This window comes from Enterobacter sp. 2VL (assembly GCF_005503595.1).
Classification (GTDB): Bacteria; Pseudomonadota; Gammaproteobacteria; order Enterobacterales; family Enterobacteriaceae; genus Enterobacter; species Enterobacter cancerogenus.
Window position 1 is genome coordinate 57,672 of sequence record NZ_SCNE01000004.1, and the last position, 57,671, is coordinate 115,342.

Sequence of the window (57,671 nt, forward strand, 5' to 3'; positions counted from 1 at the left end):
GGTGCTCTGGCACTCCATCTCAACCCGACCGCTCTCAATACTGTCTTCATAGATAATGGAACCCACCGGGAGATCGGGATCTACACGGATAATGGCCGGAAGTTGAAAATTGAGTACCCCATTCTCCAGTTGGTTGCCGACACAGGTTGTGTTGGCATACGCAGGCGACAACGCCCCCGCAGCAGCCAGCAACCCTATGCTCATCAGCGTACGCCTGAGTGATAAATCATTGCCCATCGTTCCCCACCTAACGGCAATGCACCGTTGATTTTAAAATGTTCGCCGCGCGCTCAGCAGGCACGGTCAACGTCCCTTTGCACTGCTGTCCGGCGTCCTCTCCCCACTGCACGCTTAACGCGACAGTCCCCTGCAGGCCGGTTAGCCAGACTTCCCCGTCATCACCGACAATCGCGGAGGTGTTATCCAGCGTGACGATGGCCCCAAACGGCACGGGTTTACCGAGATAAATCAGCGTGACCAGCGCGCGCTGGCCTGCACGCGCATCAAAATTCGCCATCATGGCCGCCCCTTTGGTTGGCACCACATCCTGTGTCGCGAGCTCGATATCCAGATCGTCGCGATCCTCTGTGTTTACGGTGATGCCATTATGGCGATAGGCCGTCAGCGTCGGGACAATCGCATTGCCAAAAGCGTCGGTATAAATCCCGCGCCCGTTCTGGACTTTCACGTTGCTGCCGTCTTTGATATGGACGATGGCAAAGGCGTCGCGCACAGACTGCCCGAGCGTCACCCCGTGCTCATGGGCTACCAGCGAGCCTTTCGCGTTGTAATTCCACTGCCTGTTGCTGCCGCCGTAGCTGTAACCCAGCCCGACCTCGCCAGCCGATCCTCTGTAGCGCCCAGAAAGACTGGCACCGTATCCGACATTATTGCTGGTATAGCTCTGCTGAAGGTTGTAGCTGAGCTTATTATCCTCCAGCGCTGTTCCGCCAATACCCGCCTGATGAGAGGTATACCCGCCGCTGGCGGTCGTCATGCTGTAGCTTGCCCATGAATTTGGCAGCCAGCGTGAGAAAGGGATGTTGACCATCAGCGCCAGCTGCCTGTCGTTGTCGGCATCCGGGGTGCGGGTCAGGTTGTAGCTGACAGACCAGGTTATATCGCGCCAGCTTGAGCTAAACCCGGCGCTCACGCTGCGTTCGCTGCCGCTCATATCCCAGTAGTTTTGCTGATAAGCGTTAACATAGGTGGAACCCCAGTCCCCCAGACGCTGAGAGAGGTTAACCTGCATGCGGCTGCGACGGTTATTTACCCGTCGATAGGTGTAGATCCCGTCGTCAATGTTGCTGTCGCGTTGGTCGATAGCCTCCTGAAAGGTATAAAACCCGGCGGTGGAATAGCGATAGCTCGCCAGCGTGACCGTGGTGTCTGTATCAGGAATGTCTTTCGAATACTGCGCGCGCCATGACAAGCCGCTGGTGGGATCGCGGCCATCGTCAAACAGGGTGTGGGCGGCGGTCACGTCAACCGATGCCGAGCCGAAGCGCCCCAAATCCGCGCCGACGCCGGCCAGAAACGCATGATAAAGGGATGCTCCCAGCGCACCGGAGTAGACCGTCACGCCGTAAGGCAGGCCATAAATCGCCGTTCCTTGCGCAAAAGAAGGTTCTTCCTCCCCTTCATTACCGCGAAACGTTCCTGCTGCGAGGGAATATTTAAACGCCCCTTCTCGCTGAAGAATGGGTACCGAGGCGCTGGCCTGAATAAAGCTGTGTTCACTGCCATCCGCTTCTTCTACGGTCACTTCGAGATCGGCACCGGACGTCACCTGACTTAAGTCATGAATTTCAAACGGACCGGGGGCGACGTTGGTCTGGTAGAGGGTATAGCCATTTTGTTTGATGGTGACCTTCGCATCGCTATTGGCAATACCGCGAACCACAGGCGCAAACCCCTGCTGACTGGTTGGCAACATGGAGATATCGGTTTCAAGCTTTACGCCCGTCATCTGAACGCTATCAAATAACTCGCCGTTGGTGGCAGTCTGGCCAATCTCCAGCTGGCTTCGTAAGGCTTTAATGTCGCGTTGCAGGCTGGTACTGATGGCATCCCAGCCAGCGGTGTCACTCCAGGTGCTGTTATTACGCAGTCGCCACGCGCCGAGGTTAATGCCAGAATCCAGACCCAGCCAGGTGGAGGTATTTTTACCGGACTCTGATTCCTGCTGCGAACCACTGACCTGGTAGCTGGCCCAGGCAGCTGATGCTCCGTCGTCCCAGTATTTTGGGTTGATCGTCCCTGACGCCGTTTGGTCGCGATAAATCTGTGGGATCACCAGACTCAGGGTTTGATCGTCCTGATTAAAGTCGTACTGCGCCCCTTCAATGAAATGCGAGATATCCTCTACCCGGGCGCTATCAGCCAGATCTTTCATGTCCGGCAGAGTATCTACCTTGAGGCCAAAATCACGCAGGTCGGCCTTGGTCAGTTCGGGCAGCAGCCTTTGCTTGTCGTCTGACAGTACAAAGGTCACGGTCCGTTTATCGATGATGTCCCGCCCCCACATAATGGTCACCGGGTAGCTTCCGGCCAGCAAGCTGTTATTCCCGATGAAATTTTTAAGGGTAGCGGTATTTTCCAGCGGAGTGTCCAGCTCAAGGATGCGCAGGTTGAATTCGTCGTCCGCATTTGCAGGCTGGAATAACGCCAGCATGGCTAACGCGACCCCCTTCAGAATCGGCCTGTAATTTGAGAACGAAGACATACGCTACCAACATGATGTGTTATAGGGCCTGCTGCTTCTGCGGCGTTTGTGCACCATGGTCGTTAATGGCTGTCCATGTAACGGCACCCTTTGCGCCTGCGGGCAAGGTGAAGGTCTGTTCGCTGTAAGGCGCAACCATCATCGCCACCGCGCCGGGGGTGGATTTGGTTTCAATAACGGGCACGGCTTTGCCCCCGACGGCCAGTTCGCCAAAGGAGACATAGAAAGGCGTAGGGTTTTTCGCAATAAGCTGCGTCCCCTGGCGGCGGAAAGCGATCTTTTCCCATGCCTGGAGCGCATCAGCTTCTTTTAACTGCGACGGTCGCCAGAACAGCTTAAGCCGCGTCTTCATGGCAAACTGCAATGTATTTTTATCTTTCAATTCTGGCGCAAGCGCCGAAACGGACTTAACGTTCGCCACAAAGAATGTTTCCCGGTCGTTGGGAAGCGCATTTTTATCGCCCGTATAAATAATATGTAAAAGCGTCTGGCGGTTTTCCTGCAATTTGTAAACCGGAGGGGTAACAACAAATGGCGCTTTGGTATCGTCTGGATTACTGACCCAACTCTGCACTAAATAACGCGTATGGGGATCTTTATTTTTTAACGCAATCTGTACTTCAGATTTATTCGATGGATAAATAACGCGGGTGCCACCTAATACAATACTGGCCTGTGCTGAACAGCAACCAATGACTATGCATCCGCATAATACTTTTAATAACGCTTTCATAATATTTAAATCCGAAAGGGGCAGCGATTTAACACTGCCCCGAAAAGAGTTAGCGATACATCACTTCAAATGTTGCGGAAGCCGAGTAGTGGCCTGCGGTTGGCACAGTATCACCGACCTGGATGACATTCGCGGTATAGTTAAAAACAGAGGCAGCCGTGCCCTCAGGGTCGTTCGTGACATCCGTTGTGCCGTCAGGAACAGAACCGTTAAACAGCACATCGCTTTTACCACCGTTATTATTGGTGACGGTAATCCCTACATGGGTCGCATTACCGGCACCCGTCAGATCGTTTTGCAGACGTTTATACGCCGCATCCGTCGTGGTACCGCTAAATTTCAGGTTCAGTTTAGAGACCAGGGGATCACAGCCTGACACTGAGATTTTGAAATTTTTCGAGGTGCCCACTTTGCCATCTGTGCCGTAGTCAGACGGATACGTGTCTGCAAAGGTAACGGTTGATACCGTTGAGTTGGAATCATCAACGTTAACGACACAGGTATCAGCAACAATTTTACCGGCGAAATTCACGGTACCGGAATCACTCGCCAACGCAGGCAGTGATGATACAGCCAAAATACTGGCCGCGAAAAAAGAGTACACAATTTTATTTTTCATCGAATATTCCTTATATGAGATAAAAAGATGATTCCATTCCTGACAAAACAAATGAGCAGAGGCGAATGAAAGGTAAATATCCTGACCCACTCAATGAATAACATTTCACACTGAACAAGATTAAATCAGAATCGCCTCAAGTACGTCTACCGGGTGAAAATCCCTCCGCCACCTTATTTTTATTAACTCTCTGATTTATTTGAAAGAATGTAATCGTTATTATTTCTTAAAGAAAAATTCATTATTTTTAAATTAAGTGAGATCTTATCGAATTCAGTAAGCGGCCCTGTTACCAAAAAAAAAGCCGCTTCATCAGGAAGCGGCTTTTTATCATGGCGAAAATCAGTTTCCGCCAAACATGTCCTTGATCCAGCCTGCGACGCCGTCGCTGTCTTTCTTCTCATTCTGCTGCTGCGGCTGTTGCTGCGGCTGCTGTTGAGGTTGAGAAGACTGATCGAACGGGTTGCCCGTCGGCTGTTCCGGCTGGCTCTGCTGGCACAGGGAATCCGGGTTCGTCGTCCAGACCGGCAGCATGCGCACGCCGCCGCCACAGATGAAGTTACCCGCGTCATCCACGCCCATATCGACGATATCTTCCGGTGCCACCAGGTTCAGCGGGACCGGGGACTGATTGGCAAGATAACGCTGGTAAATCGACATCGCGCCGCTCGCACCATACAGTTTGGTCGGCTGGTTGTTATCGCGGCCTACCCAGGTGATCACCACTTCACGGCCATCGATACCGGCGAACCAGGTATCAACGTTGTTGTTGGTGGTCCCGGTTTTACCCGCCAGATGCAGGCCTGGATACTTCGCCCCCAGCTGACGCCCGGTGCCACGTTGTACAACCTGCTGCATGGTCCACAGGGTCATATAGGCCGCCTGAGCCGGAACCGCGCGTTCTGCCTGCGGGAAGCTCTGATACAGCACCGAACCGTCTTCGGCAATGACCGAACGCAGGGCTGACAATGGCGCACGGTTACCGCCGCTGGCGATCGTCTGGAACGCCTGCGCGACTTCAATTGGCGTCAGGTTCAGCGCCCCGAGGATCATCGCCGGTACCGGATGCAGCTGATCTTTCGGCACACCCAGCTTCTGCCAGGTATCGGTGATCGCCGGCAGACCCAGTGCCATACCGAGGTTAACCGTTGGCACGTTCATGGAGCGCGTCAGCGCATCCACCAGCATAACCTGGCCGCTGAACTGTCTGTCATCGTTCTGCGGGGACCATACCTGGCCGTTAGGCTGGCGCAGGGAAATTGGCGCATCGGCAATCCAGGTGTTCAGCCGATACTGGTTCGGCTGGCTCAGCGCGGTGAGATAGGTCGCCGGTTTTGCCAGAGAACCAATCGAACGACGCGCCTGCATTGCACGGTTGTAGCCCGCGAACTGCGGCTCAGCACCGCCCACCATGGCGCGCACTTCACCTGTGTTACGGTCAACCACCACCATCGCCGTTTCAAGATCGCTCAGCTTGCGCTGTTTCTTCAGCACCGGAATGCCTTCAACCGCCGCCTTTTCTGCCGCATCCTGCGCGACGGAATCGAAGGTGGTGAAGATTTTCACGCCGGAGAGATCTTTCACCTTGTCACCGAGCTTGCTCTGAAGCTCCTGACGCACCATCTGCATAAACGCAGGCTGCGGAGAGATCACCCCACCACGCGGCTGCACGCCCAGCGGACGCGCGCTCAGCATGTCGTAAAGCTCCTGGTCAATGACCTGCTGTTGTTGCAGCAGACGCAGCACCAGGTTACGACGCTCCAGCGCCAGCTTCGGGTTGCGCCACGGGTTATAGATGGACGCCCCTTTCACCATGCCCACCAGCAGCGCCTGCTGGTCAAGGCTCAGCTCTTCCACCGGGCGGCCAAAGTAGTACAGGCTCGCCAGCGGGAAGCCGCGAATTTCGTTATCGCCGCTCTGGCCGAGATAGACCTCGTTCATATACAGCTCAAGGATGCGATCCTTGCTGTAGCGCGCGTCCATCAGCACTGCCATGTACGCTTCGTTGGCCTTACGCCAGTAGGAGCGTTCGCTGGAGAGGAACAGGTTCTTCACCAGCTGCTGGGTCAGAGTACTCGCCCCCTGCACCGTGCGCCCTGCCGTCAGGTTCGCCAGCACCGCACGACCGATGGAGTAAAGGCTGATACCGTCGTGCTCGTAGAAGTGACGGTCTTCGGTTGCCAGCAGGGTATCCACCAGCAGATCCGGGAAGCCGTTACGCGCTACGAACAGGCGCTGCTCGCCGTTCGCCGACGACAGCATGGTGATCAAACGCGGATCGAGACGGAAGAAACCGAACTGACGGTTGTTATCCATGTTCTCGATGGTTTCAAGACGATCGCCGTCAAAGGTCAGACGCGCGCGCACCTGCCCCTCTTTGCTGTCCGGGAAGTCGAACGGACGGCGGATCATCTCAATGCTTTTCGCCTGCACCGTAAACTCGCCAGGGCGCGTCATCTTCGTCACCTGACGATACTGCGTCGCCTGCAGCAGCTTGACCATCTCGTTCTTGCTGATGGACATATCCGGCTCAAGGTTGACCATACGGCCATACACGGCCGCGGGCAGCTGCCAGACTTTGCCATCGATTCGGCTGCGGATCTTCTGATCCAGATACACGCCGTAAATCGCAATCAGCACGACAAAAACAATGAACAGCTTCAGCAGCAGCCAGAACCAGCCGCGTTTGCCACGAGGCCTGCGTCCTTTGCCCTTTCCTTTGCGTGGCATGGATCCTTTATCCTCATAATCGTCTTCATAGTCATCGTCATACTCCTCATCTCTGAGTCGACGACGGCTCACTTTTTCTTTCGCCGGACGCGTGGGTTTTCCCTTACGTCCTATTGGCTCGCGGTCATTCCCCGCCATGCTTTTTCTCCGCAACATTCAGGCGCAAAGGCCAGATTCTCGTGTCTTCTACATCAGCGTGAAAGAAGAAATCTCTCAAATTTATGTCTTTTCTCCCTCTCCCCGTGGGAGAGGGCCGGGGTGAGGGCATCAGCCCGCACTTACCTTACGAATACTTCTTCGTCCGCCGCGTCGGTGCGGTGTTCGCCGGATCGTCCGGCCAGACGTGTTTCGGGTAGCGCCCCTTCATCTCTTTCTGCACGTCACGGTAGCTCCCCGCCCAAAACGCGCCCAGATCACGGGTGATCTGCAACGGACGATGCGCGGGTGAGAGCAGCTCCAGCACCAGCGGCACGCGCCCTTCGGCAATGGACGGCGTGCTTGCCTCACCGAACATTTCCTGCATACGCACCGCAAGCGCAGGCGGATTATCGTCATGATAACGAATGGCAATCCGGCTCCCGGTCGGCACAGTGTAATGCCCAGGCAGTTCACTATCCAGACGTTGACGTAATGACCAGTCCAGTAAATTCTGTAACGCGGCCTTAACATCAAGCGCTTTCAGCGCCCGCAGCGAGTGTACGCCCGCCATTTGCGGCAAGAGCCACACTTCCAGCGACGCCAGCAGCGTGTCGTCATCTACCGCAGGCCAGTTGTATTCCGGCAACCAGCGCGCGGCGCACAGCAGACGAAGACGATACTGCTCGGCCTCCGGCGTCCAGTTCAGGACGCCCAGCCCCTTCTCACGGATGCCGTTCAGCATCGCCTGATGCAGCTCCTCTTCCGAGGGCTTCGCCAGCGGTTTCGTCCCCAGCGTCAGCTTGCCAATCTGGCTGCGGCGAAACGCCTTCAGCGTGCCCTGGGCTTCATCCCATTCCACACTGTCAGACTGCTGAAGCAGCTGCGGGCAGGCGCAGGTGAGCGCGTCGATATCAACGGCAATCGCCTGCAGAATGCGCGCATCCGGCGAGTGACTGCCCTGCAACAGCAGCGGCGCAATCAGCCATTCATGGCGCGTCAGGGCGTCGTCGACGTCAAGCATGGCCCCCATGCCGTTCGCCAGCTGGTAGCGTCCGTCGAGGCCACGACGACGTGCGATCCGGTCCGGAAAAGCCCGCGCCAGCAGGGGAACGATACGGTCACTGTCGGGCGCGCCACCGCGGCTGTTGAGCCGTCGGCACAGCTGCTGCGCGCGCTGCTGCCAGTGCCCCTGACGACGGGAAAAGGCCTGCGCCAGATCGCTGCTGCCACCTCGCGGCGGCTCCTCAAGGATAGCCGCCAGTTTCGCGGCCGTGGCAATTTCGTCATCCCCTTCTGCCGCCACCAGCATGGCCGCCAGACGCGGATCGTTGCCGATGGCCGCCATTTTCTGGCCGCGCGACGACAGCCGTTCGCCGTCCAGCGCACCGAGCTGGGCCAGCAGTGTACGGGCAGCGGCAAGATTGACCACCGGCGGCGGGTTAAGCCAGACCAGTTGCTCCGGATCCGGGCAACCCCACTGAAGCAGATCCATCGTCAGCCCCGAAAGGTCGCTTTGCAGAATTTCCGGCGTACCGTGCAGCGCCGCCCGTTCGGCCTGCTCGGCGCCGATCAGGTGTAAACAGATCCCCGGCTCAAGACGCCCCGCACGCCCTGCGCGCTGAACCATCGACGCCTGGCTGATGCGTTGCGTAATCAGTCGGGTAAGCCCGGTCCGCGGATCAAAGCTCGCCACCCTCTCCTGCGCGCAGTCGACCACCAGGCGAATGCCTTCGATGGTTAAGCTGGTTTCGGCGATATTGGTTGCCAGCACCACCTTACGCTGACCGGCAGGTGCAGGCAGAATCGCTTTGCGCTGCTCACTGAGCGGCAGCGCGCCGTAGAGCGGGCAAAGCACGACATCGCTGCCCACGCGGGTGGCGAGCTGCTCCTGTACGCGCTGGATTTCCCCCACGCCGGGTAAAAACAGCAGCAGCGAACCGGGTTCCTGACGCAGCAGCTCTGCCGTCGCTATCGCCACGGCGTCATCAAAACGCTGATGCGCAGGCAGCGATTGGTATCGGCGCTCAACCGGGAACGCGCGGCCTTCGGATGAGATCACCGGCGCGTCGGGCAGCGCCTGGCGCAGCAAAGCATTGTCGAGCGTCGCCGACATAATCAGCAGCCGGAGATCTTCGCGCAGCCCCTGCTGCACGTCCAGCAGCAGCGCCAGCGCCAGATCCGCCTGCAGGCTACGCTCGTGGAATTCATCCAGAATCACCAGCCCGACGCCGTTAAGCTCAGGATCGTTTTGCAGCATGCGGGTGAGGATACCCTCGGTCACCACCTCAAGGCGCGTCGTTGGCCCCACGCAGGTGTCAGCCCGCATCCGGTAGCCTACCGTTTCACCCGGTTTCTCGTTCAGCAGCTCCGCCAGACGCTGCGCCACATTGCGCGCGGCCAGCCTGCGCGGCTCCAGCAGGATAATTTTCCCGGGGATCACGCCCGATGTCAGGATCTGTAGCGGCAGCCAGGTGGACTTCCCCGCGCCCGTGGGGGCATTGAGCAAGACCTGAGGGGCATATTTTAAGGCAGCAAGTAGCTCAGGAAGGACGACGGCGACCGGCAAAGAGGACACGAACAGCTCCAGAGGGTTAACTTTAGTCGGCGTACATTGTAGCATCGGCGCATATCATTACCGAGTCCCCTGTATGTCTGAGTCGAAACGACTGTTTTTCGCCCTGGAGTTGCCCGCTAACGTGCAGCGGCAAATTGTGCGCTGGCGCGCCAGCCACTTTCCGCCGGAAGCGGGCCGCCCGATTGCGGCGGCAAACCTGCACCTGACGCTGGCCTTTCTGGGCGACGTGAGTGCCGAAAAGCAGCGCGCGCTGGCCGCCATGGCCGGGCGAATTTCCCAGCCGGGGTTTACGCTGCACCTTGACGATGCCGGGCAGTGGTTACGCTCCCGCGTCGTCTGGCTGGGTACGCGTCAGCCGCCGCGCGGGCTGTTACAGCTTGCCAGTATGCTGCGCGCACAGGCGGCACGCAGCGGGTGCTACCAAAGCCCGCAGCCGTTTCATCCGCATATCACGCTGCTGCGCGATGCGGGGCACGCCGTCGCCATCCCGCCGCCGGGTTTTCACTGGTCTTTTCCGGTGAACGGCTTCGCGCTGTACGAATCGTTTTTTGCACGAGGACGCACCCGCTATACCCCGCTCCAGCGCTGGACGCTGGGCGACACGATAAGGAATTCTGATGAAGTTTAGCCCTGCCCTGCAGCACGCCACGCTTATCCAGCGCTACAAACGCTTTCTTGCTGACGTCGTGACTCCCGAGGGGGAACACTTTACCCTGCACTGCCCCAATACCGGGGCCATGACGGGCTGTGCCACGCCGGGGGACACCGTCTGGTATTCCACTTCAGAAAATACTAAACGCAAATATCCGCATACCTGGGAAATGACGCAGACGCAAAATGGCGCATTTATTTGCGTCAACACCCTGCGGGCAAACCAATTAGTGAAGGAAGCGCTAACAAATGATTTGCTCCCGGAACTTACCGGTTACAGTATGCTGAAAGGCGAAGTGAAATATGGCGATGAGGGCAGCAGAATTGACTTCATGTTACAGGCGGAAGATCGTCCTGAGTGCTATATTGAAGTCAAATCAGTGACGTTAGCAGAGCAGGAAAATGGCTACTTTCCGGATGCGGTAACGTTACGTGGCCAGAAGCATCTGCGAGAGCTAATGAGTGTTGCGGCGGCGGGCAAACGCGCCGTATTGCTGTTTGCCGTTTTGCACTCAGCCATTGAACGCTTCTCTCCCGCCCGCCATATTGATCTTAAATACGCGCAATTGTTGCATGAGGCACAAAAGCAGGGGGTAGAGATTTTCGCTTATAAAGCGGAACTTTCGGCCGAAAATATGACTCTGAAATCCTCTCTTCCCATTGTCTTATAAGGGATTAGACGATTGGCTATTATGTGTTCTGGCCGCGTGCGCAAATACGCTTTTCCTCACAGGCTTGTCAAGTGTTACGTTTAGATAATTGCCTTACGGAAAAGCATCTGCTATTTATAGCGACCTGATTTTTCCCCCGACACGGGGATCGATAGTGCGTGTTAAGGAGAAGCAACATGCAAGAAGGGCAAAACCGTAAAACATCGTCCCTGAGTATTCTCGCCATCGCTGGGGTGGAGCCATACCAGGAGAAGCCGGGCGAAGAGTATATGAACGAAGCCCAGCTGTCGCACTTCAAGCGTATTCTTGAAGCATGGCGTAATCAACTCAGGGATGAAGTCGATCGCACCGTTACTCATATGCAGGATGAAGCTGCTAACTTCCCGGATCCGGTAGACCGTGCCGCTCAGGAAGAAGAGTTCAGCCTCGAACTGCGTAACCGTGACCGCGAACGCAAACTGATCAAAAAGATCGAAAAAACGCTGAAAAAGGTTGAGGACGAAGATTTTGGCTACTGCGAATCCTGCGGTGTTGAAATCGGAATTCGCCGCCTGGAAGCGCGTCCAACCGCCGATCTGTGTATCGACTGTAAAACGCTGGCAGAAATTCGCGAAAAACAGATGGCCGGTTAATCCGCCCTCTAAACACACCGTAAAGGCGGGAGTCTCTCCCGCCTTATTAGTTGATATGTCTGAATCACATTATATTGGGCGCTTCGCGCCATCCCCTTCCGGTGAATTACATTTCGGCTCATTGATAGCCGCCCTTGGCAGCTACCTGCAGGCTCGCGCCCATCAGGGTACCTGGCTCGTTCGTATTGAAGATATCGATCCTCCGCGTGAAGTTCCCGGTGCGGCAGACACCATTCTGCGTCAGCTGGAACATTACGGTCTTCACTGGGACGGCGACGTTCTCTGGCAATCAACACGCCACGAGGCCTATCGTGAACGGCTGGTCTGGCTTCACGAACAAGGGCTTTCCTACAACTGTACCTGCACCCGCGCCCGCATTCAGAGCGTGGGGGGCGTCTATGACGGCCATTGCCGCACGCTCAACAACGGCCCGGAAAACGCGGCTGTTCGTCTGCGTCAGCGCGACCCCGTGACACGTTTTAACGATCTGCTGTCCGGTGAGATACAGGCGGATGCGCGTCTGGCGCAGGAGGATTTCATCATCCACCGCCGCGATGGCCTGTTCGCCTACAACCTGGCGGTGGTCGTGGATGACCATTTCCAGGGCGTCACGGAAATTGTGCGCGGCGCCGATCTGGTGGAACCCACCGTGCGCCAGATTTCGCTGTATCGTCAGTTTGGCTGGACGGCTCCGGATTACATTCATCTCCCGCTGGCGGTGACCGCGTCGGGCCTGAAGTTGTCCAAGCAAAACCATGCGCCAGCCCTGCCGGGCGGCGATCCGCGCCCGGTTTTAATCGACGCGCTGCGGTTTCTCAACCAGACTGTCATCGACGGCTGGCAGGATCTTCACACCGATGAACTGCTGAAAATGGCGATTGCTAACTGGTCACTTGAGGCCGTGCCAAAAATCCAGCATTCTCAAATGCGCTGCGCTGAGCTATGATTAGCCGCTTTTTTCATAACAAAACACACTACGAGGTGTACCATTTTTACCCGAGTCGCTAATTTTTGCCGTAAAGTGCTGAGCCGCGAAGAGAGCATGGCGAATGATGCTATTGCACAAAACCGCATGTCGGTTGTTCCCCGTGAGCAGCACAATATTTCCCGCAAAGATATCAGTGAAAATGCCCTCAAGGTGCTCTATCGTCTGAACAAAGCGGGCTACGAGGCCTATCTCGTTGGCGGTGGAGTACGTGATTTACTGCTGGGCAAAAAGCCAAAAGATTTCGATGTGACCACCAGCGCCACACCTGAGCAGGTGCGTAAATTATTCCGCAACTGCCGCCTGGTTGGCCGCCGCTTCCGTCTTGCCCACGTTATGTTTGGCCCGGAAATTATCGAGGTGGCCACCTTCCGCGGTCATCACGAAGCGAGCGCGGCCGATCGTACCACCTCCCAGCGCGGCCAGAACGGCATGCTGCTGCGTGACAACATCTTTGGCTCTATCGAAGAAGACGCCCAGCGTCGCGATTTCACGATTAACAGCCTTTACTACAGCGTGGCCGATTTCACCGTGCGTGATTATGTCGGCGGCATGCAGGACCTGAAAGACGGCCTGATTCGCCTGATCGGTACGCCTGAGACGCGCTATCGCGAAGACCCGGTGCGTATGCTGCGTGCCGTTCGCTTTGCCGCCAAGCTCAATATGCGCATCAGCCCGGAGACGGCGGAGCCTATTCCCCGTCTGGCCACGCTCATTAACGACGTACCGCCGGCCCGTCTGTTCGAAGAAGCGCTGAAGCTGCTGCAGGCCGGTTATGGGTTCGAAACCTACAACCTGCTGCGTGAGTACAGCCTGTTCCAGCCGCTGTTCCCGACCATTACGCGCTACTTCACCGAAAACGGCGACAGCCCGATGGAGCGCATGATTGCGCAGGTGCTGAAGAACACCGACACCCGCATTCACAACGATATGCGCGTGAATCCGGCGTTTCTGTTCTCGGCGATGTTCTGGTATCCCTTGCTGGAAACGGCTCAGCGGATCACCCAGGAAAGCGGTCTGGCCTATTACGATGCCTTTGCCCTGGCGGCTAACGACGTGCTTGATGAAGCCTGCCGGACGCTGGCCATTCCAAAACGCATTACCACGCTGGTGCGCGATATCTGGCAGCTTCAGCTGCGCATGTCCCGTCGTCAGGGTAAACGCGCCTGGAAGCTGATGGAGCATCCAAAATTCCGCGCCGCGTTCGACCTGCTCTCTCTGCGGGCCGAAATCGAGAAGAACCAGGAGCTGCAGCGTCTGGCGCAGTGGTGGGGAGAGTTTCAGGTTTCCGCCCCGCCGGAGCAGAAAGATATGCTGACCGATCTCGATGATGATGATCCTGCCCCGCGTCGTCGTCACCGTCGCCCGCGCAAACGCGCGCCGCGTCGGGAAGGATCAGCATGACCCTCGCGTACATCGCCCTTGGCAGCAATCTGGCCTCTCCGCTGGAGCAGGTGAATGCTGCCGTACGGGCGCTGGGGGAGATCCCGCACAGCCAAGTTGTTGCGGTCTCCTCTTTCTACCGCACGCCGCCGCTGGGTCCACAGGATCAGCCTGATTACCTGAATGCCTCCGTGGTGCTGGACACCGCGCTTGATGCCGACACGCTGCTCGATAACACCCAGCGCATCGAATTGCAGCAGGGGCGCGTGCGTAAAGCCGAACGCTGGGGGCCGCGTACGCTGGACCTCGACATCATGCTGTTTGGCGACTGCGTTATCCATACCGAGCGCCTTACCGTGCCGCATTACGACATGAAAAACCGCGGGTTTATGCTCTGGCCGCTGTTTGAAGTCGCCCCCGATTTGACCTTCCCCGACGGTACCTCGCTAAAGTCCGTGCTTGACGCTCTCAACGCGGAAAAACCGGCCCGCTGGTAATACGCTTTTTTATCGGCTGACCATGGAATATTTGTGGTTAATCGATTGCCTAAAATCATTGTTCCCTTAAATGTTACTGTTAGAATGCGCAAAGATTCGTTTTTGGGTTATCAGGAAACAGTATGAAACCAACCACCATCTCCTTACTGCAGAAATGCAAACAGGAAAAAAAACGCTTCGCCACCATCACTGCGTATGACTACAGCTTCGCCAAATTGTTTGCAGAAGAAGGGATCAACGTGATGCTGGTGGGGGATTCGTTAGGGATGACGGTACAAGGACATGATTCCACTCTGCCAGTGACGGTTGAGGATATTGCTTACCATACGCGCGCCGTGCGACGTGGTGCACCAGCCTGCCTGCTTCTTTCCGATCTGCCGTTTATGGCATATGCCACCCCCGAACAGGCGTTCGACAATGCGGCTGCGGTTATGCGCGCCGGGGCAAACATGGTCAAAATCGAAGGCGGCGCCTGGCTTGTCGACACCGTGAAAATGCTCACCGAGCGCGCAGTGCCGGTATGCGGACACCTGGGGCTTACGCCGCAGTCCGTAAACATCTTTGGCGGCTATAAGGTGCAGGGCCGTGGCGATGCCGGGCAGACGCTGCTTGATGATGCCCTCGCCCTCGAAGCGGCAGGCGCACAGCTGCTGGTGCTGGAGTGCGTGCCGGTCGAACTGGCAAAACGGGTAACCGACGCGCTTTCTATTCCGGTGATCGGCATCGGGGCAGGTAACGTCACCGACGGTCAGATTCTGGTGATGCACGACGCCTTTGGCATTACCGGCGGGCACATTCCAAAATTTGCCAAAAATTTCCTGACCGGGGCGGGCGACTTGCGCGCCGCAGTACGGCAGTATATCGCTGAGGTAGAGTCCGGCGTTTATCCGGGCGAAGAACACAGTTTCCATTAAGGAGTCAAGGTGTGCTAATCATTGAAACCCTGCCACTGCTGCGCCAGCACATCCGCCGGGCGCGTCAGGAAGGTAAACGTATCGCCCTGGTGCCGACCATGGGCAACCTGCACGACGGCCATATGAAGCTGGTCGACGAAGCGAGAGCGCGTGCCGATATTGTGGTGGTCAGTATCTTCGTTAACCCAATGCAGTTCGACCGCGCCGATGACCTCGCCCGCTATCCGCGCACGCTGCAGGAAGATTGCGAAAAGCTGAAAAAACGCCATGTGGATATCGTCTTCTCCCCTGCGCCAGCGGATATCTATCCTCAGGGTACCGACGAAGCGACCTTCGTGGACGTACCGGGCATATCGACCATGCTGGAAGGGGCCAGCCGACCGGGCCATTTCCGCGGCGTCTCCACCATCGTCAGCAAGCTGTTTAACCTGGTTCAACCGGACATTGCCTGCTTCGGCGAGAAGGACTTCCAGCAGCTGGCATTGATCCGCAAAATGGTTGCCGACATGGGGTACGATATCGAGATCGTGGGCGTGCCGATTGTGCGTGCCAAAGACGGCCTGGCGCTCAGCTCCCGCAACGGCTATCTGACCGCCGATCAGCGTAAAATCGCGCCGGGATTAAGCAAAGTCATGAATACCATGGCAGAGCAACTGCTGGCGAAAGAGTTAACCGCAGAAGAGATCGTTGCGCTGGCTGAACAGGCGCTGAACGACAAAGGTCTTCGTGCTGACGACGTGCAAATTCGGGATGCCGATACGCTCCTGCCGCTAAGGGATTCCAGCAAGCGTGCGGTTATTCTGGTGGCGGCGTGGCTCGGTCAGGCGCGCCTTATCGATAACACCGTGGTAGAACTGGCGTAATGTTTTAGCCTCCCCTCCTGCGGGAGGGGTTATTGCTTGATGAATAAAGGTAAACGTAATGATTCGCAAAATGCTGCAAGGTAAGCTTCACCGTGTCAAAGTTACCCAGGCCGACCTGCACTATGAAGGTTCCTGCGCCATCGACCAGGATTTTCTCGACGCGGCGGGCATCCTCGAAAACGAAGCCATTGATATCTGGAATGTGAATAACGGAAAACGTTTCTCGACGTACGCAATCGCCGCCGAGCGCGGATCGAAGATCATCTCCGTCAACGGCGCGGCTGCGCACTGCGCGGACGTTGGCGATATCGTGATTATCGCCAGCTTCGTAATGATGTCTGATGAAGAAGCCCGTCGCTGGCAGCCTAAAGTGGCTTATTTTGAAGGCGAAAATGAGATGAAACGTACCGCGAAGGCGATTCCGGTACAGGTTGCCTGATTCCGACAAGGCGCGGAGCTCTCTGGCTCCGCGCCTTGAAGGGTAAAAAAATATTACATTCATAATTGTGCAAATAGCGCCTTCCCATTCGTTTTTTCCTATTTTAGCCTCTCTTCCCGTGACGCCTTTCAGAAACAAACATTCCCCTGAATGATATAAAAAGGGGAACGATCTTTACCATTTATAATTTAAGTCCGCAAATAGTATATAAACACATTAAAAAAATGCCTTATATGTTTATTTAAAACCATTTTAAAGATCATTTTCAATAACTTATCAATGCTTAATTTTTTCTAACGATTCCTTTTAGCAATTTTAAATATCCAATACATACAGAGACCCCTATCATCATTTTGCTTGAATTAACTCGGTAGAATATTTAAATGGAATTTTAATTATGTTAAAGAAAACGTTTTTAGCGTCAGCGGTAGCTTTGTTTGCAATAGGTTCTTTTTCAGCAATCGCAGATACGGATCTCGGTCTAATCACTTTTGATGGTGCGGTAACAGACACAACATGTAATATTTCCACCTCTAACGGTGCGCAACAAAATAATATTACTATTACCTTACCCGTTGTTAAAAAATCTGAAGTTGAATCCACAACCATTGATGCCGGCGTCGGTTCCAAAAATTTTGAACTGCTGCTCACCGACTGCCCTCAGACATTAACTAAAGCCTCTGCAAGCTTTATGTCAAAAAATATGGGCGCTATTGCGAACGGTACCATTGACCCCGATGCTAGCGTAGCAGGCTCTGCAAGCAACGTTGCACTTGCCCTGTATAACAATGCCCCAACCGTTTCATCTCGTATTATGGTGGGTCAGCCTGACAATAATACGCAGAAAACAGCCCTGACTGCCGGCTCGGGTAAACTGTTCTACCGCGTTGCTTATGTTCCTGGCTCCAACTGGGTGAAAGACACTAACCCTGTGCAGTCTGGTAAAGTTAGCGCCAACGCTTACTTCACCATGAGCTACGAATAATTTTATCCGTCCTGTTAATGTGCCCTGCCGGGCACATTTTTTCGTATTATTTGAGAGTTTACATGTACGTACTGAATATTAAGAGCGGATTAAAAGCCCTGCTGCTGGCCTCGGTGAGCGTTTTTGCTCTTAACGCCAGTGCAGATATTGTCATTTCCGGCACCCGTGTCATTTATCCTGAATCGGAAAAAGACGTAACGGTGTCTATGGATAACCGTGGCACCCGGCCTTTACTGGTGCAAACCTGGCTTGATGACGGCAGAGATACCACTAATCCTCAGGAGCTGAAACTTCCTTTTATTGTCACGCCCCCTGTTTCGCGTGTTGAACCGCAAAAAGGGCAAACAGTCAGAATCACCTGGCTTGGTCAGTCATTGCCAAAAGATAAAGAATCCCTGTTCTGGTTTAACGTTCTGGAAGTTCCGCCTAAGGCAAAGGATAGCGATACACAAAGCATGCTTCAGCTTGCATTCCGAACCCGCATAAAACTCTTTTTCCGGCCTACAGGTTTGAAAGGAGAACCGACAGACGCGGCTAAAAATCTTAAATGGACGCAAATCCGGCAAGGACAAAAAATCGTTTTAAGTGCGAAGAATGATTCACCTTATTATGTATCACTGGCGGGTGCAACGCTTATTGCAGGTGCTAAAAGCTACGATATTGAAACGCATTATATTGAGCCATTCTCAAGCCAGACTATGAACGTAAAAAATTACACCTCTTTCGGAAATAACAAAATAATCTGGCAAGCCATCAATGATTACGGTGGAATTGATAAGTATGAGTCTATACAAAATTAATGCCATATCCGCTTTGTATCATTCGTAAGAATTATAATTAGCTTAGTTCTGGGAAAGAGTTCATCATGCGGTTTAGACGTTCGCTACTCTATTTATCAATAAGTGCGGTATTGCCGTTTTGTGCATTTGCTGCTGAAAATAGTCAAGAAGAAGACGTTCAGTTTAACGATCAGTTTCTTTATAACACCGGCACATCAATTGATGTCAGCCGTTTTTCAAAAGGCAACCCTGTTCTTGCCGGAACGTATAAGGTGAAGGTGATTATTAATGGGAAACCTTCCATAACCACGGAGCTTGTGTTTAAGGACAATGGCACATCGCGCGCCACGCCCTGCATCACTCGTAAACTGCTCACCCAGACAAATGTAACAACCGGGCAACTTAAACTGGCCGGGGATGACGCCGAAGAAACCTGTATCCCGGTGTCGGATGCCTATCCCGGCTCTCGTGTGGCTTACGACCCGTCCACACAGGAACTGGATCTTTCTATTCCCCAGGCTTTCGTCATTCAGCGCCCGGCGGGATTTGTCGATCCTTCACTTTGGGAAGACGGGATCCCGGCGGCGATGCTCTCCTGGGATCTTAACGGCTGGCACGCGGACACGCCTGATTACAGCACCGATACGGCCTATGCGGGGTTACGCTATGGCGCAAACCTGGGGCCGTGGCGACTGCGTGCGCGGGGCAATCTGAACTGGGATCAGGACGCCGGTACCCACTACGCCAGCCAGGACATTTATCTTCAGCGTGACATCACACCGCTGAAAGCACAGTTTATCGCGGGAGATTCTTATACCCGTGGAGATGCTTTCGATTCCATTAGTCTACGCGGGGCACGTTTATATAACGATGATCGTATGCTTCCTAATGGCATATCGACTTATGCGCCAGTGATTCGGGGTGTGGCAAACGGCAACGCCAAAGTCACGATCGCCCAAAGCGGAAACACAATTTACGAAACCTCCGTGCCGCCGGGTCCCTTTGAAATCTCAGATCTCAGTACAACGGGTTACGGTAGCGATCTTATCGTCACTGTAGAAGAAACGGATGGCAGCAAACGTTCGTTCTCGGTCGCGTATTCCTCGGTCGCGCAAATGCTTCGCCCTGGCTACTCCCGATGGGATGTCGGCGTAGGGGAGCTGCGTGACGATAGCCTACGCGACAAGCCAAGGGTAGGTTACGCCACGGGCTATTATGGATTATCCAATACCTTTACAGGTTATGCGGGTGTGGAATACACCGATAGCGATTTTTACGCCGGATTATTGGGTTTGGCTATGAACACCCGAATTGGCGCATTCGCCTTTGATGTCACGCATTCTGATGCCCGTATTGAGGGCTTAAGACATCTCACCGGCGAGAGTTATCGCATTTCCTACAGCAAACTCATGGAAGCCACGAATACTTCTTTCAACGTCGCAGCATACCGGTTTTCAACGTCTGACTATCTCAGCCTGAGCGATGCGGCCTCCTTGACCAACGAGATCAAATACCGTGACAGAGAGCGTACCCCTGACCGTAATAACAGCGATGTGTATCAGACTTTCCAGCGCATGAAGAACCAGATCCAGGTGAATATCAGCCAGCCGCTGACCTTCGACGACCTTGATTTTGGGTCGCTGTATGTCAACTCAACCTGGCAGGACTACTGGAATGAAAGCAGCTCATCAGCGCAATACTCCGTTGGCCACAGTCAGTCTTTACGCTGGGGAAGTTACAGCCTCTCAGTGCAGCGCACCTACAACGAGTTCGGGGAAAAAGACGACAGTGTCTATCTGAACCTCACTATTCCTTTCGACACGATGATGGGTAACGGCAAGCGTGCAGGCGGTTTCTCATCACTCACTACGGGCATCGGCAGTGATCTAAAAGGCGGTGGCAGTTTTAACGCCAGCGCCAACGGCAACTCAGAAGATAATCGTTTCAGTTACAGCATCACCGAAAGCACCACGCGTAACGACGATACGTTAAACCAGCTAAGCGGTTACGGCAGTTATAACGGCCCGCATGGACCGGTGAGTCTTTCCGCCTCCGCATCCGATGACGATACGCGACAATATTCCGCCAGCTATAGCGGCGGGATGATTCTGCACTCGGGTGGCGTAACACTCGCACCTGGCAGCATTAGCGAAAGCGATACGCTTGCGTTGATTAAAGCAGAGGGAGCAGAAGGGGCCCGTGTCTCCATCGGTAACGGTGAAATCGGATCGTCAGGCTATGCCCTGATGCCCTATCTGTCTGCCTATCGTGAAAACAGCGTCGGTCTTGATATCAGCGATATGCGCTCTGACGTTGAAGTCAAAAATACCCGCTCCACCACCGTCCCCCGTAGCGGTGCCGTTGTGCTGGTTAACTTTGAGACCGACCAGGGGCGTTCAGTACTCATGGAACTGACGCGTGACGACGGAGGCTTTATTCCGCTGGGTGCCGATGTTCAAACTGAGCAAGGCGTATCGGTAGGTAGCGTAGGCCAGGCAGGGCAAGCCTGGATCCGCGGAATTGAAGATAAAGGGGTGTTAAACATCGTCTGGGGAAGTGATCCCGGCACATCCTGTACCGTCTCCTATCTGATTCCGCCCAATGCGAAAAAGATTGGACCAACAACGTTGCTGGCAGGCCAGACCTGCCACATCACTGTCTTATAAAGGGAGTTAGAGCATGCTTTTTAAACCTGGGAAAACAACAGGATTATGGGTGTTAAGTGTGGGGCTGATGGCACTGTCGTTCGGAACATACGCTGATAATCTCGATATCACCTTTACCGCTAATATCCGTGACACCACCTGCGATATGAAAATTGAAGGTGGCAGCGGTGATGGCTCCAGCAATGTTATTCCCATCGGTACAGACGGCAAGGTGCGCCTGGATTACATCATCCTTAAAAATGCCAAAGCAACGACAAATTTCAAACTCAAAATGGTCTCTTGCCCGTCAAGTCTGACAACGCTGAACACAACTATTAGCGGTAGTGCCAGCCCCCTTACTACGGCAATTAAAAATTCACTCTCCGGCGAGGGCAGCGCAGAGAATATTGGCGTGGCGATTTCTCGCACCGCCACTCCGGACGCCCCCTTTGTCATTAATTCATCCACTGATACTCAGCGCCTTGTCTGGTCGAGCGGAGAGATAAGTGCGGGTGAAGTTTCACTCCTGGCGACGCTGGTGGAAACCGCAAGCGGGCAAGGCACGACCGGCAACTTTAGCGGTATCGCTACGTTTAATTTCATCTATGAATAACTGGCGCAATACGGAGCGTTAATATGAAAAAGACAATGACATCACTGGTGCTTGCGATGACTGCCATCCTGCCTTCCGTTTCTTTAAGCGCCATTACCGGTACGACAAGCGTTCAGGCCACGTTTACGTCCACCATTGAGGCGGGTACCTGTAATGCCGAGATTCAGGATGCGAGCGGGGCCCCCATAAGTATTTTGCCGTTTGGCGATGTGTTTAAGTCCGATCTGGTGAACCAGAACCGAAGAGAGTCATTCAAAATCGCGTTCACCAACTGTGCCGGGGTAAAAAATGCCACCATTCAGGCCACGCCGGGTGCAGGTGGGTCCTGTACTGGCAGTGCCAGAAATGGAACCTCGTATGACGCCGGACATAACGTTGGTTTTGAAATCTGGAAAGGTTCTGTCGACTCAGGTTCCCTGCTGAACTGTGCCACGGCCCCGGCGACTATCGTCAACCTGTCTAACGGGGCGGGGAAATTTGAAATGGATGCACGCATCGTCATTGCTAAAGATAAAACCATTTCTGACGTGACCACCGGTTCGGTCAGCGCCCCTGTGACATTTGTCGTGACCTATCAATAATGTTTATTAAGACAGGTAGCTTAAACAGGATGCTCCACTCCCGCGTAATCTTTAGAGGTGCGATGCCATGGCTCGTTTTCTGTCTGGGGTTTCCCGCAGCAGGGTTTGCCTCGAGCCTGGAGATGGAGATGACAGCAAACATCATCAACAATACCTGCCAGGTGAGTATTCCGGATAATGGCAAAGTCATTTTACCGATCGTTGGCAGAGATTGGTTTTATAACTCAGACGGCAGCCCGCGACTCCAGCCCGGTGACGCAGCCGGGGGGACTCGCTTCGAAATACAGCTGAAAAACTGTGCGGAAAGTGAATCTGGGCTGGCTAAAACCCTGCATTTTGAGTTTAAACCTCAAAGTGGAAAATTTACCGAAAGCTCCCAGCAGGTGTTCGCCAATGAAATCCCCGACTCTGGGGGGGGAGCAGAGAATGTAGGAATTGTAATTTTTTCAGAAAAAGACAATACCAATGTGGTAAATACGTCAGGAACGTCAAATGTTATTTTTGATGTATCCGACCAAACCGAAAGTCAGTATTTAACAAACTATAATTTCTATGCCCGTTATCAAAGCACAGGGATCGTCAGCGCGGGAAAAGTTATCACAAGCGTACTGGTGAATGTTATTTACAATTAAAATATCAAGTATTGGATATAAGGATTTTGAATGTTTTATACAGCAGGGACCGGAACAACTCATTTCTTTATAAAAGGTGCAGGCCTTGCTTTGTCTATTTTTGCAATAAATTTTTCTGCATCGGCAGATTTGTATGAATGTAAATTTAATGGATTTAGCGTACAGCCTATTTCGGATGTCAAGGGTGCAAAGCCCACTCTCGTTCCCCTGGAGTACGTCAGCGCGCCAACTAAGATAAGTGGCCTTATTGAGTTGCAGGTGAATCCGGGACTCTATAGCTGGTGCCAATCAGGTAATGATGGAGAGCGCGTCTATCAGCAAACGGACAGCTCACTGGTCATCGGTAGCGTGGACGGGAAAGCACTCTTTAAAACTAACGTAACGGGGATCGCCTACACGCTGGCCATGTACCCAAGCAGCAACGCTTTTAACGCATTTTTTCCTGCAACGACAGGAGGTTATGTAGAGACAGCCAATCAGGCAGATAATTCAGATGTGGTTAAAGCAAAATGGTGGTATGCCCGTATGGAATTTTATCAATTACCCTCCTATGCTGGCGTGCCCGCGAGCGTCACAAAGATTGGCCCAGTGGCCGGAAATATTGGCAATATTGTCGTAGGTAACCCCTGGACCTCAGATGAAAAAGACCATCCACGTCCGTTAATCACGATACCTGATATGGGCTTCAATGTTCCTGTTGAAAAACCGACCTGCACGCTTACGGCGCCTAAAACCGTAGACCTGGGGGAATATGATGCTTCCGATGTCGAAAACGATAACACGCTACAAGTCTCTGCTATGGTGTCAGGGAATTGCACTAACACACGTAGAATCACGATGAAGTTGACCACCAGCAAGACAACCGGAACTGATGGCTCATTACTCGCTAATACCGCATCCTCAAATGCGGCAAAAGGCGTGGGCGTGTTACTGAAGTGGCCGGACAACAGCCTGGCAGTGCCTAATTCAACGAACAGCTATACAACAACAGGGAACACCATCATTCCGTCATTCAGCGCGTCTCTCACGGCTCAGTTGGTTAAGTCTGGTACAGAAAAAGTCACTTCAGGCTCGTTCAGCGCCATCGGCACGTTGCAGATCACCTACGAATAATTACCCCTGCGGCTGGTTGCTCACCAGCCGCGACATCGTCTCCAGCGAATCCGTTCTTAAGATATACAGACGTTTGAGCAAGAACGGATTATCTCCCGGCTTCACCTTCCCTTTTACCGTCGTCACCGCCAGGTGAAAACCGGCGTCATTCGCGGCTTTTATCGCTTTATTGTCGTAGCCGCCAAACGGATAGGAGAGATACAAAACATGCGGGTTAAACTGCGTCAGCGCCCGTCGGGAACGCTCAAAATCAAACAGGATCACGTGGTAAGAACGGCTCAGCAGGATAGGATGTTTGTAACCATCAACCCGATGCAGGAAATGGGTGTGGGACTGGATATCAAACACGTCCTGAATAGCCTTCAGCTCTGACACGCTCATAAACTGCAGCGATTTTGGGTCCCATTTCTGCGGATGTCTTTTTATCCGGGAAGAGATAACAAACGCCGTCGCCTTAAACCCGTATGCCTTGAGGATCGGCCAGGCATAGCGGCTCACCGATTTCAGGCCATCGTCAAAGGTGATCGCCACCGCTTTGGCGGGCAGATTGATTTTGTTACGCACGTACCCTTCCAGCTGGTACATCGTGAGGGTGGTATAGCCCTGATCGCGCAGCCAGGTCATCTGGTTACTGAAGGCGCGTACGCTGGTGGTCGTTGAGGTGTGACGAAACCGCGTGTTCTCTTCGTCGCGCAGAATATGGTGGTACGTCAGCACCGGAATGCCGTTGTCTTCCTGCGCATCCAGGCTGCTTACCCATGCCAGACGGTTACCGATGCGGATCTGAAACCAGGTCTGGTTGAGACGATCCTTGAGTTTGCTGAGGATCGGGTAGCGAAGGTTACTGCTCAGGGTACCGAATGGCGCGCTGCCGCTGCTGGGCGCGTTATAGACCGGAGTGTCCTTCCAGGTCACGAGGTTTTGATTGCTCAGCGGTTTATTCAGATCGCCCAGGCTGTCTTCGACACGCTGCTTGCCCTGCACCGGCTCCAGGTGCTCTTTGTCGATAAAGCCCGTCCCAAACCCGAAGCGAAACTCGTAATAATCTGCCGCCGCAGGCACCACGGCCAGAATTTGCCCGGCGCGCACATTGCCTACGTTAATCACGTCATTACCCACCTGCGCCCAAATCGCCGCATCTTCGGTGGTTTGCATATACTGCGCAGGCACGCGTTGTTGGCTTAATAAACTGGCGGAACAGACGCCGGAGACGATTAATAACAGCAAGGCTAGAAGACGCGTAAACATGGGTTCTTTATCGGCACGAAAAAACGGACGCCATTGTATCAAAAGCGACATCAATACCAATGTTTAATTCTTATACAGATCGTGCAGAAGGACGAAAGGCGGGTTTTTCTGCTGCTGATGCCACAAACTGCTGACCCCTGGCGTGCCTTGCGCCACGATTGCATGGCGAAACTCGTCACTGCTCATTGATTCACGGCATGGATACATTATTTCCAGCAGCGGCAGGCTGATCCCGGAGATCACTTCGCAGTTGTCATGCTTATGGCTCATCAACGCGGCCGAACGGTAAGGCGCTGCGCCGGATTTGTCGGTCAGGAAAATGACGCCATCGCCGGAGTCGGTTTCATGCAGCGCATCGCACATCATACGGCTCAGCATATTGGTGCTTAAGCCCCGCCAGTAATTTACCGCACGACACTGAACCAGCGGACCAAACCGGGCCTCCAGTTTCAGCAGCATATCCTGCGCGTGTTCATCGTGGCAGGTGATAACCCATCCCAGCATAACTCTCCCTCCTTAGCAGGCGAGTAGTTTAGCGGAGTGAAGGTTTGTTTACGGTGATAACTGTCAAAGAAAAGCGCCCGGCGAGCGGAGAGCTGCCGGGCGGAAGGTTAGCTGCGAAGGCCGCGCCCGCGCTGGATCAGATACCAGCAGAGCACGTAAAACGCGACGATAAAGACCACCAGCACCGCCACCGTCGTAAACAGCGGCACGTCGGAGATGCCAAGGAAGCCAAAGCGGAAGCCGCTGATCATATAGACGATCGGGTTGAGGTGTGACAGCGCCTGCCAGAACGGCGGCAGCAGCGTCAGCGAGTAAAACACCCCGCCAAGGTAGGTCAGCGGCGTCAGAACGAAGGTTGGAATCAGGCTGATGTCGTCAAAGGTTTTGGCGAAAACGGCGTTCAGCAACCCGGCCAGCGAGAACAGGATCGCCGTCAGCAGCAGCGTCAGCGCCACAAACAGCCAGGAGTGCACCTGGAACGGCACGAAGAACAGCGAAATCGCGGTGACCAGAATACCCACGCAAAGGCCACGCGCCACGCCGCCGCCCACGTAACCGGCGATGATGACGTGCGTGGGTACCGGTGCCACCAGCAGTTCTTCAATGTTGCGCTGAAACTTGGCGCTAAAGAACGACGACGCCACGTTAGCGTAGGCGTTGGTGATCACCGCCATCATGATTAAGCCCGGCACGATAAACTGCATATAGCTAAAGCCGTGCATTTCACCGATCCGGGAGCCGATCAGGTTGCCGAAAATAATGAAGTAGAGCGTCATGGTGATCACCGGCGGCACCAGGGTTTGCACCCAGATGCGCATAAAGCGGTTGATCTCTTTCGCCCAGATGCTTTTCAGCGCGACCCAGAAAAGATGCGTCATGCTTTGTCTCCTTGTTTTTCATGCACCAGAGAGACAAACAGCTCTTCCAGTCGGTTCGCTTTGTTACGCATACTTAATACCTGCACGCCCTGCGCGCTCAGCTGTGCGAACACGCTGTTGACGCCCTGCTCGCGCAGCACTTCCACTTCAAGCGTGGAGGTGTCGACCAGGCGGTAGTTGTACCCTTCCAGCTTCGGCAGCGGGCTTTTCGCCGCAAGGTCGAGAATAAACGTCTCAGACTTGAGCTTAGAGAGCAGGTTTTTCATCGAGGTGTTTTCCACCAGCTCCCCGTGCTGAATGATGCCGATGTTACGGCACAGCATTTCCGCCTCTTCGAGGTAGTGCGTGGTCAGAATAATGGTGGTGCCTTTGTCGTTGAGATCCTTCAGGAAGCCCCACATTGAGCGACGCAGTTCGATATCCACGCCCGCCGTCGGCTCATCAAGGATCAGCAGCTTCGGCTCGTGCATCAGCGCGCGGGCAATCATCAGGCGGCGCTTCATGCCACCGGATAACATCCGCGCACGCTCGTTACGCTTTTCCCACAGGTCGAGCTGCTTGAGGTACTTTTCCCCGCGCTCGACGGCCTCTTTACGCTCCACGCCGTAGTAGCCCGCCTGGTTAACCACGATCTGCTGCACCGTCTCAAACGGGTTAAAGTTAAACTCCTGCGGCACCAGCCCCAACTGACGCTTGGCGTTGACCACATCTTTTTGCAGGTCGTAGCCAAACACGCTCACCCGCCCAGAGGTCTTGTTCACCAGCGAGCTGATAATGCCGATGGTGGTGGATTTCCCCGCGCCGTTTGGCCCCAGAAGTGCGTAGAAGTCTCCCGCCTCTACTTTAAGGTCTATCCCGCGTAGCGCCTGAACGCCGCCCGGATAGGTTTTTTTAAGCTGTTCAAGCTCAAGTGCAATCGCCATGAATTAAACTTACCTATAGTTCTGACACACGTTGTGTGGTTTCATTAAAAGTCGGGTTACCCTATAGTAGCGCAACGCAATCACTCGGTTACAGGCCGTCACCCTCCATGAACGACATAGATACACTCATCAGCAACAATGCACTATGGTCAAAAATGCTGGTGGAAGACGATCCCGGATTTTTTGAAAAACTGGCGCACGCGCAAAAACCGCGTTTTTTATGGATTGGATGCTCCGACAGCCGTGTACCTGCAGAACGCCTGACCGGTCTCGAACCGGGCGAACTCTTTGTTCACCGTAACGTTGCTAACCTGGTTATCCACACCGATCTCAACTGCCTTTCTGTTGTTCAGTATGCCGTGGATGTGCTTGAAGTCGAGCATATCATTATTTGCGGCCACTACGGTTGCGGCGGCGTTCAGGCCGCGGTGGAAAACACCGAACTGGGGTTAATCGACAACTGGCTGCTGCACATCCGCGATATCTGGTTCAAACATAGCTCACTGCTGGGCGAAATGCCGCAGGAGCGTCGCCTCGACACGCTGTGTGAGCTGAACGTGATGGAGCAGGTCTATAACCTGGGACATTCCACCATCATGCAGTCCGCCTGGAAGCGCGGGCAGAAGGTCTCCGTTCACGGCTGGGCATACGGCATTCATGACGGATTACTGCGTAATCTGGAAGTGACCGCGACGAACCGCGAAACGCTGGAACAGCGCTACCGCTCAGGCATTGCTAACCTCAAGCTGAAGCACGTCAATCATAAATAAACGCCTGTAAAAAAGCCGGGTGGCGGCTTCGCCTTACCCGGCCTACACATGTGCGCTTTGTAGCGCCCGGTAAGCGTAGCGCCACCGGGCAACAGACGCAGGCTACTCGTCCAGAATCACCACTTTCCCGACATACGGCAGATGACGATAACGCTGCGCGTAATCAATACCGTAACCCACCACGAATTCATCCGGGATGGAGAAGCCCACGTATTCCACCGGCACCTGAACTTCACGGCGGGACGGTTTATCCAGCAGGGTACAAATCGCCAGCGATTTAGGCTCGCGCAGGCTCAGGATCTCGCGCACTTTCGAGAGAGTGTTGCCGGAGTCGATGATGTCCTCAACGATCAATACATCTTTGCCACGAATATCTTCATCCAGGTCTTTCAGGATTTTCACATCACGGGTTGTGGACATGCCGCTGCCGTAGCTGGAGGCGGTCATAAAATCGACCTCATGGGACACCTGCACTTCACGGCACAGGTCTGCCATGAACATGAAAGAGCCACGTAACAGTCCGACCAGCACCATTTCGCTGCCGCTGTCCTTGTAATGTTCGGTGATTTGACGACCCAGTTCGGCGATACGCGCTTTGATCTCGGCTTCCGGGATCATCACTTCAACAGTATGTTTCATATTACTAACCATATGATTTTAATGAAAATCTCTCAATGCAGGTGAATCTTACTCCGGCATCGATACGCAAGCCGGCCATTATACCAGTAAATGGATAACCCTGGCGTATGAGTTATAAAAAGCAAATTTTGTGATTCCGATCACAGTTGTTAATACCTATAATTAATTGCTAGCAAATAATTAACAAACTGACGAGTACACTTTCTATGGCTGAAATAAAAACTCAACAGCCGCGTCTACTGGTGACATTAACAGCAGCGTTCGCAGCCTTCTGCGCGTTGTATTTGTTAATCGGTGGCGTTTGGCTGGTCGCGCTTGGCGGCTCCTGGTATTACCCGATTGCGGGTCTGGTTATGGTTGCCGTAACCGTCCTGCTTCTCCGCAGGAAGCAATCTGCACTGTGGCTTTACGCTGCATTACTCCTCGCAACGATGATCTGGGGCGTCTGGGAAGTCGGGTTCGACTTCTGGGCACTGACGCCGCGCAGTGACATTCTGGTGTTCTTCGGCATCTGGCTGATCCTGCCGTTTGTCTGGCGTCGCCTGATTGTGCCTTCCAGCGGTGCCGTTGCGGCGCTGGTCGTGGCGCTGCTGATCAGCGGCGGTATCCTGACCTGGGCCGGCTTTAACGATCCGCAGGAGATCAACGGTACGCTGAACACGGAAGCCACCCCTGCTGCGGCCATTTCGCAGGTTGCGGATGGCGACTGGCCAGCCTACGGGCGTAACCAGGAAGGCCAACGCTACTCTCCACTCAAGCAGATCAACGCCGACAACGTTAAAAATCTGAAGGAAGCCTGGGTATTCCGCACCGGCGACCTGAAGATGCCAAACGATCCGGGCGAACTGACCAACGAAGTGACGCCAATTAAAGTGGGCAACATGCTCTACCTGTGTACGGCGCACCAGCGCCTGTTCGCGCTCGACGCGGCCACCGGTAAAGAGAAATGGCACTTCGATCCACAGCTGAACTCCAACCCGTCGTTCCAGCACGTTACCTGCCGCGGTGTCTCTTACCATGAAGCGCGTGCCGATAATGCCAGTCCGGAAGTCATTGCCGACTGTCCGCGCCGCATTATGCTGCCGGTCAACGATGGTCGTCTGTTCGCCATCAACGCCGAAACGGGCAAGCTGTGCGAAACCTTCGCGAACAAGGGTGTCCTGAATCTGCAGACCAACATGCCGGACACCACGCCGGGTCTGTATGAACCAACCTCTCCGCCTATCATCACCGATAAAACCATCGTGATTGCCGGTTCGGTAACGGATAACTTCTCTACCCGCGAAACCTCGGGCGTTATCCGTGGTTTTGACGTGAACACCGGTAAACTGCTGTGGGCCTTCGACCCGGGCGCGAAAGATCCAAACGCGATCCCGTCAGACGAACACACCTTTACCTTTAACTCGCCAAACTCCTGGGCCCCTGCCGCGTATGACGCGAAGCTGGACCTGGTCTACCTGCCAATGGGCGTGACCACGCCGGATATCTGGGGCGGTAACCGCACGCCAGAGCAGGAGCGTTACGCGAGCGCCATCGTGGCGCTGAACGCCACTACCGGTAAGCTGGCATGGAGCTATCAGACCGTTCACCACGACCTGTGGGATATGGATATGCCGTCCCAGCCGACGCTGGCGGATATTACCGTTAACGGTAAAACCGTTCCGGTGATTTACGCCCCGGCGAAAACCGGCAACATCTTCGTGCTGGATCGCAGCAACGGTAAGCTGGTTGTCCCTGCACCGGAAAAACCGGTTCCACAGGGTGCCGCGAAAGGTGACTACGTCAGCAAAACGCAGCCGTTCTCTGACCTGAGCTTCCGTCCGAAGAAAGACCTCAGCGGAGCAGACATGTGGGGCGCCACTATGTTTGACCAGCTGGTGTGCCGCGTGATGTTCCACCAGCTGCGCTACGAAGGTATCTTCACGCCGCCGTCCGAACAGGGCACGCTGGTATTCCCGGGTAACCTGGGGATGTTCGAATGGGGCGGGATCTCCGTTGACCCTAACCGTCAGGTGGCGATTGCCAACCCGATGGCGCTGCCGTTCGTTTCCCGTCTGATCCCACGCGGACCGGGCAACCCAATGGAACAGCCGAAAGATGCCAAAGGCAGCGGTACCGAAGCGGGTATTCAGCCGCAGTACGGCGTGCCATATGGCGTGACGCTGAACCCGTTCCTGTCGCCTTTCGGTCTGCCGTGTAAACAGCCTGCCTGGGGGTATATCTCCGGTCTGGATCTGAAAACCAATCAGATTGTCTGGAAGAAACGTATTGGTACGCCACAGGACAGCATGCCGTTCCCGATGCCGGTTCCGGTGCCGTTCAATATGGGTATGCCAATGCTGGGTGGCCCAATCTCCACCGCCGGTAACGTGCTGTTCATTGCGGCAACCGCAGATAACTACCTGCGCGCGTACAACATGACCAACGGTGAGAAACTGTGGCAGGGCCGTCTGCCTGCGGGCGGACAGGCCACGCCGATGACCTATGAAGTGAATGGCAAGCAGTACGTTGTCATCTCTGCGGGCGGTCACGGTTCGTTTGGCACCAAGATGGGCGACTATATTGTCGCGTATGCACTGCCTGACGACGCTAAGTAACAACAAAGCCCGGTGGCGCTAACGCTTACCGGGCCTACGCAAAGATGCAAAAACGGCAACCTCGGTTGCCGTTTTAGTGTTTGTGCCCTCTCCCCGTGGTTGCGAGCATCAGGCCACACTGCTCTAAACCGTGAATCCCAACATCATCCCTGTATCTTCATGTTCCAGCAGATGACAGTGCGCCATATAGGCAAACTCCTTCGGCGCGTCGTGGTCGAACTTCACCAGCACCTCGCTTACGCCCCCTTCTACCTTCACCGTATCTTTCCAGCCTGAACGATGCGCGGCAGGCGCGTTGCCGTTTTCAGAGAGAATGCGGAACTGCGTGCCGTGGATGTGGAACGGGTGCAGCATCATGTCGCCTTCGCCAGAAATCACCCAGCGCTCAAACTGCCCTTTTGTGGCGGCAAACATCGGCGTGTTCATGTCGAAGGCTTTGCCGTTGATCTTGTTTGCATTATGGAAATCAAAACCGTGGCCGCCATGATCCATCCCGCCCATCTTGCCGTGGTCCATATTCATGTGGCCCATCATCTGCCCGTGGTGCATGCCCGCCATCGCCTGCTCACCGTATTTCTTCATTAACGCCTGCATGCCCATCATGTCGAGCATGGGGTCCATCGAAAGCTGTAGCTTACGCTGCGTTAGCCCCTCAAGGGCTGGCAGAGCAGGCAGCGTGGTTAAGGTCTCCGGCAGTATGCCCGAGGCGGTAATTTGCAGCGGCTGAATGCGCAGCACCGGGTGAGGTTTATCAAACGGCGCAACGGCCATCCCCATCTGGCTGACCGGCAGGGTTACGAGGTCAAACGCGTTGCCGTCGCTAATATCCACCAGCACCTCGAAGCGCTCGCCCATCAGCATTGGCAGCTCGCTTACCTTAACCGGCTCTGGCAGCAGGCCGCCGTCGCTCGCCACTACATATAGCGGACGCTTGTCGCTGGCGGCAAAGTTGAGAGAGCGGGCATTACACCCGTTGAGCAGGCGTAAACGCAACCAGCCTTTCGGCGCGGCGTGCTGCGGATAAATCGCGCCGTTAGTCAGCAGCGTATCGCCAAACCAGCCTACGGCCGCGGTCATGACGTCCAGCTGATAGTCAATCTGCCCGTCTGCGGTAAATTTCTTGTCCTGCACGATCACCGGCACATCGTCGATGCCCCACTGTTTTGGCAGACGCAGCAGGCGGCTTTCGTCATCCTCAATCAGCACCAGCCCCGCCAGCCCCATTGCGACCTGATGGCCGGTTTTGCCGTGCTGATGCGGGTGGAACCAGCAGGTCGCGGCGCGCTGGTCCGGGGTAAAGGTAACGCTACGTTTGCCACCCGCTTTTATAACGCCCTGCGGCCCGCCGTCGACCTCGCCGGGCACTTCCAGCCCGTGCCAGTGCACGGTGGTCTCTTGCGTCAGCGTGTTGTGGATATCAACGGTTACGGCTTTGCCTTTGCGCAACTGCAGCGCGGGGCCGAGCAGATTGCCGTTGTAGCCCCACGTCGTTGCGGTGTGTTTGCCAAAGGTTGTTTTACCCGCCTGGACGACGAGCTGAATACGGCCACGGGCATCAGCGGTCAGTAAATCCGGGATCGGCAGTGCAGGCCTGTCGGCGGCAAACACCGCCCGGCTCCAGAGCGGTAAAGCGCTGGCAGCACCCAGCGCAACTGAATATTTTAAAAAATCACGACGTTGCATGTTCATTTCCTTATTTCCAGCAGGCGATCTTTTGAGCATAAACCCTCCCCTTACCGGAAGGTCAAGCACAGCGGCGATAATAAAGATCGTCGGCCTGGCACCAAGTATGCTAACGTTAATTTTCCGTGACGCAGTGGTAGAAGCAATGAAGACGTTTTTCAGAACAATTCTGTTCGGTGGCCTGATGGCGATGTGTGCAAACAGTTATGCGCTGAGTGAAAATGAAGCAGAAGATATGGCCGATCTGACGGCTGTTTTTGTGTTTCTGAAAAACGATTGTGGTTACCAGAATTTACCCAACGGGCAAATTCGTCGCGCACTGGTCTTTTTTGCCCAGCAGAACCAATGGGATCTTAGCAACTACGACAGCTTCGACATGAAAGCGCTCGGTGAAGACAGCTACCGCGATTTAAGCGGCATTGGCATTCCTACGGCCAAAAAATGCAAAGCACTGGCACGCGATTCACTCAGCCTGCTCGCCTACGTGAAGTAACCTTCCCGACGCACCTTGTTGACTCTGGCCGCGCACGCGCGGTGTTGTGTTGCGCCCATTCCGCTGGAAGTAATGGATGTTAACGAAGAAGGTGACACCCCATGACCGAAAAAACGGTTTGGCAAGAAACGCTGCATGACCAGTTTGGTCAGTATTTTGCCGTTGATAACGTGCTTTATCATGAGAAAACCGATCATCAGGATTTGATAATCTTCGAGAACGCCGCCTTTGGCCGCGTGATGGCGCTGGACGGCGTGGTGCAAACCACCGAGCGCGACGAGTTTATCTATCACGAGATGATGACCCACGTCCCCCTGCTGGCGCACGGCCACGCAAAACACGTGCTGATTATCGGCGGCGGCGACGGTGCCATGCTGCGCGAAGTGTCCCGCCATCAGACTGTCGAAACCATCACCATGGTGGAAATCGACGCAGGCGTGGTCTCTTTCTGCCGCCAGTATCTGCCTAACCACAACGCCGGGAGCTACGACGACCCGCGCTTCAATCTGGTTATCGACGACGGCGTCAATTTTGTTAACCAGACCACGCAAACGTTTGATGTGATCATTTCGGACTGCACCGACCCGATCGGCCCGGGCGCATCGCTGTTTACCTCATCCTTCTACGAAGGCTGCAAGCGCTGCCTGAAACCGGGCGGCATCTTTGTGGCCCAAAACGGCGTCTGCTTCCTGCAGCAGGATGAAGCCCTCGACAGCCATCGCAAGCTGAGCACGTATTTCAGTGACGTGAGCTTCTATCAGGCTGCCATCCCGACCTACTACGGCGGGATCATGACCTTTGCCTGGGCGACGGATAACGAAGCGCTGCGCCATCTCTCCACCGAAATTATCCAGGCCCGGTTCCATCAGACCCATCTTCAGTGCCGTTACTACAATCCGGCGATCCATACCGCAGCCTTTGCCTTGCCACAGTATCTGCAAGACGCGCTGTCCTCTAAGGGGGTGAACTAATTGAAAAAGCTTAAACTGCATGGCTTTAACAACCTGACCAAAAGCCTGAGTTTTTGTATTTACGATATCTGCTACGCCAAGACGGCAGAAGAGCGCGATGGTTATATCGCCTATATCGATGAACTCTATAACGCCAACCGCCTGACGGAAATTTTGTCGGAAACTTGCTCAATCATCGGCGCCAACATCCTGAACATCGCCCGTCAGGATTACGAGCCGCAGGGCGCAAGCGTCACCATTCTGGTCAGCGAAGAGCCGGTTGACCCTCAGCTTATCGACAAAACCGAGCACCCCGGCCCGCTGCCGGAAGTGGTCGTCGCGCATTTAGACAAGAGCCATATCTGCGTTCACACCTATCCGGAGAGCCACCCGGAAGGCGGGCTGTGTACCTTCCGTGCCGATATCGAGGTGTCGACCTGCGGCGTAATCTCCCCGCTGAACGCGCTGAACTATTTAATCCACCAGCTGGAATCCGATATCGTGACCGTTGATTACCGTGTACGCGGCTTTACCCGTGATATCAACGGTATGAAGCACTTTATCGATCATGAAATTAACTCCATTCAGAACTTCATGTCCGAGGATATGAAAGCGCTGTATGACATGATGGACGTCAACGTCTATCAGGAGAATATCTTCCACACCAAGATGTTGCTTAAGGAGTTCGACCTTAAGCACTACATGTTCCACACCAAACCGGAAGATTTAAGCGAAGACGAGCGCAAGGCCATTACCGACCTGCTCTGGAAAGAGATGCGCGAAATCTACTACGGCCGCAACATTCCAGCCGTGTAGGTATTGCCGGGGCAAGGATGCTCCACCGTTATTTCTGTTTCATGAACTCGCGATACGCGGCAACTACCTGCAAAAAGTCCTCAACGCCGCACAGCGACAGGCTCTCTTCGTCGTAGTAGTTCATCCCCTCTTCCATCTCATCGCCCGAGAATTCAAGCTGGTTGGCGCGCACCATCACCTCTTCGCCATCCATCCACAGGGTGTATTCATGCCCACCGCGTTGCCAGGAGCGCTCGCTGCCTTTGACCGTGTTCGCGGCCTGTTCCACTTCATCCAGCAGCGCGAGGTTGTCTTTAACCTCTTCATTAAACCAGTGCCCTACGGCTTCGTGGCCCATCGACATACGCACCTTCACCACGCCGGTGATGTCGCGCAGAAATTCGTAATCCATAGCGTTTTCCTCTGCAAAGCCATTAGGGTAATTATCGCAGCGTAGAGGAAGAAAAAAAGCGGGAGAGGCGGGAGGAATGAAAATAAAAAGGTGAGAGCAAGACCTGCGGCCTGATGCCCTCACCCCGTCCCTCTCCCACGGGAGAGGGTGCAAACACTAAAAACCGTCTCGCGGAGACGGTTTTGCTGTTTATACTGCCGTCTGGAAGATAACCCCGTCCGCCTTCTCGGTGTACTGAGAAAGCTGGTCGAAGTTCAGATAGCGATAGGTATCCACCGCCGTCTTATCAACCTGAGCAACAAAGGTCTGGTACTCTTCCGGCGTTGGCAGCTTGCCAATCAGCGCCGCAACCGCCGCCAGCTCCGCAGAGGCCAGGAAGACGTTAGCCCCCGTACCTAAACGGTTAGGGAAGTTACGGGTAGAGGTAGAGACCACCGTCGCACCGTCCGCCACACGCGCCTGGTTACCCATGCACAGGGAACAGCCAGGGATTTCAATACGCGCGCCGCTCTTACCAAACACGCTGTAGTAGCCCTCTTCGGTCAGCTGTGCCGCGTCCATACGGGTTGGCGGTGCCACCCACAGACGCGTCGGCAGCTGGCCTTTGTGAGTATCCAGCAGCTTGCCCGCTGCGCGGAAGTGGCCGATGTTGGTCATGCACGAGCCGATAAACACTTCGTCGATCTTCTCGCCCTGCACCTCGGACAGCGGACGAGCATCGTCCGGATCGTTTGGCGCACACAGGATTGGCTCTTTGATATCCGCCAGATCGATGTCGATCACTGCCGCATACTCTGCATCAGCGTCGGCTTCCAGCAGCTGCGGATCGGCCAGCCATTTTTCCATGCCCTGAATACGACGCTCCAGCGTACGACGGTCGCCGTAGCCTTCAGCAATCATCCACTTCAGCAGCACGATGTTCGACGTCAGGTACTCTTCAATTGGCGCTTTGTTCAGCTTGATGGTACAGCCCGCGGCGGAACGCTCGGCGGAGGCATCAGTCAGCTCGAAAGCCTGCTCCACTTTCAGATCCGGCAGCCCTTCAATCTCGAGGATGCGGCCAGAGAAGATGTTTTTCTTGCCCTTCTTCTCTACGGTCAGCAGGCCCTGTTTGATGGCATACAGCGGGATAGCGTGAACCAGGTCGCGCAGGGTGATACCCGGTTGCATTTTGCCTTTGAAGCGCACCAGCACAGACTCCGGCATATCCAGCGGCATTACGCCGGTCGCTGCGGCAAACGCCACCAGACCTGACCCGGCCGGGAAGGAGATCCCGATTGGGAAACGGGTATGGGAGTCACCACCGGTACCGACGGTATCCGGCAGCAGCATGCGGTTCAGCCAGGAGTGGATCACGCCGTCGCCCGGACGCAGGGAAACGCCGCCACGGTTCATGATGAAGTCCGGCAGCGTGTGGTGCGTGGTGACGTCAACCGGCTTCGGATAGGCCGCGGTGTGGCAGAAGGACTGCATCACCAGATCGGAAGAGAAGCCCAGGCACGCCAGGTCTTTCAGTTCGTCACGCGTCATTGGGCCGGTGGTATCCTGAGACCCCACAGAGGTCATCTTAGGTTCGCAGTAAGCGCCCGGACGGACACCCGCTACGCCGCAGGCGCGGCCAACCATTTTCTGCGCCAGGGAGTAGCCGCGGCTGCTTTCCGCCACGTCTTTCGCCTGACGGAACACCTCTGAGTGCGGCAGACCGAGCGCTTCACGCGCTTTGGTGGTCAGGCCACGGCCAATAATCAGCGGAATACGGCCACCGGCGCGGACTTCGTCGATCAGCACGTCGGTTTTCAGCGTAAAGCTTGCCAGCAGTTCGTTGGTTTCGTGGTTACGCACTTCACCCTTGAACGGGTATACGTCAATCACGTCGCCCATGTTCAGGTTAGAAACATCCACTTCGATCGGCAGCGCGCCCGCATCTTCCATGGTGTTAAAGAAGATAGGCGCAATTTTGCCACCGAGGCACAGACCGCCGCCGCGTTTGTTCGGCACATGAGGGATATCATCGCCCATGAACCACAGCACGGAGTTGGTTGCAGATTTACGCGAAGAGCCGGTACCCACAACGTCACCGACGTAGGCCAGCGGGAAACCTTTTTGCTGCAGGGCCTCGATCTGTTTGATCGGGCCAACGCTGCCAGGCTGATCCGGTTCGATGCCTTCGCGGGCGTTTTTCAGCATCGCCAGCGCATGCAGAGGGATATCCGGGCGAGACCACGCGTCCGGTGCCGGGGAGAGGTCATCGGTGTTAGTTTCACCGGTCACTTTGAAGACGGTAACCGTGATTTTTTCGGCCAGGGCAGGACGGTTCAGGAACCATTCGGCATCGGCCCAGGACTGCATCACCTGCTTCGCGTAGACGTTACCCGCTTTGGCTTTCTCTTCCACATCGTAGAAGTTATCGAACATCAGCAGCGTTGAAGAGAGCGCTTTGGCAGCAATCGGTGCCAGCTTTTCGTTGTCCAGCGCGTCAATCAGCGGATGAATGTTATAGCCGCCCTGCATGGTGCCGAGCAGTTCAATCGCTTTTTCAGGAGTAACCAGTGGGGAGGTCGCTTCGCCTTTGGCAACGGCGGCAAGGAATCCGGCTTTTACGTAGGCAGCTTCATCTACGCCAGGCGGTACACGGTTGATCAGCAGATCTAAAAGGAATTCTTCTTCGCCCGCAGGCGGGTTCTTCAGCAGCTCGACGAGCGCGGCCATTTGGGTTGCATCTAAAGGTTTGGGTACAATTCCCTCGGCGGCACGTTCTGCTACGTGCTTACGGTATTCTTCTAGCACGACGGTTCTCCTCGCTCTCATTGTCATATGCGGCCGGCGTTCTCTTCACGCTCCTGTGAGACAGCAGTTTGTAGGGTAAATGCCCGATACCGCGTCGGGCAGCATAGCAGGATTTCTGCACAGTGTTAATCTGTTTACAAAAAAGCAACATTAAATACTTTGCTGAATCGTTAAGAATGGTATAGCGGGCAGACGAGGCCAATTTGAGGGACAAAAAAACCGCCTGAAAGCGGTGAGTTTGTTGCCTGGCGGTGGCTGGCAGGTTTGCGGCAGGTGCATGTACAGAATTGTGTAATAAATACTCACACTCTTTATCCGGACCTTCTGGTGAATTCCCAACAATCGTCAAAACTGTAAAAGACGGGTGAATAATACTCGCGGCAATTGCAACGCCTGAGGGCATTGCGCTGGTCTCGTCGGAGTCACTATATGAAGTTGCCCTATAAGCCACATCTGCTTGTTCTTCTGTGCAGTACCGGGTTATTCGCCGCCTCTGGCGTGATGTTTGTTAAAAGCCGCGCGACAGAAACGCCGGTCTCCCCTGCGCCTGTCGCGCAACAACCCGTCACCCCAACTGCTCAGCCCGCGCCGGTCCTTGCCCCAACTTATACGGCGGCTCAGATCGATCAGTGGACGGCGCCCATTGCGCTCTACCCCGATGCGCTGCTTTCGCAAATCCTGATGGCCTCAACCTACCCTTCAAACGTCATCCAGGCCGCGCAGTGGTCACAGGACAATCCAAAATTGCAGGGCGACGCTGCCATCCAGGCCGTCTCCGGCCAGCCGTGGGATGCCAGCGTAAAATCGCTGGTTGCCTTTCCACAGCTGATGACGCTGATGGGCGGTAACCCGGAGTGGGTGCAAAATTTAGGGAATGCGTTTCTGGCTCAGCCGAAGGACGTCATGGACTCCGTGCAGCGTCTTCGCGCGCTGGCGCAGCAAACCGGCGCGCTGCAATCGACCCCTCAACAGACGGTGACCACGGTTAAAAAAGCCGCGCCCGCCAAAAGTACCACCGCAACGGTCGCCGCCGTGCCTGCAAGCGAGACGGTGATAAAGATTGAGCCCGCCGATCCGCAGGTAGTGTATGTACCCACCTATAACCCAACGACCGTCTACGGCACCTGGCCAAACGCCAGCTATCCGCCGGTTTATCTCCCCCCGTCTCCCGGCGAGCAGTTCACCAACAGCTTTGTCAAAGGGTTCGGCTATAGCCTCGGCGTGGCTACTACCTATGCGCTGTTCAGCAATATCGACTGGGACGATGACGACGATCACCACCACCACGATGATGATTATTATCACCATGACGGATACTCGCATAACGGCGATAACATCAATATCAACGTCAATAATTTCAATAAAATAACTGGCGAGCACCGCACGGATAACAATATGGTGTGGCAGCACAACCCGGCGTATCGCAACGGGGTGCCCTATACCAACAGCCAGCTTGCCAGCCGGTTCCATCCGACGTCGACCCCCACCGGTTTGAGCGCGACGCAGCATCAGCCGGTTAACCGCGACAGTCAGCGTCAGGCGGCATTGGCGCAGGTGCAAAAATCGACCGGGAAATCGCTGTCGCAACTGCAGCATCCCGTCACCCGAAACGTGCATGACCCCGCCTCCGCCCAGCAGCTAAGGCAGATCACTCAACGCAATAACTACCGGGGCTACGACGGGATAAAGCCGCACGCGCAGCAGGCAAATACCCACGCCCTTCAGGATCGCCTGCAGACCGAGCGACGCGCGCAAAGCCAGCATCCTCAGCGTTACGCCAACGCCCTGAGCGGCAACGACAGCCGTTCTCCGAGCTGGCAGGCGCAGCAGCAGCGTGGGCTGCAAAGCCGTCAGCGAGCGTCACTGAGCGATGAACAGCGTGCCAGCCTCAGACAACAGGCGTCTGAACGCCACTCTGAACACCGAGAATTCCGCCACCGTTAAGGACATCATGATGAAAAAACAACTGATTGGCGGCGTACTGTTGCTTATGGTATCCACCTTCGCCCTGGCCCAACAGAATTTCACGACGCCGGGACAGGCAACGGACGCCCTGACAAAAGCCATCAGCGAGCAAAACGAGGAGGCACTCAACAGCCTGCTCGGCGATAACTGGCGTGATTACCTGCCGCCTGAGGGCGTTGACCCTGAAGCCGTGGCGCGTTTTTTACGCGACTGGAAGATAAGCCATCACGTCGCCATTAACGGCAATACCGCCCATCTCTACGTTGGGGAAAACGGCTGGCAGCTGCCTATACCCGTCGTGAAAAAATCCGACGGCTGGCAGTTTGATATGCAAAAAGCCGCCGACGAGATCCAGACGCGTGAAATCGGGCGCAACGAGCTTGCGGCAATTGAAGCATTACACGCCTATGTGGACGCGCAGCAGAGCTATTTTGCGCTGAATCAGCATTACGCCGAAAAAATCGTCAGCGCTGAAGGAAAAAAAGATGGTCTGTACTGGCCCGTCTCGCCGGGCGAAGCGCCCAGCCCGCTCGGACCGGCATTTAGCCCGCAAGAGCCTGGCGCCGGTTATCACGGCTATCGTTTCCGGATCCTGCCCGAGAAGTCTGGCTTTGCGATGATCGCCTGGCCGGTGCGTTACGGTCAGACAGGCGTGATGAGCTTTATGATTAATCAGGATGACAGGGTTTATCAGGCCGATCTCGGCAGTGCGTCCGGCCAAAAAGCAGAGGGTGTAACCTCCTTCCACCCGGATAAAAGCTGGGAAGCCGTCGCGCCATAAATCCTTTGCGTGGCGCGCTGGCTCAACACGGCAAAAGCAAAAAAAAACGCCTCCGAAGAGGCGTTTATCAGCAATAAAGAAACTTATTTCTTCTTCGCTTTGGCGTTTGGCAGGTCGGTGATGCTACCTTCAAACACTTCTGCCGCCAGACCCACAGACTCGTGCAGAGTCGGGTGCGCGTGGATGGTCAGCGCGATGTCTTCAGCATCACAGCCCATTTCGATCGCCAGGCCGATTTCGCCCAGCAGCTCGCCGCCGTTGGTCCCGACAATCGCACCACCGATAACACGGTGTGATTCTTTGTCGAAGATAAGCTTGGTCATACCGTCTGCGCAGTCAGAGGCGATAGCACGGCCAGAAGCAGCCCACGGGAAGGTGGCGGTTTCGTAGCTGATGCCTTTCTCTTTCGCTTCTTTCTCGGTCAGACCCACCCAGGCAACTTCTGGCTCGGTGTAGGCGATAGATGGGATCACTTTCGGATCGAAGTAGTGCTTCATGCCCGCGATAACTTCAGCGGCAACGTGACCTTCGTGAACACCTTTGTGTGCCAGCATTGGCTGACCAACGATATCACCGATAGCAAAGATGTGTGGCACGTTGGTGCGCAGCTGCTTGTCAACGCGGATGAAGCCACGGTCGTCCACTTCCACGCCGGCTTTGCCTGCGTCGAGGTTTTTACCGTTCGGCACACGGCCGATAGCCACCAGTACGGCGTCGTAACGCTGTGGTTCTGCAGGGGCTTTTTTGCCTTCCATGGAAACGTAAATACCGTCTTCTTTCGCTTCAACGGCAGTCACTTTGGTTTCCAGCATCAGGTTGAACTTCTTGCTGATGCGCTTGGTGAAGACTTTAACGATGTCTTTGTCAGCAGCCGGGATAACCTGGTCGAACATTTCAACCACGTCAATGTCTGAACCCAGCGCGTGGTACACGGTACCCATTTCCAGACCGATGATACCGCCACCCATGACCAGCAGACGCTTAGGAACGGTTTTCAGCTCCAGCGCATCGGTGGAATCCCATACGCGTGGGTCTTCATGTGGAATGAACGGCAGTTCGATCGGACGGGAGCCCGCCGCGATGATCGCGTTGTCGAAGTTGATCACGGTTTTGCCGTTTTCACCTTCCACTTCCAGGGTGTTCGCCCCGGTGAATTTACCCAGACCATTAACCACTTTCACTTTACGGCCTTTGGCCATACCTGCCAGACCGCCGGTCAGCTGAGTGATAACTTTCTCTTTCCAGGTACGAATTTTGTCGATATCGGTTTTCGGCTCGCCGAAGACGATACCGTGTTCAGCCAGCGCTTTGGCTTCTTCGATAACTTTCGCTACGTGCAGCAGCGCTTTAGAAGGGATACAGCCGACGTTCAGACAAACACCGCCGAGGGTGTTGTAACGTTCTACGATGACGGTTTCCAGACCTAAATCCGCGGCGCGGAATGCTGCGGAATAACCTGCCGGGCCTGCCCCAAGTACTACGACCTGAGTTTTGATTTCTGTGCTCATCATGACCTCTTAATTTATACCCGTCGTCCACCGGGTCGTTCTATCCGCCCGTATTTTACAAAATTGTTAACAATTTTGAAACAACAAACGGCTCATGAATTCTCGCTTTCGCCAATAACCTCACTGACATCACAAGGTTACCAGAAAAAAGCCGGCCGTCTGGCCGGCTTTTCGATTACATCACCAGGCGGCGAATGTCGCTCAGGGTGTTGTTGATGATGGTGATGAAACGCGCACCATCTGCACCGTCGATGACGCGGTGGTCGAAGGAGAGAGAGATTGGCATCATCAGACGCGGCACAAACTCTTTACCATTCCACACCGGCTCCATCGCGGACTTGGACACACCGAGGATGGCCACTTCCGGCGCGTTCACAATCGGTGCGAAGTGGGTCGTACCCAGGCCGCCGATGCTGGAGATAGTGAAGCAGCCGCCCTGCATTTCGCCGGCAGTCAGCTTACCATCACGCGCTTTTTTGGAGATGGTGGTCAGTTCACGGGACAGCTCGGTAATGCTCTTCTTGTTCACGTCTTTGAAGACCGGAACAACCAGACCATTTGGCGTATCAACCGCAACACCGATGTTGATGTATTTCTTCAGCGTCAGCTTCTGGCCGTCTTCGGACAGGGAGCTGTTGAAACGTGGCATCTGTTCCAGCGCCGCCGCAACCGCTTTCATGATGAAGACCACTGGGGTGAATTTCACGTCCAGTTTACGCTTCTCAGCTTCGGCGTTCTGCTGTTTACGGAACGCTTCCAGATCGGTGATATCGGTCTTATCGAAGTGCGTAACGTGCGGGATCATCACCCAGTTACGGCTCAGGTTAGCACCAGAAATTTTCTGGATACGGCCCAGTTCCACTTCTTCGATTTCGCCGAACTTGCTGAAGTCCACTTTTGGCCATGGCAGCATGCCCGGGATACCGCCGCCAGCGGCTGCAGCAGGTGCAGCTTCGGCGCGTTTCACCGCGTCTTTCACGTAGGTCTGAACGTCTTCACGCAGGATACGACCTTTACGACCGGTCCCTTTCACTTTCGCCAGGTTCACACCGAACTCGCGCGCCAGGCGACGAATCAGCGGTGTTGCGTGGACGTAAGCATCGTTTTCAGCGAACTCAGATTTGCCTTCCGCTTTTGCAGCAGGGGCAGCAGCAGGTTTAGCCTGAGCCGGTGCAGCAGCCGGAGCTGGAGCAGCCGCGGCAGCCGGAGCGGCCGCAGGCGCAGCGCCTTCTACTTCAAAGACCATGATCAGAGAACCGGTAGACACTTTGTCGCCAGTGCTGATTTTGATCTCTTTAACGGTACCGGCGAACGGCGCAGGAACTTCCATGGAAGCCTTGTCGCCTTCAACGGTGATCAGTGACTGTTCAGCGGCAACTTTGTCGCCCACTTTGACCATCACTTCGGTCACTTCAACTTCGTCACCGCCGATATCCGGTACGTTAACGTCTTTCGCACCGCCAGCCGCTGCTGGTGCAGCCGCCTGGGCCGGAGCCGCCGCGCCTTCAGCGCCAGCCACTTCAAAGACCATGATCAGGGAGCCGGTAGACACTTTGTCACCGGTGTTGATTTTGATCTCTTTAACGGTACCTGCGAACGGCGCAGGGACTTCCATAGAGGCTTTGTCGCCTTCTACGGTGATCAGGGACTGTTCAGCCGTAACGGTATCGCCCACTTTCACCAGGATTTCAGTGACTTCAACTTCGTCACCGCCGATGTCAGGCACGTTAACGTCTTTCGCTGCCGCAGCAGCAGGTGCTGCAGCCGGAGCGGCTTCTTTCTTCTCTTCTGCCTTAGCAGGTGCAGCATCAGCTGCACCGTCGGCGGAATCGAAAATCATGATCAGTTTGCCCGTCTCGGTTTTATCGCCAACAGAGACTTTGATCTCTTTAACGATGCCAGCCTGAGGAGACGGAACTTCCATAGAGGCTTTGTCGCCCTCTACGGTGATCAGCGACTGTTCAGCTTCAACTTTGTCGCCCACTTTGACCAGGATCTCGGTGATTTCAACTTCATCAGCCCCGATGTCCGGTACATTGATTTCGATAGCCATTATTCTTTTACCTCTTACGCCAGACGCGGGTTAACTTTTTCTGCATCGATGTTGAATTTGGTAATTGCATCCGCAACCACTTTCTTATCGATTTCGCCACGTTTAGCCAGTTCGCCCAGAGCTGCTACAACCACGTAAGAAGCATCAACTTCGAAGTGGTGACGCAGGTTTTCGCGGCTGTCAGAACGACCGAAGCCGTCAGTACCCAGAACGCGATAATCATCCGCTGGAACGTAAGTACGAACCTGCTCAGCGAACAGTTTCATATAGTCAGTAGACGCCACCGCTGGCGCGTCGTTCATCACCTGAGCGATGTACGGAACGCGTGGGGTTTCCATTGGGTGCAGCATGTTCCAGCGCTCACAATCCTGGCCATCACGCGCCAGTTCAGTGAAGGAAGTCACAGAGTACACATCGGAACCCACACCGTAGTCTTTCGCCAGGATCTGTGCTGCTTCACGGACGTGACGCAGGATAGAGCCGGAGCCCAGCAGCTGAACTTTACCTTTGCTACCTTCGAGGGTTTCGAGTTTGTAGATACCTTTACGGATACCTTCCTCGGCACCTGCTGGCATAGCCGGCATGTGGTAGTTTTCGTTCAGCGTGGTGATGTAGTAGTAAATGTTCTCTTGTGCTTCACCGTACATACGGGTCAGACCGTCGTGCATGATGACAGCCACTTCGTACGCGTAAGACGGGTCGTAAGAGATACAGTTAGGGATAGTCAGCGACTGAATGTGGCTGTGACCATCTTCGTGCTGCAGGCCTTCACCGTTCAGGGTCGTACGACCAGAAGTACCACCGACCAGGAAGCCGCGAGCCTGTTGGTCGCCCGCCTGCCAGCACAGGTCACCGATACGCTGGAAACCGAACATGGAGTAGTAGATGTAGAACGGGATCATCGGCAGGTTGTTGGTGCTGTAAGAGGTCGCAGCAGCCAGCCAGGACGCGCCTGCACCCAGCTCGTTGATACCTTCCTGCAGGATCTGGCCTTTCTCGTCTTCTTTGTAGTATGCAACCTGCTCACGGTCCTGCGGGGTGTACTGCTGGCCGTTCGGGCTGTAGATACCGATCTGACGGAACAGACCTTCCATACCGAAAGTACGCGCTTCGTCGGCGATGATTGGAACCAGACGATCTTTGATCGACTTGTTCTTCAGCATCACGTTCAGGGCACGCACGAAAGCGATGGTGGTGGAGATCTCTTTGTTCTGCTCTTCCAGCAGCTGAGAGAAGTCTTCCAGCGCTGGCAGTTCCAGTTTCTCGGTGAACTTAGGCTGACGAGCAGGCAGGTAGCCTTTCAGCGCCTGACGACGTTCGTGCAGGTACTTGTGCTCTTCAGAGCCTTCCGGGAAGGTGATGTAAGACAGGTTTTCTACCTGCTCATCGGTCACTGGAACGTTGAAACGGTCGCGGATATAACGCACGCCGTCCATGTTCATTTTCTTCACCTGGTGAGCGATGTTTTTACCTTCTGCGGTATCACCCATGCCGTAACCTTTGATGGTGTGGGCCAGGATTACAGTCGCTTTACCTTTGGTTTCCTGCGCTTTTTTCAGTGCCGCGTAGACTTTCTTCGGATCGTGACCACCACGGTTCAGCGCCCAGATCTGCTCATCAGTCCAGTCTGCAACCAGTGCGGCGGTTTCAGGGTATTTGCCGAAGAAGTGCTCACGCACGTAGGCACCGTCTTTGGATTTGAAGGTCTGGTAGTCGCCGTCAACGGTTTCGTTCATCAGCTGGATCAGTTTACCGCTGGTGTCTTTACGCAGCAGCTCATCCCAACGACCGCCCCACATCACTTTAATCACGTTCCAGCCAGCACCCGCGAAGATGCCTTCCAGTTCGTTGATGATCTTGCCGTTGCCGGTTACCGGACCATCCAGACGCTGCAGGTTACAGTTGATGATGAAGCACAGGTTGTCCAGTTTCTCACGGGTCGCGATGGTGATCGCACCCTTAGATTCTGGCTCATCCATTTCGCCGTCGCCCAGGAAGGCGTAAACGGTTTGTTCAGAGGTGTCTTTCAGTCCACGGTGTTCCAGATATTTCAGGAATTTAGCCTGATAAATCGCACCGATTGGACCCAGCCCCATAGATACGGTTGGGAACTGCCAGAATTCTGGCATCAGTTTAGGGTGCGGATAAGAAGACAGACCTTTACCGTGAACTTCCTGACGGAAGTTGTTCATCTGCTCTTCAGTCAGACGGCCTTCCAGGAACGCACGCGCGTAGATGCCCGGAGAGATGTGGCCCTGGAAGTACACCAGATCGCCGCCGTCTTTCTCGTTGGCCGCACGGAAGAAGTGGTTGAAGCACACTTCATAAACGGTTGCAGAAGACTGGAAGGACGCCATGTGGCCACCCAGTTCCAGGTCTTTTTTGGACGCGCGCAGAACGGTCATGATGGCGTTCCAGCGGATAGCAGAACGAATACGACGTTCCAGATCCAGATTGCCCGGGTATTCCGGTTCGTCTTCGACGGCAATCGTGTTTACGTAGTTGTTAGCCCCTGCACCTGCAGCAACCTTCACACCGCCTTTGCGGGCTTCTGAAAGCAGCTGATCAATCAGATACTGAGCGCGCTCAACACCTTCTTCACGGATGACCGATTCGATCGCCTGTAGCCAGTCGCGAGTTTCGATCGGATCCACGTCATTTTGGAGACGTTCTGACATGGGGGTATTCCTTATCTAATACGTTGATTTGTCTGGAACCTGTCCCATTGTATTTTCGCCAGAAAACACAATAAGACAGGTTCTGCGTTTAGTTGCCGCGCTCTAAAATGTCGGCGCTTAATCCTTTCGTTGCTGTATGCGGCGAAGTGAGCGTTCACGACGTGATTGCTCACGGCTGCGGTCCAGCAAGATTTCCTCAATGAAAGCCAGGTGACGGTGCGACGCTTCGCGCGCCTGCTCCGGTTCCCCGGCCATTATCGCCTCGAATACTCGGGTGCGATGGTTGCTTACCAGTGGGAGCATTTCCCGACGGGCATACAACAATTCAAAATTCTGACGAACGTTCTGGGCCAGCATCGGCTCCATGCAGCGTAGCAGATGGAGGAGCACCACGTTGTGTGCTGCTTCGGTGACGGCAATTTGATACTGGACTACGGCGCTGGACTCGGCGTCTAAATCGCCGGACTGCTGTGCCCGTTCAATGGCCTGATGCAGCTCGCGGATACGCACGCGATCTTCATCAGTGCTGCGAAGCGCGGCGTAATAGGCCGCGATGCCTTCCAGCGCGTGACGGGTCTCAAGCAGATCAAACTGGGATTCTGGGTGGTCAGAGAGAAGTTCTACCAGCGGGTCGCTGAAGCTCTGCCACAGGCTGTTTTGCACAAAGGTTCCGCCGCCCTGACGACGAAGGAGCAAGCCCTTTGCTTCGAGACGTTGAATCGCCTCACGCAGAGAGGGACGGGAAACGTCGAACTGTTTTGCCAGCTCGCGTTCTGGCGGAAGTTTTTCACCCGGGCGCAGTGTCCCTTCGAGGATCAAAAACTCCAGCTGTTGCTCAATCACATCGGATAATTTTGGTTGGCGAATTTTGCTGTAGGCCATATTCCCTGTCTTACGCCTTTTTGCCCGGAGTCAATTGGTCTTACCAATTTCATGTTCGTATCGCTAAAGTAACAAAGTATTCACCTTCTGTCCATATTGGTTTTGATTGAAATCAGTAAAGCCTGCACTTTTTAACAACCTTACAGAAATAACGTTTCAGAAATGTAACTTTGCACAAATGAGTTGATTACCCACAAAGAGGCAGTTTTAACCTTAATGAAACGAGGGTTTTTACAATCTGAAGCGATTCAACAAGGCAAATCATGAAAATTCGCCCCCTTATGGAGCATTTCTATTCTATAGGTTGGGAGACGAAGGGTTAGCACGCAGATTTACAAATGCTTTCTTTTTATTCAAGTCGTCATCGTCCCTTCATAAAGCAGGTGCATTCGCGGGCGCTTACCACTATTCTTGCGCTTACGGAAGTCATCTCCGATTTTTTCGGCATCGTTAGCCGTAAAGAAATAAATACAGAACATGGACTTTCATAATTACACACGCACAGCGTGAACATAACAACCACACACGAGGTTTCAAATGGAAGCTCAACAGCATGGCGATCAGCTCAAGCGCGGCCTTAAAAACCGCCATATACAGCTCATCGCATTGGGTGGTGCCATTGGTACCGGCCTGTTTCTGGGAAGCGCATCGGTTATTCAGTCAGCCGGACCGGGCATTATTTTGGGTTACGCCATCGCAGGGTTCATTGCCTTTCTGATTATGCGCCAGCTCGGTGAAATGGTCGTTGAAGAGCCGGTTGCAGGCTCGTTCAGCCACTTTGCTTATAAATACTGGGGCAGCTTTGCGGGCTTCGCCTCCGGCTGGAACTACTGGGTGCTGTACGTTCTGGTTGCCATGGCCGAACTGACCGCCGTCGGCAAGTACATTCAGTTCTGGTACCCGGAGATCCCCACCTGGGCTTCCGCCGCCGCGTTCTTCGTCATCATTAACGCCATCAACCTGACCAACGTGAAAGTGTTCGGTGAGATGGAGTTCTGGTTTGCAATCATCAAAGTCATTGCCGTTGTGGCGATGATTATCTTCGGCGGCTGGCTGCTGTTCAGCGGCAACGGCGGCCCACAGGCGACGGTGCGCAATCTCTGGGAGCAGGGCGGCTTCCTGCCGCACGGCATGACCGGCCTGGTGATGATGATGGCGATCATTATGTTCTCCTTCGGCGGCCTGGAACTGGTAGGCATCACTGCCGCAGAAGCCGATAACCCGGAGCAGAGCATTCCGAAAGCGACCAACCAGGTTATCTACCGTATTCTGATCTTCTACGTAGGCTCGCTGGCCGTGCTGCTCTCCCTGCTGCCCTGGACGCGCGTCACGGCGGACACCAGCCCGTTCGTTCTGATCTTCCACGAGCTGGGCGATACCTTTGTGGCGAACGCGCTGAACGTCGTGGTACTGACCGCCGCGCTGTCCGTGTATAACAGCTGCGTTTACTGCAACAGCCGTATGCTGTTTGGCCTGGCACAGCAGGGCAATGCCCCGAAAGCGCTGCTCAACGTCGACAAGCGTGGCGTACCGGTGAACACCATTATTGTTTCAGCCGTGGTCACTGCGCTGTGCGTGCTCATCAACTACCTGGCACCGGAATCGGCCTTTGGCCTGCTGATGGCGCTGGTGGTTTCTGCCCTGGTCATCAACTGGGCAATGATCAGCCTTGCGCACATCAAATTCCGCCGCGCCAAGCAGCAGCAGGGCGTCACCACACGCTTCCCTGCCCTGCTCTACCCGCTGGGTAACTGGGTTTGCCTGCTGTTCATGGCGGCCGTACTGGTCATCATGCTGATTACCCCAGGCATGGCGATTTCCGTGTACCTGATCCCGGTCTGGATTGCGATCCTCGGCGTGGGCTATATGGTTAAGCAGAAAAATGCCAAAACGGTAAAAGCGCACTGATCCGCCTCCTCTGCGCCTGCCTCTAACGGGCGCAGAGGATTGTTACCTTCCTCACAGATTCACATCCACAGCCATTTTATCCATATCACCGCCTCTATGTTGCAACGCATATATCGCCTCGTCGGCGTTTAATTCTCTCCATACCGCAACCCGGAGAGCTGTCGATGGATAACAATAAACTGTCAGTGAAAGAGAAGATCGGCTATGGGATGGGCGACGCAGGATGTAACATCATCTTCGGCGCTATCATGCTGTTTGTTAACTATTTCTATACGGATATTTTTGGTCTTGCCCCCGCGCTGGTCGGCGTTCTGCTGCTGTCCGTGCGCGTCATTGACGCCGTAACAGACCCAATAATGGGCGCCATTGCTGACCGTACCCGCAGCAAATATGGCCGTTTTCGTCCATGGCTGCTGTGGATTGCCTTCCCCTATGCGCTATTCAGCATCCTGATGTTCACCACCCCGGAGTGGAGTTACAACAGCAAAGTTATCTATGCGTTTGTGACCTATTTCCTGCTGTCCCTGACCTACACCGCCATTAACATTCCCTACTGCTCGCTGGGTGGCGTGATCACCAACGACCCAAAAGAGCGCGTGGCCTGTCAGTCCTACCGTTTTGTGATGGTCGGTATCGCGACTCTGCTGCTGTCGCTGACGCTGCTCCCGATGGCCGACTGGTTTGGCGGGGATAACAAAGCCAAAGGCTACCAGATGGCGATGACCGTGCTGGCGCTCATCGGAACCTGTATGTTCCTGTTCAGCTTCTCTACCGTACGGGAGCGCGTGCGTCCGGCGGTCCAGACCCATGACGAGCTTAAAAACGACCTTAAGGACGTGTGGAAAAACGATCAGTGGGTGCGCATCCTGCTGCTGACCCTGTGCAACGTCTGCCCCGGTTTTATCCGCATGGCGGCGACAATGTATTACGTTACCTGGGTGATGGGTCAAAGCACCCACTTCGCCACGATCTTTATCAGCCTGGGCGTAGTGGGCATGATGATCGGCAGTATGCTGGCGAAAGTACTGACCGACCGCTGGTGTAAGCTGAAAGTGTTCTTCTGGACCAATATCGTGCTGGCGATTTTCTCCTGCGCGTTCTACTTCTTCGATCCGAAAGCGACCGTCGCCATCGTGGTGCTCTACTTCCTGCTGAACATCCTGCATCAGATCCCGTCGCCGCTGCACTGGTCGCTGATGGCCGACGTCGATGACTACGGCGAATGGAAAACCGGTAAACGCATCACCGGGATCAGCTTCTCCGGCAATATCTTCTTCCTCAAGCTGGGGCTGGCGATTGCCGGGGCGATGGTCGGTTTCCTGCTCTCCTGGTACGGTTACGACGCCGGCGCGAAAGCGCAAAGCGCGGATGCCCTCAACGGGATTGTGCTGCTGTTTACCGTGATCCCAGGCGTGGGGTATCTCATTACCGCAGGCGTGGTTCGCCTGCTGAAGGTCGATCGTGAAACCATGAAGCAGATCCAGGAAGACCTGGAGAAGCGTCGCAATAACTACCGCGAGCTGAACGATTATCAGGAACTCAAAGCCGCTGAGACGAAATGACGAAATAAGGAAAGCCGAATGCAAACCTGGCCCAACCCGTTTATCGAACAACGAGCCGATCCCTATATTTTGCATCATGAGGGGCAATACTATTTTATTGCCTCAGTGCCAGAGTACGACAGGCTGGCGATCCGCCGCGCTGACACGCTGGAAGGGTTACGCAGCGCCGACGAGGTTGTCGTGTGGCGTAAACCCGATACCGGACCGATGAGCCAGCTGATCTGGGCACCGGAGCTGCATCACATTGACGGGAAGTGGTACATCTATTTTGCTGCCACGCACACCCAGGCGCTGGATAATCTCGGGATGTTCCAGCACCGCATGTTCGCGATTGAATGCGCCGACCGCGATCCGCTAACCGGCTCATGGGTGGAAAAAGGGCAAATCAACACGCCTTTTGACACCTTCGCGCTGGATGCCACCACCTTTGTTCATCAGGGCAAACGCTGGTATCTGTGGGCGCAAAAAGCCCCGGATATCTCCGGAAACTCCAATCTCTATCTCTGTGAAATGGAAAACCCGTGGACGCTGAAAGGCGAGCCGGTGATGCTCAGCAAACCGGAATACGACTGGGAGTGCCGTGGATTCTGGGTTAACGAAGGTCCGGCGGTACTGATGCACGGCGACAGGCTGTTTATCAGCTACTCCGCCAGCGCTACCGATGAAAACTACTGCATGGGGCTGTTGTGGATTGATGTTGATGCCGATCCGCAAAACCCGGCGAACTGGCATAAAGCCTCGCGCCCGGTATTCCGGACCAGCTATGAAAATCGTCAGTATGGCCCGGGCCACAACAGCTTTACGCAAACGCCGGAGGGGGAAGACGTGCTGGTGTACCACGCGCGAAACTACACCGAGATTGAGGGCGATCCGCTGTACGATCCGAATCGCCATACCCGCCTGAAACAGGTCCGCTGGGACGAAAACGGGATGCCTGATTTTGGCATCCCGCCTGCGGACACGCTCTGATCGGTACGGCGCGCTGGCTTAAACCAGCGTGCCGTAAATGGTCAGCAGCGCTACAATCACCACCACCACGAACGAGGTTTTCTTCGCCATAGAAACGGCGGCTTTCGGCGTTTCGACTTTATCGGTATGCGGTTCACGCGCCAGCGAGAATTGCGCCAGACGCGTTAACACGTGGTACTGCGAAGTATGACGGTCGGCAAGTGAGGCAAACCACGCCGGCAGCGCCTTTTCGCCGTGGCCGATCAACGCATACACCACGCCCACTAAGCGCACCGGGATCCAGTCGAGCACATGGAGAATGGCATCAATCCCCGACAGCAGGCGCTCGTGCGGCGTCAGGTAGCGGGCAAGCCAGGTTTGCCAGGCGCGCAGGAACGCATACCCCATCAACAGTACCGGCCCCCACGGGCCACCCACCACAAACCAGAACAGCGGCGCCAGATAGTAGCGGAAGTTAATCCACAGCAGCGCGTTTTGCAGCTCGCGCAGGAACTCGCGCTCGTTACAATCCGGCGGCACGCCGTGGATCATCGTCAGCTCGCTTGCCATGGCGCTACGCGCATGAACGTCATCGCGGGATGCGGCCTTAAGATAGGCGTGATAGTGCAAACGCACTTTGCCCGCGCCGATACACAGCACGCCCAGCAGGATCCACACCACCAGCAAGGGTACGTTGAAAAACAGGCCGTAAAGGGCGCGCAGCAGCAGGAAGGTAATGCCCATCACGCAGGCCATCATCAGCAGCGTGCGCAGCATGGAAAAGTGTTTGATACGGCGGAAAAGCACTTCCAGTCGATGATCCAGGTGCCAGTGCTCGCCAAGTTTAAACAGGCGTTCGGCGATCATAACCAGCAGCATGGTAAACAACGTCATGTTATCTCCTTATCTGACGACGCGGTAAGCATGGCGCGAAACCGGGACCAGTCGAATGCCGGGCCGGGGTCGGTTTTTCTCACGGGAGCGATGTCGCTGTGCCCCGCGATATTCTCGGCAAGGGCAGGATACAGCCCGATAAGCGCCTCAGTGACAGCGACCAGCTGTTGGTACTGTGCGTCCGTGTAAGGCGTCGTATCCGTCCCTTCCAGCTCAATACCAATCGAGAAATCGTTGCAGCGCTCGCGCCCCTGGTACATCGACACGCCCGCATGCCAGGCGCGCTTATCAAAAGGAACATACTGAACCACTTCGCCATCGCGACGAATCAGACAGTGAGCCGATACGCGCAGATGGGCAATTTCAGCAAAGTATGGGTGCGCATCAGGATCAATCGTTCCCGTGAATAACGCGTCGATCCACGGGCCGCCAAACTCACCCGGCGGAAGGCTGATATTATGAACCACCAGCAGTGTGGGCGTTTCGTCCTCCGGGCGGCTGTCGTGGTGCGGCGAAGGCACATGCCGCGCATCCACCAGCCATCCGTTTTCTAACAGCATGCTGGAACTCCTTATGTGTGGTGCAGTTTCTCGGTTCAGAGTAGCATGTTTCAATATTATGATTCGTTACCAATTTGGAGTTTTATCATGCCGCCTCGCCGCTATAACCCCGACCATCGACGTGACGCGCTTCTGGAACGTATTAACAGCGATATTCCGGCAAGCGTTGCCCAGGCTTTAAAAGAGGACCTGGGCGGCGACGTGAATGCCGATAACGATATTACCGCACAATTATTGCCGAAAGAGACACGCTCGCACGCGGTGATCATCACCCGTGAAGAGGGCGTATTCTGCGGTAAACGCTGGGTTGAAGAGGTCTTCACCCAGCTTGCGGGCGACGAAGTGAAAGTTACCTGGCATGTTAACGACGGCGATACCCTTATCCCCAATCAACCGCTGTTCGAACTTGATGGCCCCTCCCGCCTGCTGCTGACCGGTGAGCGCACCGCGCTTAACTTTGTCCAGACGCTTTCCGGCGTCGCCAGTGAAGTTCGCCGCTACGTTGACCTGCTGGCCGGCACGCGCACGCAGCTGCTGGACACGCGCAAAACCCTGCCGGGCCTGCGCACCGCCCTGAAATACGCCGTGCTCTGCGGCGGCGGCACGAACCACCGTCTGGGCTTATCCGACGCCTTCCTGATCAAAGAGAACCACATTATTGCCTCTGGCTCGGTACGCCAGGCCGTGGAGAAAGCCTTCTGGCTGCACCCGGACGTGCCGGTCGAGGTGGAAGTCGAAACCCTTGAAGAGCTGGAGCAGGCCATTAAGGCGGGCGCAGATATCATCATGCTCGATAACTTCGAGACGGAGCAAATGCGCGAGGCGGTAAAACTCACTAAAGGACAGGCGCGGCTTGAGGTGTCTGGCAACGTGACCTTCGATACCATCCGCGAGTTCGCCGAAACCGGCGTGGATTACATCTCCGTGGGTGCGCTGACCAAACACGTACGTGCCCTCGATCTCTCGATGCGCTTCAAATAATACGTCCTCCCCTCTCGACCCGGAGAGGGGAAAATAGAACCCCGCTCGCAAAGATAATGCCCTGGTGTGCAACAACGCATTAAATCCCTGAAAGCCTCTTCCCGTTCCTTTTTTTGCCCCTCGTCTGTCTTCTCGCCTGCTGACAAAGTAGCGCCACCTAATCTGAGGAGCAGATATGAACAGACAACACGGATTTACGCTCATTGAGCTGATGGTGGTCATTGGCATTATTGCCATCCTGAGCGCCATTGGTGTACCCGCCTACCAGAACTACCTGCGAAAAGCCGCGCTCACCGATATGCTGCAAACCTTCGTTCCCTACCGCACCGCCATTGAGCTGTGCGCGCTGGATCACGGGGGTGTGGAGCGCTGCGACGCGGGCAGCAACGGCATTCCTTCCGCCACCACGACGCGCTATGTCTCTGCCATGAGCGTCGCGTCAGGCATTGTGACGTTAACCGGCCAGGAGAGTCTGAACGGGCTTGAAGTGGTGATGACGCCGCAGTGGAACGAGGGCAACGGCATGACGGGCTGGAAGCGCGACTGCAATATCGCTGACGACAGCGCCCTGAAGCAGGCCTGCGAAGACGTCTTCCGCTTCGATGATCATTGACAGGAGCCGAGGATGAATACCGAACAACTCACGGCGCTCTGTCAGCGCCACCATGCCCTGCTGTTGACCAGCGACGACGATATGATTGGCATTGCGGTGGTTGGCAATCCCGGGATGGAACTGATGGAGGCGTTACGCTTCGCGACGCAAAAGCGCATCGATATTGAATGCTGGACCGCCGAGCGCATGGAAAAGCAGCGGCAGTTCGCCTCGCCTTCTCCACTGCCAGCGGTTCCCGCCGCCCGTACTGCGGTGGATGCCCTGAATAATACGCTGCGCGAGGCGCTAAGCCAGCGCGCCTCGGATATTCATATCGAACCGTCAGAACACGCCTGCCAGATCCGTTTACGTATCGACGGCGTGCTTTGCCCACAGCCGCCGCTTGCGCCCGCGCTGGCGAACACGCTCATCGCCCGGCTAAAGGTCCTGGGAGATTTGGATATTGCCGAGCGCCGTCTGCCACAGGACGGACAATTTACGGTCGAGCTGGCAGAGAAGCCCGTCTCTTTTCGTATCGCCACCCTTCCGTGCAGCGGCGGAGAAAAAATCGTCCTGCGCCTGCTGCATCAGGTCCAGCAGGCGCTGGACGTGGGTCAACTTGGGATGAGTGCGGATCAGCTCGCGCGCTTCACCGATGCCCTGCACAAACCACAGGGGCTGATTTTGGTCACCGGACCTACCGGCAGTGGCAAAACCGTCACGCTCTACAGCGCGCTGCAGGCACGTAACGCGCCTGAGGTGAATATTTGCAGCGTGGAGGACCCCATTGAAATTCCGCTCGCCGGGTTAAACCAGACGCAAATCAACCCGCGTGCGGGCTTAACCTTTCAGAGCGTGCTGCGGGCGCTGCTGCGCCAGGATCCGGACATCATCATGGTGGGGGAGATCCGCGATGGCGAAACGGCGGAAATTGCCATCAATGCCGCCCAAACCGGACACCTGGTTCTGTCCACGCTCCACACCAACTCAACGGCAGAAACGCTTGTCCGTCTGCAACAAATCGGGGTTGCGCGCTGGACGATCTCCTCCGCCCTCTCGCTGGTTGTAGCTCAACGGCTGGTTCGCCGCCTGTGCCCACACTGCCGGAAAGAGGCGAGCAGCAAAACGGAATTACCCCGCTCGGTGTGGCCCCGGCCACTGCCGCGCTGGCTGCCCTCAGGCTGCGATCGCTGCTATCACGGTTTTTATGGCCGCGTGGCTATTTTTGAAGTGCTGGCGATAGACAATGCGTTGCGTCAGGCAATCGCCAGCGGCGCAACGAGTGACATTATAAATGAGAGCGCCCGTCAGGCGGGTATGCTGTCGCTGTTTGAACACGGCTGCCTGGCCGTGGAGCAAGGGCTCACGACCGTCGAAGAGCTTCTGCGCGTGCTGGGAATGCCTGATGACTGCTAATCAGCTGTGGCAATGGCGGGCGCTGTCACACGACGGTGAACTGCAGCAAGGAACGCTGTGGGCGCAAAACCGCGAGGCGGCGTTTGCCACATTAATGCATAAAAACCTGCATCCGCTGGCGCTCAAGCGCCGCAGGTTACGCCAGCGCTGGCAGATCGATCACTGCTACGCTATTTTCCAGCAGCTCGCCACGCTGCTACAGGCGGGTCTGACCCTGTCGCGCAGCCTGGCGATGCTGGCACAGCAGCACCCTTTGCCGCAATGGCAGGCGTTACTGCAGGCCATTGCCGATGACCTCAGCGAAGGGTGTGCCTTCTCTGAGGCCCTAAAACAGTGGCCCGAGGTGTTTCCTCCGCTGTAT

At 55.1% G+C, this 57,671-nt stretch carries 51 protein-coding genes (2 of these 51 cut by a window edge); 30 read left to right on the forward strand and 21 right to left on the reverse strand.

Features of this window, described 5'->3' with window-relative positions; translation table 11 throughout:
* The 7 genes from FFS28_RS11080 to hrpB form a co-directional block, all read right to left on the reverse strand.
* On the reverse strand, positions 1-204 hold the 5' portion of the coding sequence (locus FFS28_RS11080; RefSeq protein WP_249357435.1) for a fimbrial protein. The gene continues 777 nt to the left of window position 1, outside the view; 204 of the gene's 981 nt are visible here — the first part of the coding sequence; the start codon lies at positions 202-204; the stop codon falls past the left edge of the window.
* Between the two features lie 43 nt (positions 205-247).
* Positions 248-2,725, reverse strand: coding sequence for a fimbria/pilus outer membrane usher protein (locus FFS28_RS11085; RefSeq protein ID WP_137849554.1), 2,478 nt, complete (start codon positions 2,723-2,725; stop codon positions 248-250).
* 19 nt (positions 2,726-2,744) lie between these two features.
* The gene (locus FFS28_RS11090) at positions 2,745-3,458 is read right to left on the reverse strand and encodes a fimbrial biogenesis chaperone (protein ID WP_137272821.1); all 714 of its coding nucleotides are present in this window, start codon (positions 3,456-3,458) and stop codon (positions 2,745-2,747) included.
* A gap of 49 nt (positions 3,459-3,507) precedes the next feature.
* On the reverse strand, positions 3,508-4,077 hold the full coding sequence (locus FFS28_RS11095) for a fimbrial protein (RefSeq protein ID WP_137849555.1): 570 nt from the start codon (positions 4,075-4,077) through the stop codon (positions 3,508-3,510).
* 182 nt (positions 4,078-4,259) lie between these two features.
* The gene (locus FFS28_RS21700; protein WP_171007404.1) at positions 4,260-4,433 is read right to left on the reverse strand and encodes a hypothetical protein; all 174 of its coding nucleotides are present in this window, start codon (positions 4,431-4,433) and stop codon (positions 4,260-4,262) included.
* The gene (gene mrcB, locus FFS28_RS11100; protein ID WP_137849556.1) at positions 4,420-6,945 is read right to left on the reverse strand and encodes a bifunctional glycosyl transferase/transpeptidase; all 2,526 of its coding nucleotides are present in this window, start codon (positions 6,943-6,945) and stop codon (positions 4,420-4,422) included. Before mrcB ends, FFS28_RS21700 begins: the two co-directional genes overlap by 14 nt.
* A 145-nt stretch (positions 6,946-7,090) precedes the next feature.
* Positions 7,091-9,520 carry an ATP-dependent helicase HrpB gene (hrpB, locus tag FFS28_RS11105; protein WP_137849557.1) on the reverse strand — a complete coding sequence of 810 codons (2,430 nt, stop codon included), beginning with the start codon at positions 9,518-9,520 and terminating at the stop codon, positions 7,091-7,093.
* A gap of 73 nt (positions 9,521-9,593) precedes the next feature.
* Between hrpB and thpR the strand changes: the two genes are divergently transcribed.
* The 16 genes from thpR (at position 9,594) to FFS28_RS11185 (ending at position 23,903) form a co-directional block, all read left to right on the forward strand.
* Positions 9,594-10,148 (forward strand): RNA 2',3'-cyclic phosphodiesterase, encoded by a 555-nt coding sequence (thpR, locus tag FFS28_RS11110; RefSeq protein WP_137849558.1) that lies wholly within the window; start codon positions 9,594-9,596, stop codon positions 10,146-10,148.
* Positions 10,138-10,842: a DNA/RNA nuclease SfsA gene (sfsA, locus tag FFS28_RS11115; RefSeq protein WP_137849559.1), complete on the forward strand. Its 705-nt coding sequence runs from the start codon at positions 10,138-10,140 to the stop codon at positions 10,840-10,842. Before thpR ends, sfsA begins: the two co-directional genes overlap by 11 nt.
* 176 nt (positions 10,843-11,018) lie before the next feature.
* The gene (dksA, locus tag FFS28_RS11120; protein WP_001155232.1) at positions 11,019-11,474 is read left to right on the forward strand and encodes an RNA polymerase-binding protein DksA; all 456 of its coding nucleotides are present in this window, start codon (positions 11,019-11,021) and stop codon (positions 11,472-11,474) included.
* Positions 11,475-11,529: 55 nt separating this feature from the next.
* Positions 11,530-12,420 (forward strand): tRNA glutamyl-Q(34) synthetase GluQRS, encoded by an 891-nt coding sequence (gluQRS, locus tag FFS28_RS11125; RefSeq protein ID WP_137849560.1) that lies wholly within the window; start codon positions 11,530-11,532, stop codon positions 12,418-12,420.
* 42 nt (positions 12,421-12,462) lie between these two features.
* On the forward strand, positions 12,463-13,863 hold the full coding sequence (gene pcnB, locus FFS28_RS11130; RefSeq protein WP_212743976.1) for a polynucleotide adenylyltransferase PcnB: 1,401 nt from the start codon (positions 12,463-12,465) through the stop codon (positions 13,861-13,863).
* Positions 13,860-14,339 carry a 2-amino-4-hydroxy-6-hydroxymethyldihydropteridine diphosphokinase gene (gene folK, locus FFS28_RS11135; RefSeq protein ID WP_137849562.1) on the forward strand — a complete coding sequence of 160 codons (480 nt, stop codon included), beginning with the start codon at positions 13,860-13,862 and terminating at the stop codon, positions 14,337-14,339. Before pcnB ends, folK begins: the two co-directional genes overlap by 4 nt.
* Positions 14,340-14,461: 122 nt before the next feature.
* On the forward strand, positions 14,462-15,253 hold the full coding sequence (panB, locus tag FFS28_RS11140; protein WP_088208892.1) for a 3-methyl-2-oxobutanoate hydroxymethyltransferase: 792 nt from the start codon (positions 14,462-14,464) through the stop codon (positions 15,251-15,253).
* Positions 15,254-15,264: 11 nt separating this feature from the next.
* Positions 15,265-16,116, forward strand: a complete 852-nt coding sequence (panC, locus tag FFS28_RS11145) for a pantoate--beta-alanine ligase (protein ID WP_137849563.1) — start codon at positions 15,265-15,267, stop codon at positions 16,114-16,116.
* Positions 16,117-16,174: 58 nt separating this feature from the next.
* Positions 16,175-16,555 (forward strand): aspartate 1-decarboxylase, encoded by a 381-nt coding sequence (gene panD, locus FFS28_RS11150; protein WP_006173750.1) that lies wholly within the window; start codon positions 16,175-16,177, stop codon positions 16,553-16,555.
* 397 nt (positions 16,556-16,952) lie between these two features.
* Positions 16,953-17,540, forward strand: coding sequence for a fimbrial protein (locus tag FFS28_RS11155; RefSeq protein ID WP_137849564.1), 588 nt, complete (start codon positions 16,953-16,955; stop codon positions 17,538-17,540).
* A gap of 62 nt (positions 17,541-17,602) precedes the next feature.
* On the forward strand, positions 17,603-18,340 hold the full coding sequence (locus FFS28_RS11160; RefSeq protein ID WP_137849565.1) for a fimbrial chaperone: 738 nt from the start codon (positions 17,603-17,605) through the stop codon (positions 18,338-18,340).
* Between the two features lie 65 nt (positions 18,341-18,405).
* A complete protein-coding gene (locus FFS28_RS11165) occupies positions 18,406-20,985 on the forward strand; it encodes an outer membrane usher protein (protein ID WP_137849566.1) in 2,580 nt (859 codons plus the stop codon).
* A 13-nt stretch (positions 20,986-20,998) separates the two neighbouring features.
* Positions 20,999-21,577, forward strand: a complete 579-nt coding sequence (locus FFS28_RS11170; RefSeq protein ID WP_137849567.1) for a fimbrial protein — start codon at positions 20,999-21,001, stop codon at positions 21,575-21,577.
* A 23-nt stretch (positions 21,578-21,600) separates the two neighbouring features.
* A complete protein-coding gene (locus FFS28_RS11175; RefSeq protein WP_137849568.1) occupies positions 21,601-22,158 on the forward strand; it encodes a fimbrial protein in 558 nt (185 codons plus the stop codon).
* Positions 22,159-22,187: 29 nt separating this feature from the next.
* Positions 22,188-22,790, forward strand: a complete 603-nt coding sequence (locus tag FFS28_RS11180) for a fimbrial-like protein (protein WP_137849569.1) — start codon at positions 22,188-22,190, stop codon at positions 22,788-22,790.
* Positions 22,791-22,820: 30 nt separating this feature from the next.
* On the forward strand, positions 22,821-23,903 hold the full coding sequence (locus tag FFS28_RS11185; protein WP_137849570.1) for a fimbrial protein StkG: 1,083 nt from the start codon (positions 22,821-22,823) through the stop codon (positions 23,901-23,903).
* Here FFS28_RS11185 and FFS28_RS11190 read toward each other — a convergent pair whose 3' ends face one another.
* The 4 genes from FFS28_RS11190 to FFS28_RS11205 all read right to left on the reverse strand — a co-directional run bounded on the left by FFS28_RS11190 (position 23,904) and on the right by FFS28_RS11205 (position 27,456).
* Entirely contained in the window at positions 23,904-25,151 is a 1,248-nt protein-coding gene (locus FFS28_RS11190; RefSeq protein WP_101738226.1) for a polysaccharide deacetylase family protein, read from the reverse strand.
* Between the two features lie 63 nt (positions 25,152-25,214).
* Positions 25,215-25,655, reverse strand: a complete 441-nt coding sequence (locus FFS28_RS11195) for a PTS sugar transporter subunit IIA (protein WP_101738227.1) — start codon at positions 25,653-25,655, stop codon at positions 25,215-25,217.
* Between the two features lie 107 nt (positions 25,656-25,762).
* A complete protein-coding gene (locus FFS28_RS11200) occupies positions 25,763-26,533 on the reverse strand; it encodes an ABC transporter permease (RefSeq protein ID WP_137849571.1) in 771 nt (256 codons plus the stop codon).
* Entirely contained in the window at positions 26,530-27,456 is a 927-nt protein-coding gene (locus FFS28_RS11205) for an ABC transporter ATP-binding protein (RefSeq protein WP_006173776.1), read from the reverse strand. Before FFS28_RS11205 ends, FFS28_RS11200 begins: the two co-directional genes overlap by 4 nt.
* A gap of 107 nt (positions 27,457-27,563) precedes the next feature.
* Here FFS28_RS11205 and can point away from each other — a divergent pair, with 107 nt between their 5' ends.
* On the forward strand, positions 27,564-28,226 hold the full coding sequence (can, locus tag FFS28_RS11210) for a carbonate dehydratase (protein WP_006173783.1): 663 nt from the start codon (positions 27,564-27,566) through the stop codon (positions 28,224-28,226).
* Between the two features lie 102 nt (positions 28,227-28,328).
* Here can and hpt read toward each other — a convergent pair whose 3' ends face one another.
* Entirely contained in the window at positions 28,329-28,865 is a 537-nt protein-coding gene (gene hpt, locus FFS28_RS11215; RefSeq protein WP_058609693.1) for a hypoxanthine phosphoribosyltransferase, read from the reverse strand.
* A gap of 206 nt (positions 28,866-29,071) precedes the next feature.
* On the opposite strand from hpt, the gene FFS28_RS11220 reads away from it, so the two are divergent.
* Positions 29,072-31,462: a glucose/quinate/shikimate family membrane-bound PQQ-dependent dehydrogenase gene (locus FFS28_RS11220; protein WP_137849572.1), complete on the forward strand. Its 2,391-nt coding sequence runs from the start codon at positions 29,072-29,074 to the stop codon at positions 31,460-31,462.
* A 123-nt stretch (positions 31,463-31,585) separates the two neighbouring features.
* On the opposite strand, the gene cueO is transcribed toward FFS28_RS11220, so the two are convergent.
* Positions 31,586-33,145, reverse strand: coding sequence for a multicopper oxidase CueO (gene cueO, locus FFS28_RS11225; protein WP_137849573.1), 1,560 nt, complete (start codon positions 33,143-33,145; stop codon positions 31,586-31,588).
* Positions 33,146-33,290: 145 nt separating this feature from the next.
* Between cueO and FFS28_RS11230 the strand changes: the two genes are divergently transcribed.
* The 3 genes from FFS28_RS11230 (at position 33,291) to speD (ending at position 35,404) form a co-directional block, all read left to right on the forward strand.
* The gene (locus tag FFS28_RS11230; protein ID WP_042320459.1) at positions 33,291-33,638 is read left to right on the forward strand and encodes a YacC family pilotin-like protein; all 348 of its coding nucleotides are present in this window, start codon (positions 33,291-33,293) and stop codon (positions 33,636-33,638) included.
* Positions 33,639-33,739: 101 nt separating this feature from the next.
* A complete protein-coding gene (gene speE, locus FFS28_RS11235; RefSeq protein ID WP_006173793.1) occupies positions 33,740-34,609 on the forward strand; it encodes a polyamine aminopropyltransferase in 870 nt (289 codons plus the stop codon).
* Positions 34,610-35,404 carry an adenosylmethionine decarboxylase gene (gene speD, locus FFS28_RS11240; protein ID WP_006173795.1) on the forward strand — a complete coding sequence of 265 codons (795 nt, stop codon included), beginning with the start codon at positions 34,610-34,612 and terminating at the stop codon, positions 35,402-35,404.
* Between the two features lie 28 nt (positions 35,405-35,432).
* Here the strand turns inward: speD and yacL are convergent, their stop codons facing one another.
* Together yacL and acnB are read right to left on the reverse strand one after the other, a co-directional pair.
* Positions 35,433-35,795 carry a protein YacL gene (gene yacL / locus FFS28_RS11245; RefSeq protein WP_006173797.1) on the reverse strand — a complete coding sequence of 121 codons (363 nt, stop codon included), beginning with the start codon at positions 35,793-35,795 and terminating at the stop codon, positions 35,433-35,435.
* A gap of 189 nt (positions 35,796-35,984) precedes the next feature.
* A complete protein-coding gene (gene acnB / locus FFS28_RS11250; protein WP_137849574.1) occupies positions 35,985-38,582 on the reverse strand; it encodes a bifunctional aconitate hydratase 2/2-methylisocitrate dehydratase in 2,598 nt (865 codons plus the stop codon).
* Between the two features lie 429 nt (positions 38,583-39,011).
* Here acnB and FFS28_RS11255 point away from each other — a divergent pair, with 429 nt between their 5' ends.
* Together FFS28_RS11255 and FFS28_RS11260 are read left to right on the forward strand one after the other, a co-directional pair.
* On the forward strand, positions 39,012-40,526 hold the full coding sequence (locus FFS28_RS11255; RefSeq protein ID WP_137849575.1) for a DUF3300 domain-containing protein: 1,515 nt from the start codon (positions 39,012-39,014) through the stop codon (positions 40,524-40,526).
* Positions 40,527-40,536: 10 nt separating this feature from the next.
* Positions 40,537-41,328 carry a DUF2950 family protein gene (locus FFS28_RS11260; protein ID WP_137849760.1) on the forward strand — a complete coding sequence of 264 codons (792 nt, stop codon included), beginning with the start codon at positions 40,537-40,539 and terminating at the stop codon, positions 41,326-41,328.
* An 83-nt stretch (positions 41,329-41,411) separates the two neighbouring features.
* Here the strand turns inward: FFS28_RS11260 and lpdA are convergent, their stop codons facing one another.
* The 4 genes from lpdA to pdhR form a co-directional block, all read right to left on the reverse strand.
* Entirely contained in the window at positions 41,412-42,836 is a 1,425-nt protein-coding gene (lpdA, locus tag FFS28_RS11265) for a dihydrolipoyl dehydrogenase (RefSeq protein ID WP_042319244.1), read from the reverse strand.
* A 175-nt stretch (positions 42,837-43,011) separates the two neighbouring features.
* Positions 43,012-44,889 carry a pyruvate dehydrogenase complex dihydrolipoyllysine-residue acetyltransferase gene (gene aceF / locus FFS28_RS11270; protein WP_137849576.1) on the reverse strand — a complete coding sequence of 626 codons (1,878 nt, stop codon included), beginning with the start codon at positions 44,887-44,889 and terminating at the stop codon, positions 43,012-43,014.
* A 14-nt stretch (positions 44,890-44,903) separates the two neighbouring features.
* The gene (gene aceE / locus FFS28_RS11275; protein ID WP_137849577.1) at positions 44,904-47,567 is read right to left on the reverse strand and encodes a pyruvate dehydrogenase (acetyl-transferring), homodimeric type; all 2,664 of its coding nucleotides are present in this window, start codon (positions 47,565-47,567) and stop codon (positions 44,904-44,906) included.
* A gap of 117 nt (positions 47,568-47,684) precedes the next feature.
* Entirely contained in the window at positions 47,685-48,449 is a 765-nt protein-coding gene (gene pdhR / locus FFS28_RS11280; protein WP_006173806.1) for a pyruvate dehydrogenase complex transcriptional repressor PdhR, read from the reverse strand.
* A 537-nt stretch (positions 48,450-48,986) separates the two neighbouring features.
* On the opposite strand from pdhR, the gene aroP reads away from it, so the two are divergent.
* The 3 genes from aroP (at position 48,987) to FFS28_RS11295 (ending at position 52,888) form a co-directional block, all read left to right on the forward strand.
* Entirely contained in the window at positions 48,987-50,357 is a 1,371-nt protein-coding gene (aroP, locus tag FFS28_RS11285; protein ID WP_006173808.1) for an aromatic amino acid transporter AroP, read from the forward strand.
* Positions 50,358-50,521: 164 nt separating this feature from the next.
* Positions 50,522-51,919, forward strand: a complete 1,398-nt coding sequence (locus tag FFS28_RS11290) for a glycoside-pentoside-hexuronide (GPH):cation symporter (protein WP_006173810.1) — start codon at positions 50,522-50,524, stop codon at positions 51,917-51,919.
* An 18-nt stretch (positions 51,920-51,937) separates the two neighbouring features.
* Complete coding sequence (locus FFS28_RS11295; protein ID WP_137849578.1) at positions 51,938-52,888, forward strand: glycoside hydrolase family 43 protein; 951 nt, start codon at positions 51,938-51,940, stop codon at positions 52,886-52,888.
* An 18-nt stretch (positions 52,889-52,906) separates the two neighbouring features.
* On the opposite strand, the gene ampE is transcribed toward FFS28_RS11295, so the two are convergent.
* On the reverse strand, positions 52,907-53,761 hold the full coding sequence (gene ampE, locus FFS28_RS11300) for a beta-lactamase regulator AmpE (protein WP_006173813.1): 855 nt from the start codon (positions 53,759-53,761) through the stop codon (positions 52,907-52,909).
* Positions 53,758-54,321: a 1,6-anhydro-N-acetylmuramyl-L-alanine amidase AmpD gene (ampD, locus tag FFS28_RS11305; protein ID WP_006173815.1), complete on the reverse strand. Its 564-nt coding sequence runs from the start codon at positions 54,319-54,321 to the stop codon at positions 53,758-53,760. The genes ampE and ampD overlap by 4 nt, the downstream gene beginning before the upstream one ends.
* Positions 54,322-54,408: 87 nt before the next feature.
* On the opposite strand from ampD, the gene nadC reads away from it, so the two are divergent.
* From nadC to hofC, 4 genes are all read left to right on the forward strand, one after another.
* Positions 54,409-55,302 carry a carboxylating nicotinate-nucleotide diphosphorylase gene (gene nadC, locus FFS28_RS11310; protein ID WP_137849579.1) on the forward strand — a complete coding sequence of 298 codons (894 nt, stop codon included), beginning with the start codon at positions 54,409-54,411 and terminating at the stop codon, positions 55,300-55,302.
* Between the two features lie 175 nt (positions 55,303-55,477).
* Positions 55,478-55,915, forward strand: coding sequence for a prepilin peptidase-dependent pilin (gene ppdD, locus FFS28_RS11315; RefSeq protein WP_058609685.1), 438 nt, complete (start codon positions 55,478-55,480; stop codon positions 55,913-55,915).
* A gap of 12 nt (positions 55,916-55,927) precedes the next feature.
* The gene (gene gspE / locus FFS28_RS11320; RefSeq protein WP_137849580.1) at positions 55,928-57,310 is read left to right on the forward strand and encodes a type II secretion system protein GspE; all 1,383 of its coding nucleotides are present in this window, start codon (positions 55,928-55,930) and stop codon (positions 57,308-57,310) included.
* Positions 57,300-57,671, forward strand: the 5' end (the start) of a protein-coding gene (gene hofC / locus FFS28_RS11325) for a protein transport protein HofC (RefSeq protein ID WP_137849581.1). It continues 825 nt past the right edge of the window; only the first 372 of its 1,197 coding nucleotides appear in the window; it begins with the start codon at positions 57,300-57,302; the stop codon falls past the right edge of the window. The genes gspE and hofC overlap by 11 nt, the downstream gene beginning before the upstream one ends.

Coding starts and splice junctions, on each gene's coding strand:
- can (WP_006173783.1), top strand. CDS start 27,564: ATGAACGACATAGATACACTCATCAGCAACAATGCACTATGGTCAAAA.
- FFS28_RS11220 (WP_137849572.1), top strand. CDS start 29,072: ATGGCTGAAATAAAAACTCAACAGCCGCGTCTACTGGTGACATTAACA.
- yacL (WP_006173797.1), bottom strand. CDS start 35,795: ATGGATTACGAATTTCTGCGCGACATCACCGGCGTGGTGAAGGTGCGT.
- FFS28_RS11180 (WP_137849569.1), top strand. CDS start 22,188: ATGCTCCACTCCCGCGTAATCTTTAGAGGTGCGATGCCATGGCTCGTT.
- ampE (WP_006173813.1), bottom strand. CDS start 53,761: ATGACGTTGTTTACCATGCTGCTGGTTATGATCGCCGAACGCCTGTTT.
- FFS28_RS11255 (WP_137849575.1), top strand. CDS start 39,012: ATGAAGTTGCCCTATAAGCCACATCTGCTTGTTCTTCTGTGCAGTACC.
- FFS28_RS11200 (WP_137849571.1), bottom strand. CDS start 26,533: ATGACGCATCTTTTCTGGGTCGCGCTGAAAAGCATCTGGGCGAAAGAG.
- lpdA (WP_042319244.1), bottom strand. CDS start 42,836: ATGAGCACAGAAATCAAAACTCAGGTCGTAGTACTTGGGGCAGGCCCG.
- aceF (WP_137849576.1), bottom strand. CDS start 44,889: ATGGCTATCGAAATCAATGTACCGGACATCGGGGCTGATGAAGTTGAA.
- FFS28_RS11205 (WP_006173776.1), bottom strand. CDS start 27,456: ATGGCGATTGCACTTGAGCTTGAACAGCTTAAAAAAACCTATCCGGGC.
- FFS28_RS11090 (WP_137272821.1), bottom strand. CDS start 3,458: ATGAAAGCGTTATTAAAAGTATTATGCGGATGCATAGTCATTGGTTGC.
- FFS28_RS11295 (WP_137849578.1), top strand. CDS start 51,938: ATGCAAACCTGGCCCAACCCGTTTATCGAACAACGAGCCGATCCCTAT.
- gspE (WP_137849580.1), top strand. CDS start 55,928: ATGAATACCGAACAACTCACGGCGCTCTGTCAGCGCCACCATGCCCTG.
- panB (WP_088208892.1), top strand. CDS start 14,462: ATGAAACCAACCACCATCTCCTTACTGCAGAAATGCAAACAGGAAAAA.
- cueO (WP_137849573.1), bottom strand. CDS start 33,145: ATGCAACGTCGTGATTTTTTAAAATATTCAGTTGCGCTGGGTGCTGCC.
- dksA (WP_001155232.1), top strand. CDS start 11,019: ATGCAAGAAGGGCAAAACCGTAAAACATCGTCCCTGAGTATTCTCGCC.
- mrcB (WP_137849556.1), bottom strand. CDS start 6,945: ATGGCGGGGAATGACCGCGAGCCAATAGGACGTAAGGGAAAACCCACG.
- panD (WP_006173750.1), top strand. CDS start 16,175: ATGATTCGCAAAATGCTGCAAGGTAAGCTTCACCGTGTCAAAGTTACC.
- pdhR (WP_006173806.1), bottom strand. CDS start 48,449: ATGGCCTACAGCAAAATTCGCCAACCAAAATTATCCGATGTGATTGAG.
- speE (WP_006173793.1), top strand. CDS start 33,740: ATGACCGAAAAAACGGTTTGGCAAGAAACGCTGCATGACCAGTTTGGT.
- aceE (WP_137849577.1), bottom strand. CDS start 47,567: ATGTCAGAACGTCTCCAAAATGACGTGGATCCGATCGAAACTCGCGAC.
- nadC (WP_137849579.1), top strand. CDS start 54,409: ATGCCGCCTCGCCGCTATAACCCCGACCATCGACGTGACGCGCTTCTG.
- ampD (WP_006173815.1), bottom strand. CDS start 54,321: ATGCTGTTAGAAAACGGATGGCTGGTGGATGCGCGGCATGTGCCTTCG.
- FFS28_RS11195 (WP_101738227.1), bottom strand. CDS start 25,655: ATGCTGGGATGGGTTATCACCTGCCACGATGAACACGCGCAGGATATG.
- FFS28_RS11095 (WP_137849555.1), bottom strand. CDS start 4,077: ATGAAAAATAAAATTGTGTACTCTTTTTTCGCGGCCAGTATTTTGGCT.
- FFS28_RS11185 (WP_137849570.1), top strand. CDS start 22,821: ATGTTTTATACAGCAGGGACCGGAACAACTCATTTCTTTATAAAAGGT.
- FFS28_RS11175 (WP_137849568.1), top strand. CDS start 21,601: ATGAAAAAGACAATGACATCACTGGTGCTTGCGATGACTGCCATCCTG.
- folK (WP_137849562.1), top strand. CDS start 13,860: ATGACCCTCGCGTACATCGCCCTTGGCAGCAATCTGGCCTCTCCGCTG.
- thpR (WP_137849558.1), top strand. CDS start 9,594: ATGTCTGAGTCGAAACGACTGTTTTTCGCCCTGGAGTTGCCCGCTAAC.
- sfsA (WP_137849559.1), top strand. CDS start 10,138: ATGAAGTTTAGCCCTGCCCTGCAGCACGCCACGCTTATCCAGCGCTAC.
- FFS28_RS11160 (WP_137849565.1), top strand. CDS start 17,603: ATGTACGTACTGAATATTAAGAGCGGATTAAAAGCCCTGCTGCTGGCC.
- FFS28_RS11190 (WP_101738226.1), bottom strand. CDS start 25,151: ATGTTTACGCGTCTTCTAGCCTTGCTGTTATTAATCGTCTCCGGCGTC.
- FFS28_RS11085 (WP_137849554.1), bottom strand. CDS start 2,725: ATGTCTTCGTTCTCAAATTACAGGCCGATTCTGAAGGGGGTCGCGTTA.
- aroP (WP_006173808.1), top strand. CDS start 48,987: ATGGAAGCTCAACAGCATGGCGATCAGCTCAAGCGCGGCCTTAAAAAC.
- FFS28_RS11230 (WP_042320459.1), top strand. CDS start 33,291: ATGAAGACGTTTTTCAGAACAATTCTGTTCGGTGGCCTGATGGCGATG.
- FFS28_RS11290 (WP_006173810.1), top strand. CDS start 50,522: ATGGATAACAATAAACTGTCAGTGAAAGAGAAGATCGGCTATGGGATG.
- FFS28_RS11260 (WP_137849760.1), top strand. CDS start 40,537: ATGAAAAAACAACTGATTGGCGGCGTACTGTTGCTTATGGTATCCACC.
- ppdD (WP_058609685.1), top strand. CDS start 55,478: ATGAACAGACAACACGGATTTACGCTCATTGAGCTGATGGTGGTCATT.
- FFS28_RS11170 (WP_137849567.1), top strand. CDS start 20,999: ATGCTTTTTAAACCTGGGAAAACAACAGGATTATGGGTGTTAAGTGTG.
- FFS28_RS11155 (WP_137849564.1), top strand. CDS start 16,953: ATGTTAAAGAAAACGTTTTTAGCGTCAGCGGTAGCTTTGTTTGCAATA.
- hpt (WP_058609693.1), bottom strand. CDS start 28,865: ATGAAACATACTGTTGAAGTGATGATCCCGGAAGCCGAGATCAAAGCG.
- gluQRS (WP_137849560.1), top strand. CDS start 11,530: ATGTCTGAATCACATTATATTGGGCGCTTCGCGCCATCCCCTTCCGGT.
- FFS28_RS11165 (WP_137849566.1), top strand. CDS start 18,406: ATGCGGTTTAGACGTTCGCTACTCTATTTATCAATAAGTGCGGTATTG.